Genomic DNA, 57,127 nt, shown 5'->3' with positions numbered 1-57,127 from the left:
CACCGACAACGGCGGGATCTTCGGTCCACGACGATTCACACCAAACCAACGACGAACCTCTGACTCAGGTCACTAGGGGCCCGGAAGCCTGGGGAGCGCGGGACGGCCCGTCGTCGTGTGGCCGCGGGCCGTCCCGGGTGCCGTCACAGGCTCTGTGCCGTCACAGGCTCTGCGGGCGCAGCCTCGCCGTGTCCGACTGGGACGTCGAGCCGCCGGAGTTCAGCGCGCTGCCCAGGGCCCACTTCTGCCAGGGCATGTTCCAGTCGCCGAAGCCGTTGTTGAACACTTCCATCGGGTCGCCCTTGGAGTTGACGACCTGGACGATGTCGCCCTCGTGGATGTTGTTGAAGAACCACTGGGCGTTGGCGTTGCTCATACCGGTGCAGCCGTGGCTGACGTTGGCGACGCCCTGGGAGCCGACGGACCAGGGGGCGGCGTGGACGTACTCGCCGCTCCAGGTCACCCGGGTGGCCCAGTAGACCGTCAGGTCGTAGGAGTCGCTGGAGCCCGCCGAGATGCCGATGGTGGAGCTCTTCATCCGTACGCTCGCCTGTTTGGCCAGCACGACCTTGATGCCGTTTCGGGTGTCGAAGCCCGGTTTGCCGGTGGTGATCGGCACCTGCCTGACCTTCTCGTCGTTCTTGTACAGCGTGAGTTGGTGCGTGGCGGCGTCGGTGATGGCGACGACGCGGTCGCCGGTGGTGAGGGTCAGGGGTTTGGCGGCGCCGCCCCACAGACGGTCGCCGATGCGGATGTTCTCCAGGTTGCTGTGCACCTGGATGGTGGCGTGGGCCGGCCAGTACTCCCTGGGCCGGTAGTGCAGGTGCTTGTCGTCCACCCAGTACCAGGAGCCCTGCACGGCGGGGGTGGAGTCGACCTGGAGGCCGCGCTCCACCATGGCGCGCTGCGCCTTGTCGTGGACGGGCTGGTCGAGTTCGGCCGTGATGGGCTGGCCGACGCCGTAGGTGCCCGCCTGCGGCCCGAACGTGACGTTCAGGTGCTTCTGGGTGGTGGGCTTGCTGGTGTCGAAGGTGAGGACCTTGCGGCCGGGTGCGCCGTCGCCGTCCTCCGTGCTGACCGAGACCGTGTAGCGGGTGCCCGCGGCCAGCGGTGAGGTGCTGTGCCAGCGGCTGCCGTCGGCGGCCAGTTCGCCGGAGACGCGGCGGCCCTTGTCGTCCACGACCGTGACGTCCGTGATGCGCCCGTCGGAGTCCTCTGCGGTGACCACCAGGGGCTTGTCCGGATCGGCCTTCTTGCCGGGGTCGGTGGGGGCGCTGAACGAGATCTGGTCCGCCGCGTCGTAGGGGTCGGCCGCCAGTGGGTTGCCGTCCGAGGAACAGGCGGTGACGCCCGCGCCGAGGGCGGCCACCAGGAGGGTGAAGCTGACGACGGTGCGGGTGCGCGGAGTGGTGGTGCTCATGACTTCACGCTAAGTAGCTCCGTCAACTCTGGCACGGTGGGTCGTCCGTACGGGGGAACGTATGGGGGCGTCGTACGGACAAACGAAGGAACCCGGACCCTCCGTCGGGAGAGCCCGGGTTCCCCGGATCGTCCAGCGTGTGTTACTGGGTGCGGTTCTCACCGCGGTAGTACTCGAAGACCCAGCCCCACAGACCGATCATGATGAGCGGTGCGCCGAAGTACAGCAGCCACCATCCGATGGCGACGCCCAGGAAGGCCAGCGCGCCACCGACGCCGAGGGCGAGCGGCTGCCAGCTGTGCGGGCTGAAGAAGCCCAGCTCACCGGCGTCGTCCGCGACATCGGCCTCCTTGTTGTCCTGAGCGCCGGCGTCGACCCGCTTGGCCGTGAAGCCCAGGTAGAAGCCGATCATGATGCTCAGGCCGAAGGCCAGGAAGAGGGCCGTGGTGCCGGCCGGCTCCTTCGACCACACGCCGTACACGACGGCCATGATGAGGAAGAAGGCGCTCAGCCAGATGAACATCTTGCCCTGGATCTTCACTTGCCGGCCTCCTTGCCACCAGCGAGGGCCTTCTCACCGTGCCCGGCGTTCTCGAGCTGGTCGAGCGCCGCGATCTCCGGGTGGTGCAGGTCGAACGCCGGGGATTCGCTGCGGATCCGCGGCAGGGTGACGAAGTTGTGCCGCGGCGGCGGGCAGGAAGTCGCCCACTCCAGCGAACGGCCGTAGCCCCAGGGGTCGTCGACGTTCACGGGCTTGCCGTACTTGGCCGTCTTCCAGACGTTGTAGAAGAACGGCAGGATCGACAGGCCGAGCAGGAAGGAGAAGATCGTCGAGATGGTGTTCAGCGCGGTGAAGCCGTCGGCCGCCAGGTAGTCGGCGTACCGGCGCGGCATGCCCTCCACGCCCAGCCAGTGCTGGATCAGGAAGGTGCCGTGGAAGCCGATGAACAGCATCCAGAAGGTCATCTTGCCCAGGCGCTCGTCGAGCATCTTGCCGGTGAACTTCGGCCACCAGAAGTGGAAGCCGGAGAACATCGCGAAGACGACGGTGCCGAAGACGACGTAGTGGAAGTGGGCCACCACGAAGTAGCTGTCGGAGATGTGGAAGTCCAGCGGCGGCGAGGCCAGGATGACGCCGGTCAGACCACCGAAGGTGAAGGTGATCAGGAAGCCGGTCGCCCAGAGCATCGGCGTCTCGAAGGACAGCGAGCCCTTCCACATGGTGCCGATCCAGTTGAAGAACTTCACACCGGTCGGGACCGCGATCAGGAAGGTCATGAAGGAGAAGAACGGCAGCAGCACACCACCGGTGACGTACATGTGGTGGGCCCACACGGTCACCGACAGGCCCGCGATCGAGATCGTCGCGCCGATCAGACCCATGTAGCCGAACATCGGCTTGCGGGAGAAGACCGGGATGACCTCACTGATGATGCCGAAGAACGGCAGCGCGATGATGTACACCTCTGGATGGCCGAAGAACCAGAAGAGGTGCTGCCACAACAGGGCTCCGCCGTTGGTGGCGTCGAAGACGTGGGCGCCGAACTTGCGGTCGGCCTCCAGCGCGAACAGGGCCGCGGCCAGCACCGGGAAGGCGAGCAGGACCAGCACCGCGGTCAGCAGCACGTTCCAGGTGAAGATCGGCATGCGGAACATGGTCATGCCCGGAGCGCGCATGCAGATGATCGTGGTGATGAAGTTGACCGAGCCGAGGATCGTGCCGAAGCCGGAGAAGGCCAGACCCATGATCCACAGGTCGCCGCCGACACCCGGCGAGTGCACCGCATCGGACAGCGGCGCGTAGGCGAACCAGCCGAAGTCGGCCGCACCCTGCGGGGTGAGGAAGCCGGCCACCGCGACGAGCGAGCCGAACAGGTACAGCCAGTAGGCGAACATGTTCAGCCGCGGGAAGGCCACGTCCGGAGCGCCGATCTGCAGCGGCATGATCCAGTTCGTGAAGCCCGCGAACAGCGGCGTCGCGAACATCAGCAGCATGATCGTGCCGTGCATCGTGAACGCCTGGTTGAACTGCTCGTTCGACATGATCTGCAGGCCCGGACGGGCCAGCTCGGCGCGCATGAAGAGCGCCATCACGCCGCCGATGCAGAAGAACGCGAACGACGTCGCCAGATACAGCGTGCCGATGGTCTTGTGGTCGGTGGTCGTCATCCACTTGACCACGACGTTACCGGGTCGCTTGCGCCGGACCGGCAGCTCGCTCTCGTAAGAGCCCTCAGCCGCCGCGGCACCCTGAGGTTCGTTGAGGATGCTCACAGGTTGTTCGTCTCCCGGTTCTTCTCGTGGCTCGTCTGCGCGATGCCGGCGGGAACGTAACCGGTCTGCCCCTTCTTAGCGAGGTCCTTGAGGTGCTGCTCGTAGCGGTCGGGAGAGACGACCTTCACGTTGAACAGCATCCGGGAGTGGTCCTGGCCGCAGAGCTCGGCGCACTTGCCCCGGTAGGTGCCCTCCATGCTGGGGGTCACCTGGAAGGAGTTGGTGTGGCCGGGGATGACGTCCTGCTTCATCAGGAACGGCAGCACCCAGAAGGAGTGGATGACGTCCCGCGAGGTGAGGATGAAGCGGACGGTCTTGCCCTTGGGCAGCCACAGGGTCGGACCCGGGTTGCCGTTCTGCGGGTTCCGCGTGCCCGGCGTACCGACGTCGTAGACACCGCCGGCGTTCGCCGGGAAGTCGTTCTTGAACCGGTCCGGAATGGCCGCCAGGTTCTTGTCGGTCTTCGCGTCCCCCGTGGAACCGGCTACGGGCTCCACGTAGTTGAAGGCCCAGCTCCACTGGAAGCCGACCACGTTGACCGTGACGTCGGGCTTCTTGGATTCGTCCAGGAGCTTGGACTCGTCGCGGGCGGTGAAGTAGAAGAGCACCGAGACGATGAGGAGCGGGACCACCGTGTACAGGGCCTCGATGGGCATGTTGTACCGGGTCTGCGGAGGAACCTCGACCTTGGTACGGCTGCGCCGGTGGAACATGGCGCTCCACAGGATCAGACCCCACACCAGGCAGCCGACGACCAACGCGGCCGCCCAGGAGCCCTGCCACAGGGAGAGGATCCGCGGAGCCTCTTCCGAGGCCGGGGTGGGCATACCCAGTCGGGGGAAGTCCTTGTATGTGCAACCGGTCGCGGTCGCCAGGACCAGGCCCGCAGTCAGTGCCTGCAGCAGCTTCCGCCGCATCGGGCGCCGCGGCGAGCGGTCGGAGCCGTTGGGACTCACGTAGCGCCTTCCCGAGAGTCTCGCCCGCGCTGTACGGCTGCGGCCTTCTCGCTGGTCGGTCGCCGCCCTGCGTCGGGCAGGGGTTTGGATGTTTATGCGGACCAAACCCTACTGGACGCCTTCCGGCGGGTCGCGGGGAGGGTGGCATACGCGCCGCGGGTCACCCCGAAGGGGTGGGATGCCCCTGGCTCCGCCGATATGTGACGGGGAGTCGAGGCGCCTCATAGCTCGTGATTACGGCATTTGCGGCGACTGCGGGTGGGTGGGGCCGGCCCCGCCCACGCGACGGAGCCGCAGGCCGGCGGAGTCCCGCGCCCCCTGCTCGCCCGCACCCCCACGGGTCGTAGCGTTGATGTGTGGCCTACTTCGACGCTGCTTCCGCCGCCCCCCTTCATCCCGTAGCCCGGCAGGCTCTCCAGGCCTCCCTCGACGAGGGGTGGGCCGATCCCGCGCGCCTCTACAAGGAGGGGCGGCGGGCCCGGTTGCTGTTGGACGCGGCGCGGGAGGCGGCCGCGGAGGCCGTGGGGTGCCGGCCGGACGAGCTGAGCTTCACCTCCACCGGCACCCGTGCCGTGCACACCGGGGTGGCGGGGGCGCTGGCCGGACGCAGGCGCGCCGGGCGCCACCTGATCGTGTCAGCGGTCGAACACTCCTCGGTACTCCATTCGGCCGAGGCGCACGAGGCGGAGGGCGGGACGGTCACCCAGGTGGCGGTCGACCGCGCGGGCAGGGTGACCGCCGCGTCGTACGCGGAGGCGCTGCGCCCGGACACCGCGCTGGCCTGTCTGCAGTCGGCCAACCACGAGGTGGGCACCGAGCAGCCGGTCGCCGAGGTGGCCGAGGTGTGCCGGGCGGCGGGCGTGCCGCTGCTGGTGGACGCGGCGCAGTCGCTGGGCTGGGGCCCGGTGGACGGGGACTGGTCGCTGCTGGCGGCGAGCGCCCACAAGTGGGGCGGTCCGTCGGGGGTGGGGCTGCTCGCCGTGCGCAAGGGCGTGCGGTTCTCGGTCCGGGGGCCGGTGGACGAGCGGGAGTCGGGCCGGGCGGCCGGGTTCGAGAACATCCCGGCGATCGTGGCCGCGGCCGCCTCGCTGCGGGCGGTACGGGCCGAGGCGGCGGCGGAGGCCGTGCGGCTGCGGGAGCTGACGGAGCGGATCCGGGCCCGGGTGCCGCGGCTGGTGCCGGACGTGGAGGTGGTCGGTGATCCGGTCCACCGGCTGCCGGGGATCGTCACCTTCTCCTGTCTCTATGTCGACGGGGAGACGCTGCTGCACGAGCTGGACCGCGAGGGCTTCTCCGTCTCGTCGGGCTCCTCCTGCACAAGCAGCACGCTGACCCCGAGTCATGTGCTGAAGGCGATGGGGGTGCTGAGCGAGGGCAACGTACGGGTGTCGCTGCCGCCGGGGACGCCCAAGGAGGACGTGGAGCGGTTCCTGGAGGTGCTGCCGGGGGCGGTGGCGGGGGTGCGGGAGAAGCTGGGGGCGCCGGCTCCCGCCGCACAGGTGCTTCAGGAGGAAGTGGTCGTCGACTCTCTCGGCAAGCGGTGCCCGATCCCGGTCATCGAGCTGGCCAAGGTGTTCGGCGATGTGCCGGTCGGCGGCACGGTACGGGTGCTGTCCGACGACGAGGCCGCCCGGCTGGACATCCCGGCGTGGTGCGAGATGCGGGGACAGGAGTACGTGGGCGAGGAACCGGCGGATCGGGGAACGGCGTACTTGATCCGCCGGGTCTCCTAGTCCTGGGGGCCTGGGGTGGGGGGCCCTGGGGGTGGGGGGTCCTGGGGGTGGGGGCAGGCCTCAGCCGAGGTGTGCCCGCACCTCCTGCGCGGCCTCGTCCCCGTACGCCTTGGTGAACCGCTCCATGAAGTGGGCCCGCCGCAGCTGGTACTCCTGCGTGCCCACCGTCTCGATGACAAGGGTCGCCAGCATGCAGCCGACCTGTGCGGCACGCTCCAGCGAGACCCCCCAGGCCAGCCCCGACAGGAATCCGGCGCGGAAGGCGTCGCCCACGCCGGTCGGGTCGGCCTTGCGCTCCTCGTCCGGGCAGCCGACCTCGATCGGGTCCTCGCCGGCGCGCTCGATGCGCACCCCGCGCGAGCCGAGGGTGGTCACCCGGTGGCCGACACGGCCGAGGATCTCGGCGTCGCTCCAGCCGGTCTTGGTCTCGATCAGGCCCTTCTCGTACTCGTTCGAGAACAGGTACGTCGCCCCGTCCAGCAGTATCCGGATCTCGTCGCCGTCCATACGGGCGATCTGCTGGGAGAAGTCGGCGGCGAACGGAATGGACCGGGTACGGCACTCCTCGGTGTGCCGGAGCATCGCCTCCGGGTCGTCGGCGCCGATGAGCACCAGGTCCAGGCCGCCGACGCGGTCCGCGACGGTCTTGAGCTCGATGAGCCGGGCCTCGCTCATCGCACCGGTGTAGAAGGAGCCGATCTGGTTGTGGTCGGCGTCGGTGGTGCACACGAAGCGGGCGGTGTGCAGCGTCTCGGAGATACGGACGGAGGAGGTGTCCACGCCGTGCCGGTCCAGCCAGGCACGGTACTCGCCGAAGTCGGCTCCGGCGGCACCCGCCAGGATCGGCCGGGTGCCCAGCTGGCCCATGCCGAAGGCGATGTTGGCGGCCACTCCGCCGCGCCGCACGTCCAGCTGGTCGACCAGGAAGGAGAGGGAGACCGTGTGCAGCCGGTCGGCGACGAGCTGGTCGGCGAACCGGCCGGGGAAGGTCATGAGGTGGTCGGTGGCGATGGAGCCGGTGACTGCGATGCGCACGGCGTGGACTCTCCTGGGAGGGAGGAGGCGATTGACAGTTCACGCTACCCGGTGGGCGGGTGACGCTGAAGCGGACAAAACTACCCGATGGTAGATCTTTCTCGGCGGCCTCGTCCGTGCTTACGGTGCGGCCATGACGAACCACACGGTCCATGCTGCCCCTGGTCCGGCCGACCCGGAAGGCGATCTCGCGTCACTTCGCGGGGACTGCGCCCGGATGGCCCCTCACTGGGCGGCTCCCGACCGGGGGTCCCGGCGGCCGGTGCCGCCGTCCCGCATCCACGGGGTGGATGTGCCGGCCTCCTCGGCCCGCCTGCTGGAGGCGATGTCGGACTACGGGGACTGAGACCGGGGAACCGCGCGCTCCCCCGCTGCGTCCCATCGCTGTCCCCCGTATGGGGGATGCGGGATACGACCCGTCGGACCGGCTGCTTTGTCAGGGCCGGGTCAGGGTCACAGGGACAGCTGTGCAGCCGAAGGAGCGATGCGGTGAACACCGAGCGACCCGACCACGACGACACGGCCGCGGCCGAGGCCGAGGCCGCGGGTGCCGCCGAGGACACCGCGGCACGGCCGGAGGCGCCGGAGCCCGAGGTCCCGCCGGTGAGCACCACCGGCGACGGCGGAGGCGACGGCCACGGCGAGGGCGGTGACGACGGCCAGGGCGGCGGCGAAGGCGACGGCGGTGACCACGGCCGGGGCGATGACGAAGGCGGCGGCAGTGGCGGCCGGTTCGGCCGGGGCCGGTCTCCGCTGGTCGCCGCCTCGGTCGCCGCGGCCGTGCTGCTGGTGGGCGGCGGCGGGGCGTACCTCGCCACGAGCGCGTACGACGGCTCCGGCGACCGTACGGGTTCGGCGGCCTCCCGCGGCCACGGCACTCCCCCGCCGCTCGTCCTCGACGACTACGCCTCCGGTCGTACGGGGGGTACGGGCGCCACGGCCGGCACGAGCGGGATCGCGCCCGGCGAGCCCAACCCCTACGGCGCCACCTACCGCGCCGCCGGAACGCTGCCCGCCGGGCCCGCCTCCGCGCCGGTGTACGAGCCGCGGGGCGAGGTCACGCGCGACGAGGTGGCCCGCCTGGCCAGGGCACTCGGCGTGGAGGGCGCCGTCGTGGCCGACGCGCAGGCGTGGCGGGTCGGGACCGGCAAGGACGGGGCCGGTCCGATGCTGCGGGTGAACCGGCAGGCACCGGGGACCTGGACGTTCAGCCGGTACGCGCCGGGCACCGACGACTGCAAGGGCGTGGTGTGCACGCACGACCCGGCCGCTCCCGCCGGCCACCCGGTGAGCGTGGCGGCGGCCGAGAAGGCGGCGGCTCCGGTGCTCAAGGCGCTGGGGCAGGACGACGCGAAGGTGGACGCGAGCCAGGTCATGGGCGCCCAGCGGGTCGTCAACGCCGATCCGCGGTTCGGCGGGCTGCCGGCGTACGGCTGGACGACGGGCCTGACCGTCAGCCCGCAGGGCGAGGTGGTCGGCGGCAGCGGGCAGGTGAAGGCGCCGGTCGAGGGCGAGACCTATCCCGTGCTGAGCGCGCGCAGGACGCTGGACCTGATGAACGCGGCCCCGCGCACCGACCACCGCATGGGCATCGGCGGCTGCGCCAGTCCCGTACCGCTCAAGGACCGTCTGGAGGCGCCGTGCGGTGCCTCCGGGAACTCCGCGGCCTCCGGGCCCTCGGGCCGGAGTGCCGGGCAGGACGCCTTCACCGTCGAGCGGGCCGTGTTCGGTCTGGCGTCGCACTCCTCGAACGGACGGCAGACGCTGGTGCCCTCCTGGCTGTTCCGGGTGCGGGGGGCGTCCGGGCAGGGCGGCGACGGCTTCACGGTGACGTACCCGGCCGTCGACCCGAAGTACCTGAGCTCACCGGGCGCGCCGTCCGGGCCGCCGGAGCCGCGGCCCAGCGGCTCGGGCGCCGCACCGGCGACCCGTGACGTGCGGGTGTCCGGCTACAGCACCGAGGGCGACGAGCTGACGGTGAGCTTCGAGGGCGGGGTGTGCGCCGACTACAGGACGTCGGCGAAGGAGAGCTCCGACCGGGTGACCGTCACGGTGACCGAGACTCCGTGGCCGGACAAGGTCTGCATCCTGATCGCCAAGGAGTACCGGCAGTCGGTGCACCTGGACCGGCCGCTCGGGGACCGGAAGGTGGTCGGGTCGGACGGCAGCCAGGTCCCGCAGGTGAAGCCGGGAGCCCGGCTGCCCGCACCGCCGCGATCGGCCGGTCAGCCGGTCAGGTGACCTGGACGCGAGACCGGGCGCATACGGAAGGCGGCAGCCCCCCATGGAGGGGGACCGCCGCCTTTTCCGTCACGCGGCCGCGCCGTGTCCGTACGATCCCGGCGGGGCCGGGCCGGGTCAGCTGAAGGAGTCGCCGCAGGCGCAGGAGCCCGTCGCGTTCGGGTTGTCGATCGTGAAGCCCTGCTTCTCGATCGTGTCCACGAAGTCGATGGTGGCGCCGCCCAGGTACGGAGCGCTCATGCGGTCGGTGACGACCTTGACACCGCCGAAGTCCTTCTTCACGTCGCCGTCGAGGGAGCGCTCGTCGAAGAAGAGCTGGTAGCGCAGGCCGGAGCAGCCACCGGGCTGAACGGCGACGCGCAGGGCGAGATCGTCACGGCCTTCCTGGTCGAGCAGGGCCTTGACCTTGGACGCGGCCGCGTCGGTCAGGATGATGCCGTCGGTGACGGTGGTGGTCTCGTCCGATACGGACATCTACATCTCTCCCGGGTTGTACGGAGACTGCTTGCCGACGAGTGCAACCGGCAAGGCCGCGGATTCATTCCGGGCCGAGCACATGCTTTTTCTCTTGTCCATGCTCGTCCTCTTCATGCTCGCACATGCGCCGAGCGGCTGACAGCGGCCCGCGGACGAAGCGACGAACGCGACAACGCCGGAGGACGGCTCCGTGACGGGCGTGTGTCGGGTCCGAGTGCCGGTGCCGTGTCGGGATTCACGTCACATGGACACAATGGCCCATCGTCAAACTGACGTGAAGCGGTTATGATAAATAGCGTCAGTTCGACGAAAAGTAGAAAGGGTGCGTGTCGTGACCACCGCCCAAACCCAGGAGCTCGACGTACAGCCGACGCCCCTCGCCCTGCTGCTGCTCGGCCGTGAGGCCGACCCGAAGAGCGAGCGCGGTGTGGAGTGTCCCGGCGAGCTCCCCTCCCCGTCCGACCCGGACCTCGTGGCGCGTGCCCGCGCGGCCAAGGAGAAGCTCGGGGACAAGGTCTTCGTGCTGGGCCACCACTACCAGCGCGACGAGGTCATCCAGTTCGCCGACGTCACGGGCGACTCCTTCAAGCTGGCGCGGGACGCTGCCGCCCGGCCGCAGGCCGAGTACATCGTGTTCTGCGGCGTGCACTTCATGGCGGAGTCCGCGGACATCCTGACGTCCGACGACCAGAAGGTGGTCCTGCCGGACCTGGCGGCGGGCTGCTCCATGGCCGACATGGCGACGGCGGAGCAGGTCGCGGAGTGCTGGGACGTCCTGACGGAAGCCGGGATCGCCGAGCAGGTGGTCCCCGTCTCCTACATGAACTCCTCGGCCGACATCAAGGCGTTCACGGGCAAGCACGGCGGCACCATCTGCACGTCGTCCAACGCCAAGCGGGCCCTGGAGTGGGCCTTCGAGCAGGGCGAGAAGGTCCTGTTCCTGCCCGACCAGCACCTGGGCCGCAACACGGCGGTGAGGGACATGGGCATGTCCCTGGAGGACTGCGTCGTCTACAACCCGCACCGGCCGAACGGCGGGCTGACCGCCGAGGAGCTGCGCGCGGCCAAGATGATCCTGTGGCGCGGTCACTGCTCGGTCCACGGCCGCTTCAGCCTCGACTCGGTCAACGACGTCCGCGAGCGCATTCCCGGCGTCAACGTCCTGGTGCACCCCGAGTGCAAGCACGAGGTGGTCGCCGCGGCCGACTACGTCGGCTCCACCGAGTACATCATCAAGGCCCTGGAGGCGGCCCCGGCCGGCTCCAAGTGGGCCATCGGCACGGAGCTGAACCTGGTGCGCCGCCTGGCGAACCGTTTCGCACCGGAGGGCAAGGAGATCGTCTTCCTCGACAAGACGGTCTGCTTCTGCTCCACCATGAACCGCATCGACCTCCCCCACCTGGTCTGGGCCCTGGAGTCCCTGGCCGAGGGCAACCTCGTCAACCGCATCCAGGTCGACAAGGAGACGGAGGCCTTCGCGAAGCTGGCCCTGGAGCGCATGCTGGCGCTGCCGTAGCTCGTCCATGACGAAGGGGCCGGTCCACGCGACGCGCGTGGACCGGCCCCTTCGTCATGTGCTCACACGCCGGCGGGCTCCAGCTCCTCCGTCTCCGCCTTCGCCTCGCGCTTGGCGGCGCGCTTCTTCGCGCGGCGCTCCTTGCGGAGTTCCAGCATGGCGTAGAGGGTCGGGACCAGGAGGAGGGTCAGCAGGGTGGAGGTGATCAGGCCGCCGATCACGACCACCGCCAGGGGCTGGGCGATGAAGCCGCCCTCGCCGGTGACCCCGAGGGCCATCGGGAGCAGGGCGAAGATCGTCGCCAGGGCCGTCATCAGGATCGGGCGGAGGCGGTGGCGGCCGCCCTCCACCACGGCCTCGACGACGCCGTGGCCCTGCTTGCGGTACTGGTTGATCAGGTCGATCAGGACGATCGCGTTGGTGACCACGATGCCGATCAGCATCAGCATGCCGATCATGGCGGGGACGCCCATCGGAGTGCCGGTGGCGATCAGGAGGCCGAGTGCGCCCGTGGCCGCGAAGGGGATCGAGACCAGCAGGATCAGCGGCTGGACGAGCGAGCGGAACGTCGCGACCAGGAGCATGAAGACGATCGCGATCGCCGCCAGCATGGCCAGGCCCAGGTTCTTGAACGCGTCGTTCTGGTCGGAGGTGACGCCGCCGATCTCGGCCGTGGCGCCCGCGGGGAGCTTCAGGGACTTGATCTTCGACTGGAGCTTCGTGCTCACCGCGCCGGTGTTGTCGCCGGTCGGCTTGGCGGTGATGGTCGCCGCGCGCTGACCGTCGATACGGGTCATCGAGACCGGGCCGTCGACCAGCTTGACGGTCGCGATGTCGCCCAGCTTCACCGGGCCGAGCCGCAGCTTCTTGAGCTGGGCCAGCGTCTCGGCGGGCTCGGCAGACCTGACGACGACGTTCCGCTCGGTGTCGTCCAGGGTCGCCTTGGCGACCGTGGTGCCCTTGACCGACTGGGCGACGGCCATGCCGAGGGTCTGGTCGGTGAAGCCGGCCGCCGCCGCCTTGTCGTTGGCGCGGACCGAGATGCGGGGCACGCTCTGCGAGAGGTCGCTGGTGACGTCGGTGACGTCGCCCAGGCCGGCGACGGTCTTGCGGACCTGCTCCGAGGCCTGGCGCAGCGCGTCCCCGTCGGCCGCCTTGACGACCACCTTCAGGTCCTGGTCGCCGAAGCCGTCACCGGCGTTGACCGTGGTGGTGCCGATGCCGGACAGCTTGTGCAGGCCGTCCTCGATGTCCTTGCGGACGTCGTCGGCGGACGCGGAGTCCTCGAGCATCACCTGGTACGAGGCCTGGTTGGTGTCCGTGGAGCCGCCGAAGGCGGCCATGAAGCCGGAGGAGCCGACCGTCACCTGGTAGTCCTTGACGCCCTTGGTCCCGGCGAGCAGCTTCTCGACCTTCTTCGCCTGGGCGTCGGTCGCGGCCAGGCTGGTGCCGGGCTTCAGCTCCTGCTTGACGCTGAGGACCTTCTGGTCGCCGGAGTCGAAGAAGTTCGTCTTCAGCAGCGGCGTCATCCCGAAGGTGCCGACCAGCACGACCACCGCGATCAGCACGCTGGTCAGGCGCCGGCGGGTGGCGAAGCGCAGGACGGGGACGTAGAGGCGCTGGAGGCGGCTGTTCGCCTCCTTCTCCTCGGCCCGGCGGCGGGCCTCGTCGGCCTGGGCGGGCGTGCCCTTCGGCGCGCGCAGGAACCAGTACGACAGCACCGGGACGACCGTCAGGGCCACCAGCAGCGAGGCCAGCAGGGCCGCGGTGACGGTGATGCTGAACGGGCCGAACAGCTCACCCACCATGCCGCCGACCAGGCCGATCGGCAGGAACACGGCGACCGTGGTGAGCGTGGAGGAGGTCACCGCGCCGGCCACCTCGCGCACCGCGTTCAGGATGGCCTCGCGCCGCTCCTCGCCGTAGCCGAGGTGACGCTTGATGTTCTCCAGGACCACGATCGAGTCGTCGACGACCCGGCCGATGGCGATGGTCAGCGCGCCCAGCGTCAGCATGTTCAGCGACAGGTCGCGGGTCCACAGCACGAGCAGGGCCAGGACGACGGACAGCGGGATCGACACCGCGGTGACCAGCGTGGAGCGGACCGAGGCCAGGAAGACCAGGATGACCAGGACCGCGAAGAGCAGGCCGAGCGCGCCCTCCGTGGTCAGCCCGTGGATGGACTTGGCGACGGCCGGGCCCTGGTCGCTGACCGTGGTGATCTTCGCGTCGGCGCCGAGGTCCTTGCGCAGGTCGGGCAGCTTGTCCTTGACCGCGTCGGAGATCGCGACCGCGCTGCCGTCGTGGTCCATGGTGACGGCGACGGCGAGGCTCGGCCGGCCGTCGGTGCGGGTGATGGAGTCGGCCTTGGCCGGCTCCTGCTGCACGCCGGCGACGTCGCCGAGGCGGACCGGCTTCTTGGCGGCGCCGCCCTGACCGGTGACCATCAGGTCCTGGATCTGCTCGATCGAGGTGAAGCCGCCGCCGACCTGGACGGTGCGGTTGGCGCCGCCCTCGTCGAAGGAACCGGCCGGGACGGTGGCGCCGCCCGCCTGGAGGGCCTGCGTCAGGTCGGCGGAGGTGAGACCGGCCCGCGCGAGCTTCGCGTCGTCAGGGGTGACGGTGACCTGGAGGTCCCGTACGCCGTCGACGGTGACCTGGCTGACGCCGTCGATGTTCTTCAGGACCGGCACGACCGTCCTGTCGAGCTGGTCGGCGAGCGCCTGCTGGTCCTTGCCGGAGGTGACGGCCAGGACCACGGTCGGGATGTCGTCCGTCGAACCGGCGATCACCTGCGGGTCGACGTCGTCCGGGAGCCCGGCGCGGGCCCGGTTGACGGCCTGCTGGACATCGGCGACGAGCTGCTGGGTGTCGTTGCCGTAGTCGAAGGACGCCGTGATCACGGCGTTGCCCTCGCTCGCCGTGGAGGTGACGCCGGTGATGCCGTCGACGGCCTTGAGGTTGTCCTCCAGCGGCTCGACCACCTGCTTCTCCACCACGTCCGGGGACGCGCCCTGGTAGGGCGCCAGCACGGACACGATGGGGAGCTCGATGCTGGGCAGCAACTGCTGTTTGAGCTGGGGGACGGCGATCGCGCCGAAGACGAGCGCGACGATCGACATCAGTCCGATCAGGGCCCGTTGCGCGAGGCTGAATCTGGACAGCCAGGACATGGGTCAGGGTCTCTCTTCCGGTGGACGTCCGTGAACGTCGGTGAGCGGCGGTGAGCTGCCGAACGCGGCACGGGCGCGCAGACGCGCCCACCCCTACACCCTCCGGTATCGGCACCGGCCGTTCCGTAGCCCCCTGGTCCATTTCCTTACGGCGCGCCTACTCCGGGCGCAGTACTCCCGGGTGGAGTGCACTCCACCCTTGGACGTACCGGGTCCGGCGGGGCTCAGTCGGCCCTGGGGCGCACCAGCCCGGACTCGTAGGCGATGACGACGAGCTGCGCCCGGTCGCGGGCGCCGAGCTTGGCCATGGCCCGGTTGACGTGGGTCTTCACGGTCAGCGGGCTGACCTGGAGACGTTCGGCGATCTCGTCGTTGGAGTGTCCGCCGGCGACCTGGACGAGCACCTCGCGCTCGCGCACGGTCAGCGCGTCCAGCCGCTCCGAGCGGGCCGGGTCGCGGCCGTCGTCCGCGGCGTCGCCCTGCGCGAGGAAGCGGGCGATCAGGCCCTTGGTGGCGGCCGGGGACAGCAGTGCCTCTCCCCCGGCGGCGATCCGGATGGCGCTGAGCAGTTCCTCGGGCTCGCTGCCCTTGCCGAGGAAGCCGGAGGCGCCCGCGCGCAGCGCCTGCACCACGTAGTCGTCGACCTCGAAGGTGGTCAGGATGACCACGCGGACCTCGGCGAGGGCGGGATCGGCGCTGATCAGGCGGGTGGCGGCCAGTCCGTCCGTGCCCGGCATGCGGATGTCCATCAGGACGACGTCGGCGCGCTGATCCTTCGCCAGGCGCACCGCCTCGGCGCCCTCGGACGCCTCGCCGACCACCTCCATGTCGGGCTCGGAGTCGACGAGCACGCGGAAGGCGCTGCGCAGCAGGGCCTGGTCGTCGGCGAGCAGGACACGGATCGTCATGCGGCGTCCCCCGGGGCGCGGGTGCTGTTGCTGTTGCTGTTGTCGGTGGTTCTGGTGCTGGTGCGGGTGTGGAGGGGCAGGATCGCATGGACGCGGAAGCCGCCGCCGTAGCGGGGGCCGGTGGTGAGGGTGCCGCCGATGGCGGTGACCCGCTCCCGCATGCCCAGCAGTCCGTGGCCGCCGCCGGTGGCGGGGTCCTGACCGCCGCCGGCGCCGTCGTCGAGGACGGTGATCTCGACGTTCGGCCCCACCCGTACGACGCTGACCTCGGCCCGGGCCTGGCCGCCGGCGTGTTTCTGCACGTTGGTGAGGGCTTCCTGGACGATGCGGAACGCGGCCAGGTCGACGGCGGCGGGCAGGGTGGTGCCCTGGTCGGCGCGGGCGACCTCGACGTGCAGGCCGGCGCTGCGGAAGGTGCCGACGAGTTCGTCCAGGCGGTGCAGGCCGGGGGCGGGTTCGGTGGGGGCCTCCGGGTCGTCGGACTGCCGGAGCAGTCCGACGGTGGCGCGCAGCTCGTTCAGCGCGGACCGGCCGGCCTCCCGGACGTGGGCGAGCGCCTCCTTGGCCTGGTCGGGGCGCTTGTCCATGACGTGCGCGGCGACTCCGGCCTGCACATTGACCAGGGCGATGTGGTGGGCGACCACGTCGTGCAGATCGCGCGCGATACGCAGCCGCTCCTCGGCCACGCGCCGGCGGGCCTCCTCCTCGCGGGTGCGTTCGGCGCGTTCGGCGCGCTCCTGCATGGCGCGCACGAAGGCGCGGCGGCTGCGCACGGCGTCGCCGCCGGCGGCGGCCATGCCGGTCCAGGCGAAGATGGCGAGGTTCTCCTGGGCGTACCAGGGCAGCGTCCCGCCGAGCATGGCGGCGCCGGTCAGCACGGTCATGGTGGTCAGGCCCAGGCGCCAGGTGGTGGGGCGGTCGGTGGTGGCGGCGACGGTGTAGAGGGCGATGACGGCGGACATGGCGACGGGGGCGCGCGGGTCGCCGGTGACGCACTCGAGCACGGAGACGGTGCCGGTGACGGCGAGGACCGTGCGCGGGGCACGGCGGCGCAGGACGAGCGCGGCGGCGCCGAGGGTCATCAGGACGAGGCTGAGCAGCTCCGGCCGGCGGACGGCCCAGCTGACGCCGTTCTCCCCGCGGGGGTCCGCGAAGGACCCGACCACCATGCACACGAGGACGGCGGCCGCGAGGGCCGCGTCCAGGGCGAGGGGGTGCGCCTTGATCCGAAAGCGGGCGCGGTCGAGCGAGGTGGTCACGCCTGCGTAGGGTACGGGGTGCTCACGCAGGACGGACCGCGCACGGTCCCCGGACGGGACGGTCACCCAGGGATCAGGCCGTCGTCGCTGAGCAGGTCCCGTACCTCCTGGAGGGTGGCGTCCGGGGACGGCAGGATCAGCTCGGACGGTTCCAGGGAGTCGTCCGGCAGGGGTTCGCCCAGGTCACGGACCCTGGAGAGCAGGCTGTGCAGGGTGCGGCGGAAGCCGGGGCCGTCGCCGTTCTCCATCTCCGCCAGGAGTTCCTCGTCCAGTTTGTTGAGCTCGGCGAGGTGGCCGTCGGCCAGCCTCACCTGTCCCTCCCCCATGATCCGTACGATCATGTCGCCCTCCTCGGCGGCGTGGGCCCCGGCTGTCGGTGAGTGGGTCTACTGCTTGTCGAAGCGGGGGGTGTCCTGCGGCTGCTGCTGGGGCTGCGCCTGGCCCTGGCCGCCCTCGATGGCCTGCCGGTCCGCGGACGAGCCTCCGGCCAGCTCCGCCTTCATGCGCTGGAGCTCCAGCTCCACATCCGTACCACCGGAGATCCGGTCCAGCTCGGCGGCGATGTCGTCCTTGGCCATGCCGGTGGGGTCGTCCAGGGCGCCGGAGGCGAGCAGCTCGTCGATGGCGCCGGCGCGGGCCTGGAGCTGGGCGGTCTTGTCCTCGGCGCGCTGGATGGCCAGGCCGACGTCGCCCATCTCCTCGGAGATGCCGGAGAACGCCTCGCCGATCCGGGTCTGCGCCTGGGCAGCGGTGTAGGTCGCCTTGATCGTCTCCTTGCGGGTACGGAAGGCGTCGACCTTGGCCTGGAGGCGCTGGGCGGCCAGGGTGAGCTTCTCCTCCTCGCCCTGGAGGGTCGCGTGCTGCGTCTCGAGGTCCGTCACCTGCTGCTGGAGGGCGGCCTTGCGGGAGAGCGCCTCGCGGGCCAGGTCCTCGCGGCCCAGCGCGAGCGCCTTGCGGCCCTGGTCCTCCAGCTTGGTGGACTGCTGCTGCAGCTGGTTGAGCTGGAGCTCCAGGCGCTTGCGGCTGGTCGCCACGTCGGCGACGCCGCGCCGCACCTTCTGCAACAGCTCCAGCTGCTTCTGGTACGAGTAATCGAGGGTCTCGCGCGGGTCCTCGGCCCGGTCAAGGGCCTTGTTCGCCTTCGCGCGGAAGATCATCCCCATACGCTTCATGACACCGCTCATGGGCTTCGCGCGCCCCCTTCTGACGGACTCCAGCTCACAGCTCTGCGACAGAACCCACAGTACGGGCCCTGCATCCATTACCGCACTGTTCGGGAACGGATGCGGTCATCCCCAAGGACGACTGCGCCCGTTTCCGCTCCGGCGTAGGGAGTAGGTGACCCCCGGGCACCGTCGGCCGGCCGCGTGCGCAACGTCCCCTCTGTCCCCTTGGAGACGACCGGTGTTGCCGGATCGTTCCCCGCGGGGCTGGGGTCCATGCGGGTCAAGCCCTTACCCTTGGGTTTTGTGTTCCGTAGCCGTGCCAAGGAAGAGAAGGCCCCGGCCGCCGACAAGGCGCCGGTGAACTTCTCCAAGCAGACCCGTGACCCGCAGGCGCCCAAGGGCCGCCCCACGCCCAAGCGCAGTGAGGCCCAGTCCCAGCGCCGCAGCGTGGCCAACACGCCGACCTCGCGCAAGGAAGCCGCCAAGCGGCAGCGCGAGGAGCGCCGTACGCAGATGGAGCGGCAGCGCCAGGCGCTGGCCAGCGGCGACGAGCGCTACCTCCCGGCCCGCGACAAGGGCCCGGTGCGCCGGTTCGCCCGCGACTTCATCGACTCCCGGTTCAACATCGCGGAGTTCTTCCTGCCGATGGCCGTGGTCATCCTGGTGCTGAGCATGGTGCGGGTGGGCTACCTGCAGAACCTGGCTCTGCTGCTGTGGCTCGTCGTGATCGTGCTGATCGTGCTGGACTCGATCGTCACCGGTTTCCGGCTGAAGAAGCGGCTCGCCGAGCGCTTCCCGGCCGAGAACAAGCGGGGCGCGGTCGCCTACGCCCTGATGCGCTCCCTGCAGATGCGCCGGCTCCGGCTGCCGAAGCCGCAGGTCAAGCGCGGAGAGCGGCCCTGAGCGCGGAGCCTTTCACCGGGGGTGCGGCCGATGCCTGGCTGGACAAGCTGGGCGGGCTGCGTGATGTCGTACGGCAGGAGCTGGTGGCCCGGCAGCTCGACGAGCAGATAGCCGGGCGGTTCCGGGTCGGGCAGCGGCTGCGGGTGCTCGACGTGGGCATGGGCCAGGGCACGCAGGCGCTGCGGCTGGCACGGGCGGGGCACCAGGTGACCGGCCTGGAACGCGACCAGAAGATGATCTCCGTGGCGCGCGAGGCGCTGGCCGCCGAGCCGGAGGGCATCCGGGCGCGGATGCGGATCGTCGAGGGCGACGGCCAGGACACCGGGGTGCACTTCCTGCCGGGCAGCTTCGACGTGGTGCTCTGCCACGGCGTGCTGATGTACGTCGAGGAGCCCGATCCGCTGCTGGCGGGGCTGGCCCGGATGCTCGCGCCCGGCGGACTGCTGTCGCTGCTGGTGCGCAACGGTGACGCGCTGGCGCTGCGGCCGGGACTGGCCGGCGACTGGCCGGCGGCGCTGGCCGCGTTCGACACGACGGCGTACCGGAACCGGCTGGGGCTGGATGTGCGGGCGGACCGGCTCGCCGATCTGACGGCGACGCTCGCCGGGATCGGGGCGCCGCTGCACGCCTGGTACGGGGTGCGGGTCCTCACGGACACGGCGGCTGACGACGCCCGGCCCCCGGCGGATGTGGAGACGCTGCTGGCGGCGGAGGAGCGGGCCGGACGCACCGACCCGTACCGCGCGGTCGCGGCGCTGCTGCATCTGTGCGGGGTGCGCGGCTGAGGCCGCGGTCTCTCTTCGGGTCCGCTCGTTCGGGTGAGCCCGGCAAGCCGGGTGTTCACCCCGCCGTGAGACTCGGTGCATGGACGTTTCCGGTTCCCGCCGTGCCCGTTCCCGCCGCGCCCGCCGCGCCCGAGCCCGCCGTGCCCATTCCTTCCGGCCGGCTCTCCGGACGGCCGTTCGGCTCGCCGCCGCCGTGATCTTCAGCGTCGCGCTGCTGTCCGGCTGCGACGGCTCGTCGACTCCGGAGGAGGCCGCGGCCTCGAGGACGAAGGACGCCTCCGGGGAACGGCAGGTGGCCGCGCCCGCGACCGCCGGCGACCTCCAGGCCGAGTACCAGCGGGTGATCAAGGACGTACTGCCGTCGGTGGTGCAGATCCAGACCGGCACTGAGCTGGGGTCGGGCGTGGTGTACGACGACAAGGGGCACATCGTCACCAACGCGCACGTCGTCGGGAACGCGAAGCGGTTCCGCGTCACCACGGCGGGCGGCCGGCAGCCGTTCACCGCGACGCTCGTCTCCTCGTACCCGGACCAGGACCTCGCCGTGGTCAAGCTGGACAAGGTGCCGCCCGATCTGAAGGCGGCCACCTTCGGTGACTCGCAGAAGGTGGAGGTCGGGCAGATCGTCCTGGCCATGGGCTCGCCGCTCGGGCTGGCGTCGAGCGTGACCGAGGGGATCGTGTCGGCGACCGGGCGCACCGTGAGCGAGGGGCAGGGCGGCGGCACCGGGGCCACGATCGCCAACATGGTGCAGACGTCGGCCGCGATCAACCCGGGCAACAGCGGCGGCGCGCTGGTGAACCTGAACGGTGAGGTCATCGGCATCCCGACGCTCGCCGCCGCCGATCCCCAGCTCGGCGGCAGCGCGGCGCCCGGCATCGGCTTCGCGATCCCGGCGTCGATGGCGAGGACGATCGCCGGCCAGATCGTGAAGTACGGCAAGGTCGTCGACTCCGGGCGGGCGGCGCTGGGCATCACCGGACGCACCGTCGTCGACGCCTCCTACCGGCCCGCCGGGGTCGCCGTGGTCGAGGTGAGGGCGGGCGGCGCGGCGGACAGGGCGGGGATCCGGCCCGGGGACGTCATCATCCGGGTCGGCGACGACGACATCACGACGATGACCTCCCTGGCCGAGGCGCTGGCGTCCGACAAGCCGGGGCAGAAGACGACGGTGACGTACGCGCGCGACGGCGCCAGGAAGACGGCGGAGGTCACGCTGGGCGAGCAGTGAGCCGTACGGAAACGGGGGCGAGGGGCGGCCGGTGACCGCCCCTCCCCGGACGGGGAGCTACTCCGGGGCCCCTTCGGCGTGCAGGCTCATCGGGCCGTAGATCTCCGCGGAGTCCTCGAACAGCCGCACCTGGTCCGCGCCGCCGTCGAGCAGGGCCTTCCAGTTCTCCCCGATCCAGGACTCGGCGTCGCCCTGCGTGGTGAACTCCTCGGGCTGTACCGCCGGCTGGACCTCCGTCCCGTCGGCCGTCTCGAACCGCCACGTCCATGCCACCATGTACGCCTCCCTGGTGTGAGCACACTCCACAGCGGAAGCCGGATCTTGGTCCGGCTCCTGCCCGCAGCCTAGTCGGATGCGCAAGACCTGCGGCGACCCGGGAAAATCGGGTCCGTGGACGTGACTCTGCTCGGCACCGGTGCCCCCGCGGGACTTCCCCGCCCCCACTGCCCCTGCGCGGCCTGCGCGACGGCGCTCGGCGCGCACGCGCGCGCGGCGACGGCGCTGCTCGTGGACGGGGCGGTGCTGCTGGACCTGACGCCGGGCGCGGCGTTCGCGGCCGCGCGGGCCGGCACGTCGCTGAGCGGCGTACGGCAGGTGCTGCTGTCGCATCCGCACGAGGGGCCGGCCGTCGAGGTGCCGGCCGGGCTGCCGCAGCCGGGCCGGGTGCCGGACGGGCGGGAGCTGGCACTGCTGACGGGGCATCGGGTGCGGGCGGTGGCGCTGGACGCGCCGGGCACGGGCTACGCGGTGACCGGGCCGGGCGGGGAGCGGCTGCTGTACCTGCCGCCGGGCGGCGCGCCGGCCGGTCTGGAGGAGGACACGGACACGGCGCGGACATACGACATGGTCGTCGCGGACGTCGTGGGGCGGCCGGACGCCCTGGCCAAGCTGCGGGCGGTGGGCGCGGCGGGCCCGGCCACGGACGTCGTCGCCGTCCACCTGGACCATGACGTGCCACCGGGGCCGGAGCTGCGGCGGCGGCTCGCGGCGGCCGGGGCGCGGGCGGTGCCGGACGGCACCACGCTGGCGGTCGGGGCGTACGAGGACGTACCGGACGTGCCGCGGCGCACGCTGGTGCTGGGCGGGGCGCGGTCGGGCAAGTCGATGGAGGCCGAACGGCGGCTGGAGGCCTTCCCCGGGGTGCTGTACGTGGCCACGGGCGGCGTCCGGGGCGGCGACACCGAGTGGGCGGCCAGGGTCGCGGCGCACCGGGAGCGGCGGCCGGGCTCCTGGCGCACGGCCGAGACCTGTGACCTGGTGCCGCTGCTGGCGGAGGAGGGTCCGCCGCTGCTGATCGACTGTCTGTCGCTGTGGCTGACGGACGCCATGGACTCCGTCGGCGCCTGGGACGACGCCGAGTGGGCCGACGGCGGCGAACGGGCCCTGCGGGAGCGGGTGGCGGAGCTGACGGCCGCGGTCCGGGCGAGCCGCCGGACGGTGGTCGCGGTCTCCAACGAGGTCGGCTCCGGCATTGTCCCGGCCACCGCCTCGGGCCGCCGCTACCGCGACGAACTCGGCCGCCTGAACGCGGGGTTCGCCGCGGAGTGCGAGCAGGTGCTGCTGGTGGTGGCGGGGCAGGCGCTGGTGCTGCGCGGCTGAGCGGCGGCCGGGCCGCGGCCCCGGTACGGCCCCGGTGCGGCTATGTGTCTCTCCGGGCGACGATGCGGTAGCCGTTGGAGAGGCCGGGGGTGCGGCGCAGGAGCGGGGACAGGAGGAGGTCCGCGGCCGCCGCCGCGGCGACCAGGGGGGTGGTGGCGGTGGAGAGGATCGCTCGCAGGGCGCGGCTCAGGGGGCCCGGCGGGGTGTCGCGCCAGGGGGTGTCGGGGGCGGGCAGGGCGTGGGTGAGGGCCAGGGCGAGGGCCGCCGACAGGTCGTTGGGGGTGTGGGGGGTGCGGCGGTCGGTGACGAGGATCGTGCAGCCGGCGGACTCCAGTTCCGCGCGGAGGTTGTGCAGGGGCAGCAGATGCAGATGGCGCGGCTGGCCGTGGGGCAGCCACCACTTGCCCAGCAGCAGGGCGAACAGGCTGCGCGGGTCGGGGAGTTCGACGAGGAGGTGGCCTCCGGGCCGTAGCGCGCCGAGGGCGCCGCGCAGTTCCGCGCGGGGGTCGCGGGCGTGGGCCAGGTGGTGGAACACGCTGACCACGTCGTAGCGGCCGCGCAGACGGTCCGCGATGTGCGGGTCGGCCAGATGGCCGATGTGGGCCTCCTCGATCCGCCCGGCCGCGCGGGCCGCCTCCACGCGCGGCGTCGGGTCGAGCCCGTCGAAGGAGGTGTACGGGAACACCTCGCGGGCCGCCGCCGGGAAGTGGGCGTGGCCCGTGCCGACGTCGAGCCAGCTCTCCGGTTCCCCCACGTTCCGCATCAGGTGCGCGTCGGCGCGGTGGCGGCGCCGGTCACGGCGGGCGGCGAGCACCTGGTGCGGGAGGCCGCCGGGGCCGGTCTCGTCGTGGTCCCGGCGGTAGAAGGCCAGCCCCTCCGGGGTGAGCCGGGGGTTCTGGAAGGCGTGCCCGCAGTCACCGCACTGGTCGAGCGCGAACCTGCCGGGCTTGTGCTGGAGCAGGTCCGGCGCCCGCAGCCGGGTGCGCAGCCGGGCCGAGCCGCACCACGGGCAGTTCTCGCGGCGCGGCTCGTGGAACCGGTCGGTGCCCTGGGCGAGTTCGGCGGCGTACGCGATGCGGCGCGGGTCGCAGGCCCGCGAGGCGTACGGCAGGGGCGGCATGGGCGGCTCCCGGTGGGGCGAGAGGGTGTACGGCGGTGAACCGCCGGCCCGCGCGACCGATGTCGGCGGCCCAGCGCGACAATTCACTGCAAAGGGAACGTATGAGATCGGGATCTTGGTCGGGAAGACGCCGTACGGGTGTGGTGGCGACGTGGCTCGGTCGTGTTCGAGCGGGGCCGGTACTGTTCGGCGAATGAGCTCGCTGAATCTCGACGACTTCACCGATCTGATCGAGCGTCCGGACGGCGGCATGCGCCGTGACGCCGAGGCGCGCCGGGAGCGTCAGATCGTGCCGCCCGGTTCGCTGGGCCGCCTCGACGACCTGGGTGAGTGGCTGGCCGCGGCGCAGGGCGCCGTGCCGGTGCGGGCGGTCGAACGGCCGCGGGTGGTTCTCTTCGCCGGTGACCACGGCGTCGCGGAACTCGGCGTCTCGGCGCGGCCCGCGGGCGGTGCCGAGCGGCTGGTGCGGGCGGTCCTGGAGGGCGGCCGGCCGGTGTCCGTGCTGGCCCGGCGGCTCGGGGTGCCGGTGCGGGTGGTGGACATGGCCCTGGACTGCGCTCCCGACACGCTGCCCGAGGACGTCGTACGGCACCGGGTGCGGCGCGGCAGCGGACGCATCGACATCCAGGACGCGCTGACCCTCGACGAGGCGGAGGCCGCGTTCCGGGCCGGCATCGCGGTGGCCGACGAGGAGGCCGACTCCGGTACGGACCTGGTGGTGCTCGGCGACGTCAGCGTGGGCGGCACCACCGCGGCGGCGGTGCTGATCGCCGCGCTGTGCGGAACGGACGCGTCCGTGGTGACCGGGCGCGGCGGTGAGCCGATCGACGACCTGGCGTGGATGCGCAAGTGCGCCGCGATCCGGGACGCGCTGCGGCGGGCCCGGCCCGTGCTCGGGGACCAGTTGCGGCTGCTGGCGACGGTGGGCGGGGCCGATCTGGCCGCGATGACCGGTTTCCTGCTGCAGTGCGCGGTGCGCAAGCTGCCGGTGATCCTGGACGGCGTGGTCTCGGCCGCGTGCGCCCTGGTGGGGCAGCGGGTGGCGTTCCGTGCGCCGGACTGGTGGCTGGCGGGGCACAGCAGCGGGGAGCCGGGCCAGGCCAAGGCCCTGGACCGGATGGCGCTGGAGCCGCTGCTCGACCACAAGGTGACCGTCGGCGAGGGCGCGGGCGCGCTGCTGGCGCTGCCGCTGGTCCAGGCCGCGGCGGCACTGGCGGCGGAGCTTCCCGAGGCCACCCCCGAGGAAGCCGAGAAGGAAGAGGAGAAGCCGGACGAGGACGCGGCCGGGCACGGCTCGGAGTGACACGGGACGCGGGGCCCGTGCGGCGGCGCCCCGGCTGACACCCCGGCCGGCACCCCGGGCGACACACCTCTCGTGCCCGCTCTTGCGGTGACGGACCGTCGACAAAACGGACGTTCGCCGCAAGAGCCCCCATATGATCAACCTTCATGGGAGATGCCCGAGTCGTACCCGTCCGTCCCGGTGGCGCGAGCGCGCGGCGGGCCGCCGCGTTCGCCGTCTGGTACCTGCGGGCCGTCGCGTTCCTCAACTTCCTCAGCGCGGTGTGGGTCTCCCTGGGCCAGGACGTACGGCGCCACAACCAGCAGGACCTCTTCACGCCGTATCTGCTCACCGCCGGCTTCGCCTCCGGCGTCTTCACCGCGTTCCTGGCCGTCACCATGCGCCGCCGCAAGCGGGCCGCCTGGATCCTGAACCTCGGGCTGAGCGGGCCGTTCCTGGCGCTGTTCGCGTTCGCCCAGGCGACGTTCCCGGAGGTCCGCGATTCCGTCCAGAACTGGGTCTCCCTGGCGCTGACCGCCGCCTTCGTCGCCGCGCTGCTGCTCGGGCGGCGCGAGTTCTACGCCAAGGGCGACCGCGCCAACCCCCGCCTGGCCGCCGCCGTAGCCGTGGGCGGGGCACTGTCGGCCTCGCTGCTGGCCGCACTGCTGGTGACGGTCACCAACCATGCGGCGGACGCGGCCCGTTCCACGTTCCTCCAGCGCTGGCACTACGGCACGCTGCGGCTGGTCTCGGTCGCCGCACCGGAGGCCCACTTCCCCGGCATCGCCACCCCCAACTGGGCGAACGTCGCCGTCAACGCGCTGTCCACCGCCCTCGTCCTCGCCGTCCTCTACGCCGCCTTCCGCTCCCGGCGCGCCGTCGACCCGCTCACCACGGACGACGAGAAGCGGCTGCGGGAGCTGCTCCAGCGGCACGGCGAGCGGGACTCTCTCGGCTACTTCGCGCTGCGCCGGGAGAAGAGCGTCATCTGGTCGCCCACCGGCAAGGCCGCCGTCGCCTACCGCGTGGTGGGCGGCGTCAGCCTCGCCTCCGGTGACCCCATCGGCGACCCCGAGGCCTGGCCCGGCGCCATCGGACCCTGGCTGGACCAGGCGCGGGCGCACGGCTGGATCCCGGCGGTGATGGGCGCGAGCGAGGAGGCGGGCACGGTCTACGCCCGGCACGGGCTGGACGCCCTGGAGCTCGGCGACGAGGCCCTGGTGGACGTCGCCGAGTTCACCCTGGAGGGACGGGCCATGCGCACCGTGCGGCAGGCCCGCAACCGGGTGCGACGGGCCGGGTACACGGTGCGCGTCCGGCGGCACGAGGACATCCCCGCGGACCAGATGGCGTATCTGATCGAACGTGCGGACGACTGGCGGGACGGGGCCACCGAGCGCGGGTTCAGCATGGCGCTGGGCCGGCTCGGGGACCCCGCGGACGGGCAGTGCGTGATGCTGGAGTGCCACGACGCCCACGGCGACCTGAAGGCGCTGCTCTCCTTCGTGCCGTGGGGGCCGCACGGGCTCTCCCTCGACCTCATGCGCCGCGACCGGCACGCCGAGAACGGGCTCATGGAGTTCATGGTGCTCGAACTGCTGCGCCGCGCCGGCGAGATCGGGGTCACCCAGGTCTCCCTCAACTTCGCAGTGTTCCGCTCGGTCTTCGAGCGCGGCGCGCGCCTCGGCGCCGGACCGGTGCTGCGGCTGTGGCGGTCGCTGCTCAGCTTCTTCTCCCGCTGGTGGCAGATCGAGTCGCTGTACCGCGCCAACGCCAAGTACCGGCCCATCTGGGAGCCACGGTTCCTGCTCTTCGAGAAGAGCGCGGACCTGCCGCGCATCGGCCTCGCGGCGGCACGCGCGGAGGGCTTCCTGGCGGCAGGGCCCGGCACGCCGGGCCTGCCCAGGTGGCTGCACCGCGGGCACCTGGAGACACCGCGATGAGGATGCCGGGGAAGGCCTGATGAGGACGCTCGCCCGCTGGGCCCGCGCCGAGTGGGGGCTCGTGTACGACACCGTGCGCGAGCCGCTGCTGCGGCGCCGCCTGCGGGCGGTCCCGACGACGCTCGCCGCGGTGTGCCTGACGGCGCTGCTCCAGTACGCGCAGAACCAGCCCTGGGGCCGCGGCTTCGTCCACCGCGTCGGGTCCGTACGGGCCGAGGACCCGCTCTGGCTGTCCCTGCTGCGCACCCCGATGTCGCTGTTCGTGCCGGCCCCGGACCTGCCGGTGTACGGGGCGCTGGCGCAGATCCTGGGCGTGTTCGGCGTCGCCGAGATCTGCCTGGGCCGGTGGCGCACCCTCGCCGTCGCCTACGTCGCCACGCTCGCCGGCACCCTGTACGCGCGCCTGGGGATCGCGCTGGGCCCCGGCAGTCCGCTGGGCCTGCCCCGCACCGAGGCGCACGTGGTGGACACCGGCCCGTCCGCCGCGGTGGTGGGGCTCGCGGTGTACCTCGGCTGGCGTTACGGCGCGTACGTCACGGCGGGCGCGGTGACCGCGGCGATGGCGGTCGAGGTGGCGCTGAAGGAGAACCTGGCGGGCCGGGAGCACCTGGCGGCGCTCACGGCCGTGGCACTGGTGTGCGCGCTGTCCGCCGTACGGCGCCGGTGGCCCGGGCATGGGGGCCGGGTCCCTCACTCACCGTCCGGACCTGGCCCCGGCCCCGGCAGCCGGGCCGACCGCGCGTCGGGTCTGCCGCCGATCCAGTCCTGAACCGCGCGGCGGGGACGGTCCCAGCGGCGGTCGTGGCGCTGGGCTCGCAGAGCGGCCCGGACGCGGGCGCGCGGGCGGCGGCGGTAGAAGTGCCTGGCCCAGTACGAGTCGGGGCGGGCCAGCCGGACGGCGCCGACCAGGGCGAGGAAGGGGACGATCACCCCGAGGACGGCCAGCCGGAACTTGCCCTTGCCGAGGGCCACCAGGGAGAACACGAAGTTCACGACCACGCCGGAGATGACCGTCCCCCGGTCCTGCAGCTCGTCCGCGGTCATGTCGTTGACACCGAACGGGGAGAAGCCCGCGAGCACCAGCCCGACCAGTGCCGCGGTGAGGACGACCACCTCGACGCTCTTGCGGCCCGCCTCGCTCCAGTAGACGTCGTCCAGGTGCAGAAGGAGCGCGAACTCGTCCAGGACCAGGCCCGCGCCCATCCCGAAGACCACCGCGAAGGCCGCCGCTCCGAAGCCGTGCCGGCCGCTGGCGACCGCGCCGAAACCGCCGAGGACGCTGAGGACGACACCGGGGACGACGTGGTGGATGTGCAGCCCGCCGGCCCTGACGTTGCCGAAGGGCCCCCTCCCGGCCCGGATCAGGCGGGTGATGACCCGGGTGACCAGGAACGTCACGACGAAGGCGCCGAGGGCGAGGAGCAGGGGCAGTTTCCCGGGCTCGACGATGTTGCGGTACAGCCAGTGCCCCATGTGTGTAGTGTGCCGCGCCCGCCGGGGACCCGCCCGCCCGCGGCCGGCTGCGCGCCGGTCCCGTAACCTGCCCGCGTGTCCGCGCCTTCCTCCCCTTCGTCGCCCTCGTCACCCTCGCCGCCCTCCGCCTCCCCGTCCCCTCCCTCCGTGCCGTCCTCGCGGATGCCCGCGCTGCACGGTCTCCGGTTCGCCTTCGGGACGCTGACCGTCCTTCCGGTCCGGGTGAGCCGCTGGGACCGTGGCGCGGCGCGCGGCGGGATGCTCTGCGCGCCGGTCGCCGGGCTGGTCGTCGGCGTGGCCGCCGCCGCGGCGGGTCTGGTGCTGCTGTTCCTCGGCGCCGGTCCGCTCCTCGCCGCCGTCGCCACCGCCGCCGTACCCGCCGTGCTGACCCGCGGCCTGCACTTGGACGGTCTCGCCGACACCGCGGACGGACTCGGCAGCGGCAAGCCCGCCGAGGACGCGCTGCGGATCATGAAGCAGTCGGACATCGGCCCCTTCGGGGTGATCACCCTCGTCCTCGTGCTGCTCGCACAGATGGCCGCCCTGGCGCGGGCCTACGGCGACTCGTGGGCCCACGGCGCGCTGGCCGCCGTCGTCGCGGCGACCACCGCCCGGCTGGCGCTGACCCTGGCCGCGCGCCGCGGAGTGCCGGCCGCCCGTCCGGAGGGGCTGGGGGCGGCCGTCGCGGGAGTGGTCCCGGTGGCAGGCGCGCTGGGGGCCGCCCTCGTCGTCACGGGTGCGGCCGGCGCGGCGGGAGCCGGCCTCGGGACACGCACCGCCCTGCTCGCCGCGGGCGCGGTGATCGCCGCCCTGCTCGTCGCCGAGCTCCTCCTGCGCCACTGCACGCGCCGCTTCGGCGGCGTGACCGGAGACGTCTTCGGCGCCCTCGCGGAGACGGCGGCCACCACCGCCCTGGTCCTTCTGTCACTGGGCTGAAACGATCTCCGCCGATCCCTTCGGACGGCCCCGTCCCCCCGCTAGCCTGAGCCGCCGAAAAGACAGACAGTGCTGTGATCGGGGGGATGTCCGTGCCGAAGCTGCGCCGTGCCGTGGCCTGGTTCATCGACTTCGCGCTGGTGGTCGCGGCGGCCTCCGCGCTCGCCGTGCTCACCTTCCACCGGATGTCCGCGCTCGTCACCGACGTGCCCGAACTCGCCACCCGCGGCGGCCTGGACCTGCTGACCTCGCGCGGAGATGTCATCGGCGTCTCGGAGCACCTCGGACTGTCGCTGTGGGACAAGGTCGTGCTCTACGTGGAGGAGGCGTTCGGGCTGCTGGTGCTGGCCGCCTTCCTCTACCAGTGGGGGTGCCTGGCCCTTGCCGGACGCACCATCGGCAAGGGGCTGCTGGGGCTGAAGGTCACCCCGCGCAGGGCCCGCCACGCCGCCGTGCGCGCCGCCGTCACCACCACGGCCGACGTCGCCGTCTACGCCGTGGCCTGTGTGCTGCTGATCGAGGGGCACTTCCTGCTGTCGGTGCTGGTGTGGGTGGTGGCCGTGCTGGTCTTCCTGTTCAACGCCCTGCCCGTCCTCTTCCCCGGCCGGCGGTCGCTGGCCGACCGGGTGGCGGGTACGGCGGTCACCGGACTCGGGCTCGGGACCGGCACGCCCACCGGACCGGCGACGGGGTTCAGCACGCCCGGCGCCACGCCCCCAGTTCGTACTTCTTGAGCAGTGAGCTGAGCCCCAGGCGGCGGGACTGCGCGCAGAAGCGGGCGGTCGGCAGCTCGTACTCGACGTGGAACACGGCCTTGCCGGCGGCGACGAAGGGCTCGAGCTTCGCGCACTCGCCGTACTGGGCGCACTGCTCGTCGACCGCGAAGTCGAAGTCCCCGACGAGCTGCGGGATCTGGTCGAGGTCGTTCTTCAGGCCGACCGCCATGCCCCGGTCGTGGGCCAGCTCGGCGACGAGACGGTTGTAGCGGAGCTGGTCGGCGGCCGTGAGCGGGAATCCGGTGCGGTTGCGGTAGCCGTCCATGTTGTCCGGCTCCACCGCGTCGAACCCCTTCTCGCGGCACATGTCGAGGCGGGCCGCCATCAGGGGCCTCAGCACGTCGGTACGGCGGATGTCGAGCCAGCGCTCGCCCTTCCAGCCGTTGCCCCGGCCGAGCACCGACCTCGGGAACCTGTCCGCGTCCGGCCGGAAGTCCTCCCAGGCGCCGGTGGAGACGTAGCAGACGACCCTGCGGCCCTTGCGGTGCAGCTGCGCGACGGTCGCCCCGGAGTGGTCGAAGCCGTCGATGTCGTAGACCTCCGCCCGTACCGAGGTGTCGAGCCGGCCGCTGAGCTGCCACTGCCAGCTGGTTCCGGGGCGCGGCTGCCAGCGCTTCGCGGCGGAGGGCGTGGCGTCCTTCCCGGAACCGCCGTTCCCGCCGGGTCCGCCGTCTTCGCCGCGGTGGCCGGCGCAGCCGGCGAGCAGCAGGAGCAGGGCGACGAGGAGGACCGGGCGTCTCGTCGTACGGGCTATGGCGGGGCGATGCGCGGGAACGTACACCCGACGATCATCGCCGATTCTCCCCGCACGGGCGGGAGTTGCCCCGAGCCGCGCCCCGGGGCGTACGGTGCGAGGATCGGAGGGTGACGGCGACGCCGCCGCCGGGTGAACCCCGCGGGACACGGTCGGCGAAGCAACGCGCGTAGGCTCGTGCCGGGTGTTTGCCTGCCCGGGTGAAGACCGCCCCGCAGGAGGGATCTAGGGTCGGTCGTCGGGGCGGTCGACCCCACCCGCATTCGGCCACATCACCTTTTACAGGGAAGCGAGATTTCACCACCGTGACTGCTCTCACTCTCAGCACCGCCGGGGCGCCCGGCCTGCGGGCCGACGCGATCGTCGTCGGCGTCGCCAAGGGCACCAAGGGCCCGGTCGTCGCACCGGGCGCCGAGGCCGTCGACAAGGCGTACGACGGCAAGCTCGCCGACGTCCTGGAGACCCTCGGCGCCTCCGGTGCCGAGGGCGAGGTGACCAAGCTGCCCGCGCCGGCCGGTTTCAAGGCCCCGCTCGTGCTGGCGGTGGGCCTCGGCGCGGAGCCCGAGAAGGACGCCGGCTACGACGGCGAGGCGCTGCGCCGGGCCGCCGGTGTGGCCGCCCGTGCGCTGGCCGGGTCGAAGAAGGCCGCGTTCCTGCTGCCGCTGACGGACGCCGCCGACGCCGGCGCGGTCGGCGAGGGCGCGCTGCTCGGCGCTTACTCGTTCGACACGTACAAGGAGAACGGCAAGGACGCCAAGTCCGCGGGCGGCAAGGCGCCGCTCGCCGACGTCGTGCTGCTCGGCGGCAAGCCCCGCGACCGGGCCTACAAGGCGGCGATCGAGCGCGCCACGGCCGTGGCCGAGGAGCTCAACCGCGCCCGCGACCTGGTCAACACCCCGCCGAACGACCTGAACCCGGCCGCGTTCGCCGCCATCGCGCAGGACGCGGCCAAGGCGCACGGCCTGAAGGTGCAGGTGCTCGACGAGAAGGCGCTCGCCAAGGGCGGCTACGGCGGCATCCTGGGCGTCGGCTCCGGCTCGGCGTCGGCGCCGCGGCTGGTGAAGCTGTCGTACACCACCTCGAAGGCGAAGAAGCACCTGGCGCTGGTCGGCAAGGGCATCACCTACGACTCGGGCGGCATCTCGCTCAAGCCGGCCGGCCACAACGAGACGATGAAGTGCGACATGAGCGGCGCCGCCGCGGTGTTCGCCGCCGTCGTCGCGGCCGCCCGCCTCGGCCTGGAGGTCAACGTCACCGGCTGGCTGGCGCTGGCCGAGAACATGCCCTCCGGTTCCGCCACCCGCCCCGGTGACGTGCTGCGCATGTTCAGCGGCAAGACGGTGGAGGTGCTCAACACCGACGCCGAGGGCCGGCTGGTGCTCGCGGACGCGCTGTGGGCCGCCTCGCAGGAGAAGCCCGACGCGATCGTGGACGTCGCGACCCTGACCGGCGCGATGGTCCTGGCGCTGGGCAACCGCACCTTCGGCGTCATGGCGAACGACGAGGCGTTCCGCACCGCGGTCCACGAGGCGGCCGAGGAGGTCGGCGAGGAGGCCTGGCCGATGCCGCTGCCCGAGCACCTGCGCAAGGGCATGGACTCGCCGGTCGCCGACATCGCCAACATGGGCGAGCGCATGGGCGGCGGGCTGGTCGCCGGTCTGTTCCTGCGCGAGTTCATCGGCGACGGCATCACCTGGGCGCACCTGGACATCGCCGGCCCGGCCTTCAACGAGCAGGGTCCCTTCGGCTACACGCCCAAGGGCGGCACGGGCTCGGCGGTGCGCACGCTGGTCCGGCTCGCCGAACTCACGGCTTCGGGCGACCTCGGCTGACCTCCGTTCCTCTGCCACGACAGCCCCGGGTGCCTCTCGCACTCGGGGCCGTTTCGTCCGGTTGCGGCAACCGGGTGGTACGTCTCACACCCCGGCCCCGCGTCCCTTCCGCTCCCGACAAGTGCGAAGATGGGCGTCGGCAGGACAGGGCCCCCACCTAAGGGCCGAAGAACGAGCGGCCGGACACCAGCCGCCGACCGGTCACCGACGACCGGCGCACGGCGCACATGCATGGAGGACGTGACGTGGCGAACGACGCCAGCACCGTTTTCGACCTAGTGATCCTCGGCGGTGGTAGCGGTGGTTACGCCGCGGCCCTGCGCGGGGCACAGCTGGGCCTGGACGTCGCCCTGATCGAGAAGGACAAGGTCGGCGGTACCTGCCTGCACCGGGGTTGCATCCCCACCAAGGCCCTGCTGCACGCGGGCGAGATCGCCGACCAGGCCCGCGAGAGCGAGCAGTTCGGTGTCAAGACCACCTTCGAGGGCATCGACGTCCCGGCGGTCCACAAGTACAAGGACGAGGTGATCTCCGGCCTGTACAAGGGCCTGCAGGGTCTCGTCGCCTCCCGCAAGGTCACCTACATCGAGGGTGAGGGCCGGCTGTCCTCCCCGACCTCCGTGGACGTCAACGGTGAGCGGATCCAGGGCCGCCACGTCCTCCTGGCGACCGGTTCCGTGCCGAAGTCCCTGCCGGGCCTCCAGATCGACGGCGACCGCATCATCTCCTCCGACCACGCCCTGGTCCTGGACCGCGTGCCGAAGTCCGCGATCATCCTGGGCGGCGGCGTCATCGGTGTCGAGTTCGCCTCCGCCTGGAAGTCCTTCGGCGCCGACGTCACGGTCATCGAGGGCCTGAAGCACCTGGTCCCGGTCGAGGACGAGAACTCCTCGAAGCTGCTGGAGCGGGCCTTCCGCAAGCGCGGCATCAAGTTCAACCTGGGCACCTTCTTCGAGAAGGCCGAGTACACCCAGGACGGTGTCAGGGTCACCCTCGCGGACGGCAAGGTGTTCGAGGCCGAGGTGCTGCTCGTCGCCGTCGGCCGCGGCCCGGTCTCCCAGGGACTGGGCTACGAGGAGGCCGGGGTCGCCATGGACCGCGGCTACGTCCTCGTCGACGAGTACATGCGGACCAACGTCCCGACCATCTCCGCCGTCGGTGACCTGGTCCCCACGCTCCAGCTCGCGCACGTCGGCTTCGCCGAGGGCATCCTGGTGGCGGAGCGCCTGGCCGGTCTGCGGACCGTCCCGATCGACTACGACGGTGTGCCGCGGGTGACGTACTGCCACCCGGAGGTCGCCTCCGTCGGTCTCACCGAGGCCAAGGCGAAGGAGATCTACGGCGCGGACAAGGTCGTCGCTCTCAAGTACAACCTGGCGGGCAACGGCAAGAGCAAGATCCTGAAGACCGCGGGTGAGATCAAGCTCGTCCAGGTCAAGGACGGTGCGGTGGTCGGCGTCCACATGGTCGGCGACCGCATGGGCGAGCAGGTCGGCGAGGCCCAGCTGATCTACAACTGGGAGGCCCTGCCGGCCGAGGTGGCCCAGCTCATCCACGCCCACCCGACGCAGAACGAGGCGCTCGGCGAGGCCCACCTGGCCCTGGCCGGCAAGCCGCTGCACTCCCACGACTGACGCCTTCAGTCTTCGGGCGCGACGACACAGACTTCCGCACTTCGTAAGGAGCAACCGAAACCATGGCGGTTTCCGTAACCCTTCCGGCGCTCGGTGAGAGCGTCACCGAGGGCACTGTCACCCGCTGGCTGAAGGCCGAGGGCGAGCGCGTCGAGGCCGACGAGCCGCTGCTCGAGGTCTCGACCGACAAGGTCGACACCGAGATCCCCTCCCCCGCCGCCGGTGTGCTGTCCTCCATCAAGGTCGCCGAGGACGAGACGGTCGAGGTCGGCGCCGAGCTGGCCGTCATCGACGACGGCACCGGCGGCCCCGCCGCGGCTCCGGCCCCGGCCGCCGCCGAGGCTCCGGCTCCGGCCGCCGAGCCCGCCCCGGCCCCGGTCGCCGAGGCCCCGGCCGCCCCGGCCCCCGCCGCCGCTCCGGCCGCCCCGGCCGGTGGCGCCGAGGGCACGGACGTGGTCCTGCCCGCGCTCGGTGAGTCCGTCACCGAGGGCACCGTCACCCGCTGGCTGAAGGCCGTCGGTGACTCCGTCGAGGCCGACGAGCCGCTGCTCGAGGTCTCCACGGACAAGGTCGACACCGAGATCCCGGCGCCCGCCTCCGGCGTGCTCCTGGAGATCGTGGTCGGCGAGGACGAGACCGCCGAGGTCGGCGCCAAGCTCGCCGTCATCGGCGCCCCCGGTGCCGCCCCCGCCGCGGCTCCGGCTCCGGCCGCCCCGGCTCCGGCCCCCGCCGCCCCGGCCCCGGCCGCCCCCGCGGCTCCGGCCGCTCCGGCCCCGGCTCCCGCCGCCCCGGCCGCGCCCGCCCCGGCCCCGGCCCCGGCCCAGCCCGCGGCTCCGGCTCCCGCCCCGGCGCCCGCCCCCGCCCCGGTCACCCCGGCGCCGGCCGCTCCGGCCGCCGCCCAGCCGACCGACGAGGGCGCGTACGTGACCCCGCTGGTGCGCAAGCTCGCCGCCGAGAACGGCGTCGACCTGTCCACCGTCAAGGGCACCGGCGTCGGCGGCCGCATCCGCAAGCAGGACGTCCTTGCCGCCGCCGAGGCCGCCAAGGCCGCCGCCGCAGCTCCGGCTCCCGCCGCTGCCGCTCCGGCCGCCGCCCGGAAGGCCCCGGCGCTGGAGGTCTCCCCGCTGCGCGGCCAGACCGTCAAGATGCCCCGCATCCGCAAGGTCATCGGCGACAACATGGTCAAGGCGCTGCACGAGCAGGCCCAGCTGTCGTCGGTCGTCGAGGTCGACGTCACCCGTCTGATGAAGCTGCGCGCCCGGGCCAAGGACGCGTTCGCGGCCCGTGAGGGCGTCAAGCTCTCCCCGATGCCGTTCTTCGTCAAGGCCGCCGCCCAGGCGCTGAAGGCCCACCCGGTCGTCAACGCCAAGATCAACGAGGCCGAGGGCACGATCACCTACTTCGACACCGAGAACATCGGTATCGCGGTGGACTCCGAGAAGGGCCTGATGACCCCGGTCATCAAGCGCGCCGGCGACCTCAACATCGCGGGCATCGCCAAGGCCACGGCGGAGCTGGCGGGCAAGGTCCGCGCCAACAAGATCACTCCGGACGAGCTGTCCGGCGCGACCTTCACCATCTCCAACACCGGTTCGCGTGGCGCGCTGTTCGACACGATCATCGTGCCGCCGGGCCAGGTCGCGATCCTCGGCATCGGTGCCACGGTCAAGCGCCCGGCGGTCATCGAGACCGAGGAGGGCACGGTCATCGGCGTCCGCGACATGACCTACCTGACCCTCTCCTACGACCACCGCCTGGTCGACGGCGCCGACGCGGCCCGTTACCTGACGGCGGTCAAGGCCATCCTGGAGGCAGGCGAGTTCGAGGTCGAGCTGGGCCTGTAGTCGCCGGTCAGTGCAGTACGTCGGTGCCCCCGCCCGGAATCTCCGGGCGGGGGCACCGGCGTAAGGGGCGCGGAGCGGTATCCATCTGCGGCTCCGCCGCGTGGGCGCGCCCAGCCACGAACGACCCGCACTCGCCGGACAAGGGGCGGAACCGAGCTCAAAGGCGCAACCGGCCCGCCCCACCGGAGGTGTGCGCCTCGTCTCACCTGCACGAAAGCGCCCCCACGCGCCCTTCCCGCGGAGCGAACCCGCCGTATTGTCTAAACGTCAAACGCCCCGACTGAGGAGCCCTCATGACCGCGCCCGTCGTCCACTCGCTGCGCGAACAGATCCGCGAGCACATCGTGGAGGGGATCGTCAGCGGGCGCTGGAAGCCGGGCGAGCGGATCGTGGAGCGGCGGATCGCCACCGAGCTGGAGGTCAGCCAGACCCCCGTGCGCGAGGCCCTGCGCGAGCTGGAGTCGCTGCGTCTGATCGAGTCCGCGCCGAACAAGGGCGTACGCGTGCGCAACCTCACCGCGGCCGACCTGGAGGAGAGCTACCCGGTCCGGGCCGGTCTGGAGGCCATCGCGGCGGAGCTGGCGGCGGACCGCCTCGCGCAGGACTGCTCGGCCCTGGAGCCGCACGTGCTGGCCCTGTACGAGGCCGACCGCAACGCCGACGGCACCGCCCAGGTCCGCCACACGGTCGGCTTCCACCGCGAACTGGTGCGCGCCGCGCACAACTCCGTGCTGCTGCACACCTGGGAGGGCCTGGGCATCGAGGTCTTCACCGCGCTGTCGATCCGCTGGCTGGGCACCGTCCAGCAGTCGTACGCGGAGGAGCACGAGGAGCTGGTGCAGGCCTTCCGCAGGCGCGACGCGCGGATCGCCGAGCTGGTGAAGGCCCATGTCCTGGGGTGCGCGCCGCGGGCGTGACCCAGGTCTCCCAGTCGAGCACCAACCCGCTCACCTGCGGAAACCATTCGAAAACGCGGCACCGCGTGCCTGTCCGAAAGACACCCCGTGCCGACTTTCTCGTGATCGAGAGGTTTTGGCCCTCAACCCTTTGATCGATCATCGATCAGGGAGTTACAGTCACCAACGGGCTTCCACCAGAGCCTCAGCCCTGTCCTGCCAAAGACCAAGGGCACCCCCGAACCCTTACCAGATGAGGGAACCCCCTTCGACTGAGGAAGGCGGCGACATGACCGACCCCAACGCCATCCAGCCGAGCGAGCTCGACCAGCTCCCGGACCGCGACCCCGAGGAGACCGCCGAATGGCAGGCCTCGCTGGACGCCGTCGCCAAGGCGGCCGGGCCGCACCGTGCCGCGTACCTGATGCGCCGCACACTGGAGCGTGCCGAGGGCACCGGCGTCGCCCTGCCGAAGCTCCTGGAGACCGACTACGTCAACTCCATCCCGACCGCCGCCGAGCCGGCCGTCCCCGGTGACGAGGCCATGGAGGCCCGGATCACCGCGTGGAACCGGTGGAACGCGGCGGCGATGGTCACCCGCGGCAGCAAGCACGGCGTCGGCGGCCACATCGCCACCTTCGCCTCGGCGGCCTGGCTGTACGAGACGGGCTTCAACCACTTCTTCCGCGGCAAGGAGGGCGACGGCTCCGGCGACCAGCTGTACATCCAGGGCCACGCCTCCCCCGGCATCTACGCCCGCGCCTTCCTGGACGGCCGGCTCACCGAGCAGCACCTGGACAACTTCCGTCAGGAGGCCGGCGGCAACGGCCTGCCGTCCTATCCGCACCCGCGCCGCCTGCCCTGGCTGTGGGAGTTCCCGACGGTGTCCATGGGCCTCGGCCCGATCTCGGCGATCTACCAGGCGCGGTTCAACCGCTACCTGACCAGCCGCGGCATCAAGGACGTCTCCGACTCCCACGTGTGGGCGTTCCTCGGCGACGGCGAGATGGACGAGCCGGAGTCCACCACCGCGCTCACCCTCGCCTCCCGCGAGGGCCTGGACAACCTGACCTTCGTCATCAACTGCAACCTGCAGCGCCTGGACGGCCCGGTCCGCGCCAACTTCAAGATCGTGCAGGAGCTGGAGGCCCTCTTCCGCGGCTCCGGCTGGAACGTGGTCAAGACGCTGTGGGGCACCGCCTGGGACGAGCTGTTCCAGCTCGACACCACAGGCGCGCTGGTACGCCGGCTGCGCGAGGTACCGGACGCGCAGGTGCAGACGTACCAGACCCGCGACGCCGCGTACATCCGCGAGGACTTCTTCGGCAAGGACCCCGCGCTCGCCGAGATGGCGAAGCTGCTGAGCGACGACAAGATCCTCGAGTGCTTCCACCTCTCGCGCGGCGGCCACGAGTCCCGCAAGGTCTACGCCGCCTACAAGGCCGCCCTGGAGCACAAGGGCGCCCCGACGGTGATCCTGGCCCAGACGGTCAAGGGCCACACCCTCGGTGAGGGCTTCGCCTCGAAGAACGCCAACCACCAGATGAAGAAGCTGACGGTGGACGAGTTCAAGGCGATGCGCGACCGCCTGGAGCTGCCGATCAAGGACAGCGACTTCGTCGACGGCCAGGTCCCCTACGGCCACCCCGGCGCCGACTCCCCCGAGGTCCGCTACCTCCAGGAGCGCCGCGCCGCCCTCGGCGGCCCGGCCCCGGCCCGCCGCGTCCACCCGCTCCCGGCGCTGCCCGCCCCCGCCGACAAGACCTTCGCCGCCTTCGACAAGGGCTCCGGCTCGCAGAGCGTGGCCACCACCATGGCGTTCGTCCGCCTGGTCAAGGACCTGGTCCGCGACAAGGAGACCGGCAAGCGCTGGGTGCCGATCGTCCCGGACGAGGCGCGCACCTTCGGCATGGAGTCGCTGTTCCCGTCGCTGGGCATCTACTCGCCCAAGGGCCAGACGTACGAGCCGGTCGACCGCGACCAGCTGATGTACTACAAGGAGGCCAAGAACGGCCAGATCCTCAACGAGGGGATCACCGAGGCCGGTTCGATGGCCGACTTCATCGCCGCGTCGACCGCTTACGCGACGCACGGCGAGGCGATGATCCCCTTCTACATCTTCTACTCGATGTTCGGCTGGCAGCGCACCGCCGACCAGATGTGGCAGCTCGGCGACCAGCTCGGCCGCGGCTTCCTCGTCGGCGCCACGGCCGGCCGCACCACGCTGACGGGTGAGGGCCTCCAGCACGCCGACGGCCACTCGCCGGTCATCGCCGCGACCAACCCGGCGGCGCTGACGTACGACCCGGCGTTCGCGTACGAGATCGCGGTCATCGTCAAGGAGGGCCTGCGCCGTATGTACGGCGAGGCGGCCGAGGGCGAGGACCAGAACGTCTTCTACTACCTCACCGTCTACAACGAGCCGCTGCCGCAGCCGGCCAAGCCGTCCGGCCTCGGCATCGACGAGGGCATCGTCAAGGGCCTGTACCGCTTCAACACGGCGGAGTCGGCGGGCCTGACGGCCCCGGCGAACGCCCCGCGCATCCAGCTGCTGGGCTCCGGCACGGCGATCCACTGGGCGCTGAAGGCGCAGCGGCTGCTGGCCGAGGAGTGGGGCGTGGCCGCCGACGTGTGGTCCGCGACCTCCTGGGGCGAGCTGCGCCGCGACGCGATGGAGGCCGACGTGGCCCTCCTGCGCGGCGAGGACCGGGTGCCGTACGTGCGCCGGGCGCTCCAGGGCGCCGAGGGCCCGGTACTGGCGGTCTCCGACTACATGCGCCAGGTCCCGGACCAGATCGCGCAGTGGGTCGAGCAGGACTGGTCCTCGCTGGGCGCCGACGGCTTCGGTCTGTCGGACACCCGTGACGCGGCCCGCCGCCACTTCGGCGTGGACGCCGAGTCGATCGCCGTCGCCGCCCTGGCCCAGCTCGCCAGGCGCGGCGAGGTGAAGGCCTCGGCGGTCAAGGAGGCCCGGGAGAAGTACGGCCTGTAGGGGCTGACGGCCGACAGGTGACGAAGGGGTACGGCACTCGCCGTACCCCTTCGCTGTCGGTGGCCCCGGCATCATGGGCGCATGCGTGCCGCCCGTCTGATCAAAATGGTGCTGTTGCTGCAGTCCCGCCCCTCCATGACCGCCGCCGAGCTGGCCCGGGAGCTGGAGGTGTCGGAGCGCACGGTCACACGGGACGCGCAGGCGCTGTCCGAGGCGGGCGTGCCGGTGTACGCCGACCGGGGGCGGGCCGGCGGGTACCGGCTGATCGGGGGGTACCGTACGCGGCTGACCGGGCTCGCGCGCAGCGAGGCGGAGGCGCTGTTCCTGAGCGGGGTGCCGGGGGCGCTGCGCGAGATGGGCCTCGAGGACGCGGCCTCGGCGGCCCGCCTGAAGGTGTCGGCCGCGCTCCTTCCGTCGCTGCGGGACGCCTCCCGCAGCGCCGCCCAGCGCTTCTACCTGGACGCGCCGAACTGGTTCACCGAGCCGAGGACGCCCGAGCTGCTGCCCGCCGTCGCCGACGCGGTGTGGGACGACCGCCGGATCACCGCGCGCTACCGGAGCGGTGAGGCCGAGGTGGAGCGCGAACTCGAGCCGTACGGGCTCGTGCTGAAGGCGGGGGTCTGGTACCTGTGCGCGCGGGTGGCGGCGCGGGGGTCGTACCGCGTGTACCGCGTCGGCCGGTTCACGGCCGTCGAGGTGGGCGAGGAGCGGTTCGAGCGCGACGAGGAGTTCGACCTGCCCGCCTTCTGGGCGGAGCGCGCCGAGCAGTTCGCCCGGTCGATCCTGCGCGCCGAGGTGGTCGTGCGGCTGTCCGAGGCGGGTGCGCGACGGCTCCCGTACGTCGTGGACCCGGCGTCGGCCCGGGAGTCGCTGGCCGCCGCCGCTCCCGCGGACGAGGACGGGCGGGTGACGGTGACCCTCCCGGTGGAGTCCGAGGAGGTCGCCCACGGCCAGCTCACGTCGCTCGGCCCGGAGGTGGAGGTGCTGGCCCCCGGGTCGCTGCGCGAGCGCTTCGCACGGGACGCGCTGCGTCTGGCCGCGCTGTACCGCTGACGACAGGCCGCCTGATAACAATCCGCCGCACTCCGCGTGCGGGCCCCGGCCCGAGGGCCGATGCTTGACCCGTGATGGACGAGACGGAGTTCTGGGAGCTGATCGACGCCACGCGCGGGGCCGCCGAGGGGGACCCCGAGGAACAGGCCGATCTGCTCGTGGAGCGGCTGCTCGAGTTCGACCCGGAGCTGGTGCTGGACTTCGCCCGTCACTTCGAGTCGCGGTACAACCGCGCCTACCGCTGGAACCTGTGGGGCGCCGCCTGGGTGCTGCTGGACGGGGCGAGCGACGACGCGTTCGACTTCTTCCGGTGCTGGCTGATCGGTCAGGGCCGGGAGGTCTTCGAGGGGGCCGTGCACGACCCGGACTCGCTCGCGGATCTCCTGGACGACTTCGACGAGGAGATCGACGGCGACGGCGAGGAGCTCGGCTACGCGGCCGACGAGGCCTACGAACAGCTCACCGGCACCGTCGCCCCCGACCTCGGCATCGCACCCGCCCCGCCGGAACCGGAGGGCACCCCCATCGCCTTCGAGGACGACCGGGCACTCGCCGAGCGCTATCCCAAGCTGTGGGACAGATTCCGCGAGTGACTCCGGGAGTCATTCCGGGGCGATTCCGGGATCGGCCCCTAGGCCCGGCCCCGCCGCTCAGCGCCTCCTGCCCTGGAGCCGGGCCGCTGCCTCCCTGATGGCGGGGAGGCGGACCGTGAGGGCGGCGCCCGGGCAGTCCGTGCGGAAGCCGTCGTTGTGGCCGGCCAGGGCGGGGAGCAGGGCGGTGGTGCCGACCGGGTACCGGCTGAGCGTGTTGCTGGAGACCAGGGTGACGGAGGAGCGCGGGTCGACCCCGGCCAGGCCCAGTTTCCAGGCGGCCACCGCGGCGATCGCGTCCGTCATCGCTCGCGGCACGGGGGTCCCGGCCGAGAACGTGCCGATGGCCGCGATGCCCGCCGTGCGGTGGTTGAAGCCCTGGGTGTGGGCGCCGGTGACGGGGCGGTCGACGCCGCCGGCGCGGCCCTCGTAGATCGTGCCGCAGCGGTCGACGAGGAAGTTGTAGCCGATGTCGTCCCAGTTGCGGGCGCCGGTCTGGCCCGCGTACAGATGGCGGATGATGCGCGGGACGTCGGCGCAGTCGTAGTCGTTGGGCGAGTCGGTGTGGTGGACGAAGACGGCGACCACTTTGTCGTCGTAGCGCGGCGGCGGCTGCCGGTGGCGCATCGTGGCGTCCACCCACGCCGTCCGCGGCACGATGCGCGGCCGGGGCGCGGTGTACCGGGAGCCGGCGCGCTGCGGCGCCACGGCCTGCGCGGGCTCCGAGCCCGGTGCCTGTGCGCGCAGCCCGTCCGGCGCTTCCAGGGCCAGTGTGTGCTCGACGCTCTGGGCGCCCAGCAGCACCGCGCCGACGGCGGCGGCGCCCGTCAGACAGCACAGCAGTGTCACGGCGGTGCTCCGCAGCCGCTCCGGGCACCGGTGCGCCACCCCGAGCCGGCGCCGCCCTCGCGGGCCCGGCCGTCCCAGGGTGCGCCCTGCCTTCCCCACTCCACGCATGAGCTCACTGTCACCCCCATCCGGTCCGTCCGCGATGTGTGGTGTGCCACCTGGTGGAACCATCGTCCTGGTCGGTGTCGTTTCTGGTGGTACACGTACACGTGGCCGGATCCCGGATCCGCGTGCCCGTGGCCGGTCGGCCGGTCGGAGTCGGCCGGTTGATCACCAGGGCCCGTCCCACGCGTATGTGGGGCGGAGAGGGCAGAGAGAAAGGCGGCCTGCGTGGACCTGCTCGACCTCGTGTTGTTGCTGCTGATCCTGCTCTACGCGGCGTCCGGCTACCGGCGCGGACTGGTGGCCGGCTGTGTCTCGCTGGCCGGGTTCGTGGGCGGTGCGGTCGTCGGCGTGTGGGTGCTGCCGTGGGTGATGGACTTCGTCACGCGCGGGACGACGACGGCGACGGTCACCGCCGTGCTCACGGTGCTGGTCCCCGCGGTGGTGGGGCACGAGCTGGCGGGGCGCCTGGCGCTGCGGCTGCGGGGCGAGCTGGACCACGGGCCGCTGCGCGTGGCCGACGGGGTCGGCGGGGCCGCCGCCAACGCGGTGGCGGTGCTGATCGTGGCCTGGGTGGCGGCGAGCGTGCTGGGTGCCTCATCGTCCCCGGTGGTGACGACGGCGATACGTGACTCGAGGCTGCTGGGCGCCGTGCAGAAGGCGATGCCGGACACCACGCCGGCCTGGTTCTCGAGCGCCACCTCCGCGCTGACCGAGGCGGGTTTCCCGCAGGTGTTCAACCCGTTCGAGAACGAGCCGGCGGCGGGCGTGGCCAAGCCCTCCGGCGACAGTGTGACGGCCGCCACGACGAACGCCGCCCGGCTCAGCACGGTCAAGATCCTTGGCACCTCGGGCAACCAGGGCCGCGAGGGCAGCGGCTTCGTGTACGCGCCGCAGCATGTGATGACCAACGCGCACGTGGTGGCGGGCATCGACGATCCGGCCGTGCAGATCGGCGGCGTAGGCCACGCCTACCAGGCGCGGGTGGTGCTGTTCGACCCCGACCGGGACGTGGCCGTGCTCTACGTCCCCGGCCTGCGCGCCCCCGTGCTGCGCTTCGACGGCACCGCCGCGCGCGGCGACGCGGCCGTGGTCGCGGGCTATCCGCAGGACGGCGGCCTGGACCTGCAGGCGGCGACGGTGGCGAACCGGATCCGGGCGACGGGCCAGAACATCTACAACACCGCCACGGTCACCCGGGACATCTACGCGGTCCGCTCCACCGTCCGCCCCGGCAACTCCGGCGGCCCGCTGCTGACCGGCGACGGCCGTGTCTACGGCATGGTCTTCGCCCGCTCCACCTCGAACAGCGAGACGGGCTACGCGCTGACGGCGGCCGAGATCGCCTCGGACGCACAGCAGGCGGCGGCCGCGACGAGGGCGGTGGACACGGGCGCGCTGGTGTCCTCCTGAGGCACACGGGCCGTATCAGGTCACAGGGGGCGTATCACGTCACACAGGCGTGTCAGGGGCTTCGGTCACAGGGGGCGGCCCATGAGCACGTCGTCGACGTAGGCGCCGTCCAGCAGGAACTCCTCCGGCTGGACACCTTCCACGACGAAGCCCTCGGACTCGTACAGCTTGCGAGCGGCGGTGTTGTGGCCCAGCACCCGCAGGCTGAGGCGGCGGGCGCCCTGACGGCGGGCCTCCGCGACGGCGGCGCGCAGCAGGGCCCGGCCGACTCCCGCGCCGCGCGCCTCGTCGGCGACGGCCAGGCCCCGTATCTGGCGGACGTGCGCGTTGGACGCCAGCGGTGTGGCCAGACCCAGCCGGATGTAGCCGACGACGGCGCCGTCCAGCTCGGCCACGAGGATCTCGTCCGGCCCGGACCGCTCGGTGAAGAAGGGCTCGTACGGCGGCTGCGGACGCGGCTGCACGGAGTGCAGCGTGGACCAGGTGGCCCGGTCGAGCCGGGCGAGCGGGTCCTCGTCGTCGGGTGTGGCGGGGCGTATGTGGACGACCGGCATGGCGATCACTCTACGACGGGGGCCGATGGGTGCCCCGGAATTTCCGTGCCGCGGCGGGCAGGATGGGCGCATGGAACGTTCGCGAATCGCGGTGGCCGGCGCGTCCGGTCTCATCGGCAGCGCACTGGTGCGCTCCCTGGTCTCGGACGGGCACGAGGTGGTGCGCCTGGTGCGCCGGGCGGCCCGGGGCGGTGACGAGGTCTGCTGGGACCCCGAGCGGCAGTACGTGGACGCGGCCGGGCTCGCCGGTTGCGACGCCGTGGTCAATCTGGCGGGCGCCGGGGTGGGCGACCACCGCTGGACCGAGGCGTACAAGAAGACGATGCGGGACGGCCGGGTGCTCGGCACGGCGGCGCTCGCGGAGGCCGTCGCCTCCCTCGACACGCCGCCGCGGGTCTTCGTCTGCGGCAGCGCGATCGGCTTCTACGGCGACACGGGCGACGGGGAGGTCGACGAGAGCGCCCCGCCCGGGGACGGCTTTCTGCCCGAGTTGTGCGTGGCCTGGGAGGAGGCAGCGGCGGCGGCGCAGGAGGCGGGCATCCGGACGGTGTTCGCACGCACCGGGCTGGTGGTGGCCCGCCGGGGCGGGGCCTGGGGACGGCTGTTCCCGCTGTTCAAGGCCGGGTTGGGCGGGCGTCTGGGCGACGGACGGCAGTACTGGTCGTTCGTCGCGCTGCACGACGAGGTGGCGGCGCTGCGGCATCTCGTCGACACCGAGAGCCTGTCGGGGCCGGTCAATCTCACCGCGCCGCAGCCGGTGACGAACCGTGAGATCACGGCGGTGATGGGGCGGGTGCTGCACCGGCCGACACCGTTCGCCGTGCCGGCGCCGGTGCTGCGGGTGGTGCTCGGGGAGATGGCGGGGGATGTGCTGGGCAGCGCACGGGTGGTGCCGAAGCGGCTGCTGGAGTCGGGGTTCTCGTTCGCGTTCCCGGGGATCGAGGACGCGGTACGGGCCGCCCTGTGATGCAGTGCGACCGTATGCGACCGCCGTGCGACCGTGCCCTGTCGATGCGCGACTGCACCTGACCGATTACGACCCTAACCTCGTGCCGAACTCGGGTATTCCTCAACCCGGTTGGGGGCATCACTGCTCCACCGGTCGCGCAACCTCGAGGAGGGGCACGTGCTTGAGCCCGCGTACCAGGTGGATGTCGTCGTGGTGGGAGCCGGGGTCGCCGGGCTCTCGGCGGCCCATCGACTGACCAGCGCAGGAGTAACGACCGCAGTCCTGGAAGCCGCCCCTTACGTGGGCGGCCGTATGTCGACGGAGAAGGTCGACGGGTTCCGGCTCGACCGGATCGGGCAGTTGCTGTTCACGTCCTATCCCCAACTGGGCCGGGGCCCGGGGCTGGACGCGCTCGTGCTGCGCTCCTTCGCACCGGGGGTCCTGCTGCACAGCGACGGCCGGCACCACCGCGCGGGCGCCCCGGCGGGTGGAGGGAGCGTACGGAGCGCACGGGGCGCACTTCACGCGGTACGCGCCCTTGCGAGCGCCCCCCGGTCCTCCGCTCCCCCCGGGGGCGTCCGGACGGGCCGTGCCCTGCGCCCCGTCCCGCCCGACACCGGGTTCCGCCCGGACACCCCGCCGCACACCGGCGCCGCCCCCGCGGCACGGCTCGACGCGCCCTTCCCCGGCACCGCGCCCCTGGTGCGCACCGGCAGGCCCCGGCCCGGACTGGGCGAGCGCGCCCAGCCCTTCGGCATCGGCGCGCCCCTGCGCCTGCGCACCGCGCTCGCCCGGATCGCCGCCACTCCGGTCGAACGCCTCCTGGCCCGCCCCGAACTGCCCGCCGACCAGGCGCTGGCGGCCCGCGGGCTGCCCGCCCGCACCGTCGACGGCTTTCTGCGGCCGCTGCTGTCCGCCCTGCTGTGCGACCCGGACCTGACCACCTCCAGCCGCTGCGCGGACCTCGCGCTGCACGCCTTCGCGAGCGGCAGGCTGTGCCTGCCGGAGGGCGGCGCGGAGGTCCTGCCGGAACTGCTCGCCGGGGCGCTGCCGCCGGGCACGGTGCACACCGGGGTCCGGGTGACCTCCGTCGCCACCAACTCGGTGACCACCGCCGAGCACGGCGAGATCCGCTGCCGCGCGGTCCTGGTCGCCACGGACGCGCGCACCGCCGCCGAGCTGCTGCCGGGTCTGCGCGTGCCGGACTTCCACCCGGTGACGGTGGTGCACCACACGACGGACGAGCCCCCGGCGACGGGCGGGCACCTGCTGCTCGACTCGGACCGCGGCGGGCCGGTCGCGCACACGGCCGTGATCAGTCACGTCGACCCGTCCCGCGCCCCCGCCGGCCGGGCCCTGGTCTCCTCGACCGTCCTGGGCGAGCCCCCGGCCGACGTCGACGCCGCCGTACGCCGCCATCTGTCCCGGCTGTACGGCACCTCGACCGCCCGCTGGGAGACGCTCGCCGTCCACCACACCCGCGAGGCGGTCCCCGCGATGCGTCCCCCGCACGACCTCCGCCGCCCGGTGCGCCTCCTGGCGGGCCTGTACGTCTGCGGCGACCACCGCGACACCAGCACCCTCCAGGGCGCCCTGCACTCGGCCCACCGGGCCTGCGCCGCCCTCCTGGCGGACCTGGGCACGGGCCGCTCCCTGCACCGCGCGGACCCGGAACCGACGTCGCCGAGAGCGGCGGCGGCCTGACACCGCCCCGGCCTGGACGCGCCCGCCCATGGGCCGGACGCGTCCAGGCCGCTGCATGTCCGCACCACCCCCGTCGCCCCGCGCCACCTCTCTCAGTTCAGGGCGGCGAGCTTGTCGCGATAGGTCCGTACGGCGGTCGCGTCCTTGTACGGCTCCAGGCGGCGCTCGAAGTCCCGGACGTACTCGTGGGCGCGTACCGAGCGCATCTCGGCGGCCTGGGCCGCCGCCTCGGCGGCGAGGCGGCAGGCCTGGTCCAGGTCGCCGAGGCCGAGGCGGGCGGTGGCGAGGACGACGCGGCAGAACAGGCGGCTGCGGGCGTACGCCGGGGCGCGCAACTGGAGCGCGCGCTCGGCGTGCTGCGCGGCGGCGCGGTACTGCTGGAGGTCCCGGTGGCAGTGCCCGAACTCGTCGGAGAGCTGGGCCTCGTCGAAGGAGCGCGCCCAGAACGGCACCTCGTCCCCGGGCCGGGCGCCCTCCAGGGCGCGCTCGGCGCGCACCAGGGAGGCCGTGCAGGCGCGCACCTCGCCCAGCACGGCGTGCCCGCGCGCCTCGGCGGCGTGCAGCAGCGCCTGGACGGCGGGCGGCGCCGAGGTGCCGATGCCCTGCTGGGCCACCCGCGCCAGCTGCACCGCCTCCCGCCCGTGCGCGAGGTAGACGGCCTGCCGGCTCATGGTGACCAGCACATGGGCGCCGTAGGGCCGGTCCCCGGCGGCCTGCGCGAGCCGGAGCGCCTGCACGAAGTACCGCTGCGCGAGCCCGTGCGCGGCGATGTCGTACGACGTCCAGCCCGCGAGCCGGGTGAGGTCGGCGGCCGCCGCGAACAGCCGGCGGCCCGTCTGCTCGCCGTAGGTGCCGCGCAGCATCGGCTCGCACTCGTGTTCCAGGTAGCGCACGAGGGCCTGGCGGGCGTGGCCGCCGCCGTACATGTCGTCGAGGGCGCGGAACAGCTCGCCGACCGAGCGCAGCGCGGCGACGTCCCCCGAGGTGACCCGCTGCCCGGCCTCCCGCTCGGTCTGGTCCCGGTCGGCCCGGCCGCGCTGGCGGGGCACGCCGGCGATCTGCGGCTGCCGGTCCGCGGGCGCGGAGGCGTCGGCCGGGCGGCCCTGGGCCGGGACCCGCGCGGCGGGCCCCTCGCCGCGGGCGACCCGGTCGTCGGCGCGCCCGATGAGCCAGTCCCGGCTGGGCACCACGAGACCGGCCGGGGTGAAGGCGATCTTGCGCAGCTCGGCGTGGCTGCCGGAGTCCTTGCGCCACAGCCCGCTGACGATGTCGACGGCCTCCTCGGGGGCGGAGGCGAACTCCAGCCCCGCGTAGACGGGCGCGCAGGCGTCCAGGCCGAGGTCCTGGGCGGTCAGGCGGCGGCCGAGGCGCCGGGTGAAGACCTCGGCGATGAGGGCGGGTGTGGTTCCCCTGGGCTGCTGCCCGCGCAGCCAGCGGGTGACCGACGTCTTGTCGTATCTGAGGTCCAGCCCGTGCTCGAGGCCGAGCTGGTCCACGCGACGGGCCAGACCTGCGTTGGAGAATCCCGCTTCTGCGATGAGCGCGGCGAGCTGGCGGTTGGGAGTGCGCTGCGCGGGTCGTTCCGTCATCTGCGGTGCGGTCTCCTGCCTTTCGGGCATGCACGCGGCCGCGTGGTGCCCGGATTGCCTGATGAGCAGCCCTTATGGCCTCATGAACGGCGCGAATGTAGCGGAGAGTGAGCAGCCGACTGCAATCTTCGCCCGGCATTCATCCGATCGTGTGAGGATTGCCCGCAGGGCTGACGCGCGACAGCCGGACGTACAGTGGCGTGGGCACGTTTCGTGCCTTACGACCTTCCAGGGAGGCGCTTGCCGTGAGTGAGTTGCGGTTCGTCCGCATGGGATTCGGTGCGGACATGGTCGATTACCAGGTCGCCTGGGACGAGCAGCGCCGGGTGCACGCCGCCCGTTTCGCCGACGAGATCCCCGACACCTGCCTCCTCCTCGAGCACCCGCCGGTCTACACCGCCGGCCGCCGCACCGCTCCCGAGGAGCGGCCCCTGGACGGCACCCCGGTCATCGACGTGGACCGCGGCGGCAAGATCACCTGGCACGGCCCGGGCCAGCTCGTCGGCTACCCGATCCAGAAGCTGCCCCGTCCCGTGGACGTGGTCGCGCATCTGCGCCGCCTGGAGGAGGCGATGATCCGGGTGTGCGCGGAGTTCGGCATCGAGACCTCGCGCGTCGAGGGCCGCGCCGGCGTGTGGGTGCTCGGCGACCCGGTCGAACAGCGCCCCAAGCTCGGCGGGCTCCAGCTCGACTTCGACCCGCGGACCACCGACTCCGAGTTCGACCCCCGGCTCAACGGCCCCGAGTACGCACCGTCGAACGCCGGCCAGCGCCGCGAGGACCGCAAGATCTGCGCCATGGGCATCCGCGTGGCGAAGGGCGTCACGATGCACGGCTTCGCGCTGAACGTGAACCCGGACACCTCGAACTTCGACAAGATCATCCCCTGCGGCATCCGCGACGCGGGCGTCACCTCTCTCTCGTACGAGCTCGGTCGCGAGGTCACCATCGAAGAGGTGCTGCCGATCGCCGAGAAGCATCTGCAGGACGTGCTCGGGAACGCGGACCTCAAGCCGCGCGAGATCGAGAAGGCCATCGCCTGACCTCGCGCAGGGGGAATGGACCCCGATGGCCAGAGGTTGGCCATCCGTGAGGGCCGTGAACATCATGGGCGTACCCTGAGGTACGCCGAGGAATCAAAGCTTTAGGGAGCCGGTCGTGTCCGCAGTCGCACCCGACGGACGCAAGATGCTGCGCCTGGAGGTCCGCAACAGCCAGACCCCCATCGAGCGCAAGCCCGAGTGGATCAAGACCCGGGCGAAAATGGGCCCCGAGTACACGAAGATGCAGAACCTCGTGAAGAGCGAGGGCCTGCACACGGTCTGCCAGGAAGCCGGCTGCCCGAACATCTACGAGTGCTGGGAGGACCGCGAGGCGACCTTCCTCATCGGCGGCGACCAGTGCACCCGGCGCTGCGACTTCTGCCAGATCGACACCGGCAAGCCCGAGGCGCTGGACCGCGACGAGCCGCGCCGCGTCGGCGAGTCCGTGGTCACCATGGACCTGAACTACGCCACGATCACCGGCGTCGCCCGCGACGACCTGGAGGACGGCGGCGCCTGGCTGTACGCCGAGACCGTGCGCCAGATCCACCAGCAGACCGCGGACCGCGAGGGCGGCCGCACCAAGGTCGAGCTGCTGGCCCCCGACTTCAACGCGGTCCCCGAGCAGCTCGCGGAGGTCTTCGACTCCCGCCCCGAGGTCTTCGCGCACAACGTCGAGACGGTCCCGCGGATCTTCAAGCGGATCCGCCCCGGCTTCCGCTACGAGCGCTCCCTGAAGGTCATCACCGAGGCCCGCGACTTCGGCCTGGTCACCAAGTCCAACCTCATCCTCGGCATGGGCGAGACCCGCGAGGAGGTCAGCGAGGCGCTCAAGCAGCTGCACGAGGCGGGCTGCGAGCTGGTCACCATCACCCAGTACCTGCGGCCGAGCGTGCGCCACCACCCGGTGGAGCGCTGGGTGAAGCCGCAGGAGTTCGTCGAGCTGAAGGAGGAAGCCGAGCAGATCGGCTTCTCGGGCGTGATGTCCGGACCGCTGGTACGGTCCTCCTACCGCGCCGGGCGCCTGTACCAGATGGCCGTGGAGAAGCGCGGCAGCTACATCGCCGTCCAGGCCGTCTGACAGCCCGTCACCCCCGAATCCCCTCAAGGGATACCGGCAGCCGTGTGAATTCACGCACAAGAAGCTACCGGCAAGTAGTGGCCGATACGACGCGGTCCCGACCGTCGCCCCAGATCAGGGCGTCCGTCAGGGCCGCGTCACCTTTTCGGCCTGCTCCATCAGGGTTTCATCGGTGTTTGACCGGTGGGTCACGCCCTGGTAACACCAAACAGTGACCCTGGACTCACACCACGTACACCGAAGCCGTTACGAGGGGGGACCTCCACCATGCAGGCCGCGCACGTCCGCGCCACAGCCATTCCGTCCTTCACCGACGCACTGCGTGCGGTCGAGTCGCTGCTGATGAGCAGCGGCCAGCGCACCGCCCGCCGCAACGCCTGGACCTCCGTCCTGGAGGACCGGCGCCGCGCCAAGGACCGGGTCGAGGCCCAGCGCGTCCTCGACCAGTTCACCGCCGTCCGCCTCTGACCGGCCGCCCGACCCCACCGGGCACGGCCGCTCCCCCGACCGGACCACCTCCCCCCGACCGGACCACCTCCCCCCGACCGGGCCCCACCGCACGCCCCCGACCGGCCGTCGCCGACGGGCCCCGCGCCCTCGCCGCCCTCCCCGCCGGTACGGACACTGCCGTCGTCGGGCGCTTGCCGGGCCACGTAGACTTCGTGACATGGCGAGGAAGGAAACCGCAGCCGAGGCTGCCAACCCAGGGCGACTCAAGCAGATCGCCCTGACGTTCAAGATGACCCGCAAGGCCGATCCGAAGATCGGTCTGATTCTGGCGGGCGTCTTCATCATCATCTTCGGTGTCCTCCTCGGGGTCGGCTTCGCGATCAGCCACCCGATCTACCTGGGCATCCTGGGCATCCTGCTCGCCTTCCTCGCGACGGCGATCGTCTTCGGACGCCGGGCGGAGCGGGCGGCCTTCGGGCAGATGGAGGGCCAGCCGGGCGCCGCGGCGGCGGTGCTGGACAACGTCGGCCGCGGCTGGACCACCACCCCGGCCGTCGCCATGAACCGCAGCCAGGACGTGGTGCACCGCGCGGTCGGCAAGGCCGGCATCGTGCTGGTCGCCGAGGGCAACCCGAACCGGGTGAAGTCCCTGCTCGCCGCCGAGAAGAAGAAGATGAACCGGATCGTCGCGGACGTCCCGGTGCACGACGTGATCGTCGGCAAGGGCGAGGGCATGGTCGAGCTGAAGAAGCTGCGCACCACCATGCTGAAGTTCCCGCGCGTGCTGACCGGCCCCCAGGTCACCGCCACCAACGACCGGCTGCGCGCCCTGGGCGACCTGATGAGCAACATGCCGCTGCCGAAGGGCCCGATGCCCAAGGGCATGCGGATGCCGCGGGGCCCGAAGGCCCGCTGATCTCCTGAGTTACGACGATGGGGGCGCCCGGTGATCCGGGCGCCCCCATCGTCGTAACTCCTCAGATGCGCACCTCCACGGTGCCCGCCAGCCGGTCGTGCAGACCCCGGCCGTCGCGGTCCCAGATCAGAGGCGGAAGGGCGAGGAACAGCAGGACGGTGCGCAGGACGGCGCGCCAGGGGTTCACCCGCCCGGTGTCCAGGGCGACCACACGGAGGCCGAAGAGCCGCTTGCCCGGGGTGAGGCCGACGGTGCCGAGCGTGAGGGCCATCAGGACGAACAGGATCAGCGGCGCCCAGACCTGCGCCGCCTTGTTGTAGCTGTCCGTGATGAGACCGTATGCGATCATGAGGCACACGCCCCAGTCCACGGCGAGCGCCCCGAAGCGCCGGCCCGGGCGGGCGATCGAGTTCGGCCCCTCCTCCGGGAGCCCGAGCTGCTCACCGCGGTAGCCGAAGTCGGCACCGGCATCTTCCATGGCCGCCCGCGGCCCGGAGAGCCACGATCCGATTGCTTGCCTGTTGTCCACCCGTCCACGGTACTGCGAGGCTGGAAGGACGGGGTCGGCCGGGGTGTCCACGGACGTGACCCCACCCGGGCCGGTTAACTTCTGCGAAACAAATGGGTCACGCCCGAGAAATCACCCGTCCCTAGGGTCGGCATCAGCGTGTGCCACCGCACTGGCCGCACGAACGATCTACCACCCCGGCGGGACGGTCGGGAGTAGGAGGAGCTGGATGTTCCAGAACGCCGACGAGGCCAAGAAGTTCATCGCGGACGAGGACGTCAAGTTCGTCGACGTCCGCTTCTGCGACCTGCCGGGCGTCATGCAGCACTTCACGGTGCCCGTTGAGGCGTTCGACCCCGACGAGGAGCTGGCCTTCGACGGATCCTCGATCCGTGGCTTCCAGGCCATTCACGAGTCCGACATGGCCCTGCGCGCCGACCTGTCCACCGCGCGCGTGGACCCGTTCCGCCGGGACAAGACCCTCAACATCAACTTCTTCATCCACGACCCGATCACTGGCGAGCAGTACTCCCGTGACCCGCGCAACGTGGCGAAGAAGGCCGAGGCCTACCTGGCCTCCACCGGGATCGCCGACACCGCGTACTTCGGCCCCGAGGCCGAGTTCTACGTCTTCGACAGCGTCCGTTTCCGCACGGCGGAGAACGAGTCGTTCTACCACATCGACTCCGAGGCCGGCGCCTGGAACACCGGCGCGCTCGAGGACAACCGCGGTTACAAGGTCCGCTACAAGGGCGGTTACTTCCCGGTCCCGCCGGTCGACCACTTCGCCGACCTGCGCGCCGAGATCTCCCTGGAGCTGGACCGGGCCGGCCTGAAGGTCGAGCGCCAGCACCACGAGGTGGGCACCGCCGGCCAGGCCGAGATCAACTACAAGTTCAACACGCTGCTCGCCGCCGCGGACGACCTGCAGCTGTTCAAGTACATCGTGAAGAACGTCGCCTGGCGCAACGGCAAGACGGCGACCTTCATGCCGAAGCCGATCTTCGGCGACAACGGCTCGGGCATGCACGTGCACCAGTCGCTGTGGAGCAACGGCGACCCGCTGTTCTACGACGAGGCCGGTTACGCGGGCCTGTCGGACACCGCCCGCTTCTACATCGGCGGCATCCTCAAGCACGCCCCGTCGCTGCTGGCCTTCACCAACCCGACGGTGAACTCCTACCACCGTCTGGTGCCGGGCTTCGAGGCCCCGGTGAACCTGGTGTACTCGCAGCGCAACCGCTCCGCCGCGATGCGTATCCCGATCACCGGTTCGAACCCGAAGGCCAAGCGCGTGGAGTTCCGCGCCCCCGACGCCTCCGGCAACCCGTACCTGGCCTTCTCGGCGCTGCTGCTGGCCGGCCTGGACGGCATCAAGAACAAGATCGAGCCGGCCGAGCCGATCGACAAGGACCTCTACGAGCTGGCCCCCGAGGAGCACGCCAACGTCGCGCAGGTTCCGACCTCCCTCGGCGCCGTCCTCGACCGCCTCGAGGCCGACCACGAGTTCCTCCTCCAGGGCGACGTGTTCACGCCGGACCTGATCGAGACGTGGATCGACTTCAAGCGCGCCAACGAGATCGCCCCGCTGCAGCTGCGTCCGCACCCGCACGAGTTCGAGCTCTACTTCGACGTGTGACAGGCCGCTGCCGCGAGGCAGAACTGTGAGGGCCGCCACCCGGAGACCTCTCCGGGTGGCGGCCCTCGGCCGTGCCGTGTGGGGGTGCCGTCACAGCAGGCCGAACAGCCCGCCGAGGCCGCCGAGGCCTCCGATGCCGCCCAGGCCACCGAGACCGCCGATGCTGCCGAGGCCACCGATGCCGCCCAGGCCACCGAGACCGCCGATGCTGCCGAGGCCGCCGATGCCGTCGTAGAGGAAGCCGCCGTAGCCGCTGCCGTAGCGGTCGTAGCCGCCGCCGCAGCCGCCGCCCCACGAACCGCCGCGACCGCAGTCACCGCCGCCATGGGTGGCGACATGGGCCGGGGCGACCGTCGTGGCGGACGAGGCCGCCGAGGCCGTACCCGCCGCACCGATCGCGGCGCCGCCGGCCAGAAGGACGCCGGCCGCGGACATCGCGAACAGCCGCCTGACGCGTTGTGCTCTCATGGGAGTACCTTCCTTCCACCCACCGCTCGGGCGGGTTTCCGAGGCATGAGGCGGGTGGCCACGGCCGTAGCGCAAACCCTCCCATCGAGGCTAAGCGCACACCGATCGCGCAGCATCTTGAGCCGAAAGAGTGAAAGAGCGGCGGACGGATCGCGGCCGCCGCACAGGGCCGTGCGTTCCGTGCCGTCGTGCAACCTTCCGGCGCTTCAGGCGTCTCCTACAGACGGAAGATGATCCTTTGCCGCCGGCCGGGAGTGAGGTAACGGGGATGACCGAACACGAGGACCTCGAGCGCGAGTTCGATCACCGATGGGCGAGCGCCGCCGAGCACAAGGAGCCCTCCGCCCGGGCCCGGATGCTGGCCGCCCGCTGGAAGGACAACCCCCCGGCCCCGGTCCCCTTCCGCGCCGACCCCGGCCCGGCCGCCCCCCGCCGCTCCTCCTGGATATCGACGGCCGTGGTCCTCGGCTGCGTCGCCGCGCTGATCCTCCTGATCGGCTACGCCCGGACCCGCGCCATGTTCTGAGCCGTCTGAGCGTTCTGAGCGTTCGGCGGGAGAGTCCGAGCATCCGGCGGGAAGGGGCGTGGGGCATGGGTCGCGAGATCGAGGACATCGAGGGCGGCGAGGTCGCGGCGGAACGGCTGGCGAAGGGCGTACCGCTGCGGGACGCCCTCGCCGTCGCCGACCCCCGCGCCTGGCTCGCGCTGGACGCCGGCGTACGGGAGGTCGACTGGTACCGGTACCGGCCGGGCCACCTGCCGGGGCCGCGCTGGGAGCACGCCGCACCCCTGCCCGCCGATCCCGCGTCGCTCGACGAACCACGGCTCGCCGTCGCCCTGTGCCACCGCGACGGCCGGATGCGTGAGCGGGCCCTGCGCCGGGCCGCGGCGCACCCCGGGCTGCTGCCGCTGGTGGTGATACGGGCCGCGGACTGGGCGGAACCCGTACGTGAGCGGGCCCGCGGGCTGCTGGGCCCCCTGCTCGACGCGGACACCGCGGTCGCTCTGGCTCCGCTGATCCTGCTCGTCGGCCGGCGCGAGCGCGGCGCCGCCGCCGTCGGGCTGCTCGAGGAGGTCCTGCGCACGGTGCCCCGCGAGCGCCTGGCGCCCCTCCTCGGCCATGCCGACCGCACCGTGCGGCGCTTCTCCCACCGCCTGGCGATCGAGGCGGCCCTCCTCTCCCCCGCGGAACTGGCGCGCACGGCTGCCCACGACGAGGACGCCGTCGTCCAGACCCTGTGCGGGGAGGCCGCCCTGGGCACCGCGGCGGCGAACGGGCAGGGCCCGGACAGGCACGGCCCGGACGAGGACGGCCCGGACGAGGACGTCCTCGCACTCCTGCTCGGCGCCCGCTCGCCCCGGGTGCGCGCGATCGGTGTCACGGCGCTGCGGCGCGCCGGGCGCCCCGACCGCGCAGAGGGCTTCCTGGCCGACCGCTCGGCCCTGGTGCGGGCCTGCGCCCGGTACGTCGTACGGCAGCACGGCACCGATCCGCTGCCCTGGTACCGGAGCCGGTGCACCGAGGCCGACGACCCCGCGCTGCCGCCCGGCGCGGCGATCGGGCTGGCCGAGTGCGGCGAGCGCGCCGACGCCGCCCTGCTGTGGCCGCTGCTCGCCCATCCGTCCCCCGGGGTACGGGCGCGGGCGGTGGCCGGGCTGCGCACGCTGGACGTGACGGACGTACCGCGACTGCTGCCGCTGCTGGACGACCCCGCGCCCGGCGTCGTGCGGGAGGCGACCGAGGCCCTGCTGCCCTCGGCGCGGTCCCTGGACGAAGAGCGGCTGGCTGCCGGGCTGGCGGCCGACCGGCCGCGGCATGTGCGGGTCGCCTCGTTCCGGCTGCTGGAGGCGTGCGGCGGGCTCGTACGGCTGCGGGCGGCGGTGGCGCTGCTGGAGGACCCGGACGACCGGCTGCGGTCGTGGGCCGGGCAGTCGGTGCAGGGCCGGCATCCGACGGGCTAGGGGGTGTCTCGTCGGTCAGGGCGGATCAGGGAGCGGTGGCTGGTGGTGGGGGCACCTCCCACGCCGTTCAGGCAGTGGGGGAACATCGCAAGGCGGAGG

Annotated in this window: 50 protein-coding genes; 30 read left to right on the top strand and 20 right to left on the bottom strand. The window is 72.3% G+C overall.

Annotation, left to right across the window (positions count from 1 at the left end):
• Positions 1-160: 160 nt before the first annotated feature.
• The 4 genes from IE318_RS25515 to ctaC all read right to left on the bottom strand — a co-directional run bounded on the left by IE318_RS25515 (position 161) and on the right by ctaC (position 4,650).
• Positions 161-1,420 carry a L,D-transpeptidase gene (locus tag IE318_RS25515; RefSeq protein WP_189903998.1) on the bottom strand — a complete coding sequence of 420 codons (1,260 nt, stop codon included), beginning with the start codon at positions 1,418-1,420 and terminating at the stop codon, positions 161-163.
• Between the two features lie 142 nt (positions 1,421-1,562).
• Positions 1,563-1,961, bottom strand: a complete 399-nt coding sequence (locus IE318_RS25510; protein WP_030181988.1) for a cytochrome c oxidase subunit 4 — start codon at positions 1,959-1,961, stop codon at positions 1,563-1,565.
• Positions 1,958-3,694: an aa3-type cytochrome oxidase subunit I gene (gene ctaD, locus IE318_RS25505; RefSeq protein WP_189903996.1), complete on the bottom strand. Its 1,737-nt coding sequence runs from the start codon at positions 3,692-3,694 to the stop codon at positions 1,958-1,960. The genes IE318_RS25510 and ctaD overlap by 4 nt, the downstream gene beginning before the upstream one ends.
• A complete protein-coding gene (ctaC, locus tag IE318_RS25500; protein ID WP_030181985.1) occupies positions 3,691-4,650 on the bottom strand; it encodes an aa3-type cytochrome oxidase subunit II in 960 nt (319 codons plus the stop codon). Before ctaC ends, ctaD begins: the two co-directional genes overlap by 4 nt.
• Positions 4,651-5,006: 356 nt before the next feature.
• Between ctaC and IE318_RS25495 the strand changes: the two genes are divergently transcribed.
• Positions 5,007-6,383, top strand: a complete 1,377-nt coding sequence (locus IE318_RS25495) for a cysteine desulfurase/sulfurtransferase TusA family protein (protein ID WP_189903994.1) — start codon at positions 5,007-5,009, stop codon at positions 6,381-6,383.
• Between the two features lie 60 nt (positions 6,384-6,443).
• On the opposite strand, the gene IE318_RS25490 is transcribed toward IE318_RS25495, so the two are convergent.
• Positions 6,444-7,418 carry a carbohydrate kinase family protein gene (locus IE318_RS25490; RefSeq protein WP_189903992.1) on the bottom strand — a complete coding sequence of 325 codons (975 nt, stop codon included), beginning with the start codon at positions 7,416-7,418 and terminating at the stop codon, positions 6,444-6,446.
• A 133-nt stretch (positions 7,419-7,551) separates the two neighbouring features.
• Between IE318_RS25490 and IE318_RS25485 the strand changes: the two genes are divergently transcribed.
• A complete protein-coding gene (locus IE318_RS25485) occupies positions 7,552-7,764 on the top strand; it encodes a hypothetical protein (RefSeq protein ID WP_030181976.1) in 213 nt (70 codons plus the stop codon).
• A 143-nt stretch (positions 7,765-7,907) separates the two neighbouring features.
• Complete coding sequence (locus tag IE318_RS25480; protein ID WP_189903990.1) at positions 7,908-9,659, top strand: hypothetical protein; 1,752 nt, start codon at positions 7,908-7,910, stop codon at positions 9,657-9,659.
• 117 nt (positions 9,660-9,776) lie between these two features.
• On the opposite strand, the gene IE318_RS25475 is transcribed toward IE318_RS25480, so the two are convergent.
• The gene (locus IE318_RS25475; protein ID WP_030181969.1) at positions 9,777-10,133 is read right to left on the bottom strand and encodes a HesB/IscA family protein; all 357 of its coding nucleotides are present in this window, start codon (positions 10,131-10,133) and stop codon (positions 9,777-9,779) included.
• A gap of 334 nt (positions 10,134-10,467) precedes the next feature.
• Between IE318_RS25475 and nadA the strand changes: the two genes are divergently transcribed.
• On the top strand, positions 10,468-11,652 hold the full coding sequence (nadA, locus tag IE318_RS25470; protein WP_189903987.1) for a quinolinate synthase NadA: 1,185 nt from the start codon (positions 10,468-10,470) through the stop codon (positions 11,650-11,652).
• Between the two features lie 62 nt (positions 11,653-11,714).
• Here nadA and IE318_RS25465 read toward each other — a convergent pair whose 3' ends face one another.
• The 5 genes from IE318_RS25465 to IE318_RS25445 all read right to left on the bottom strand — a co-directional run bounded on the left by IE318_RS25465 (position 11,715) and on the right by IE318_RS25445 (position 18,176).
• On the bottom strand, positions 11,715-14,825 hold the full coding sequence (locus tag IE318_RS25465; protein ID WP_189903985.1) for an efflux RND transporter permease subunit: 3,111 nt from the start codon (positions 14,823-14,825) through the stop codon (positions 11,715-11,717).
• Between the two features lie 224 nt (positions 14,826-15,049).
• Entirely contained in the window at positions 15,050-15,733 is a 684-nt protein-coding gene (locus IE318_RS25460) for a response regulator (protein WP_030181957.1), read from the bottom strand.
• Positions 15,730-16,992, bottom strand: a complete 1,263-nt coding sequence (locus IE318_RS25455; protein ID WP_189903983.1) for a sensor histidine kinase — start codon at positions 16,990-16,992, stop codon at positions 15,730-15,732. The genes IE318_RS25460 and IE318_RS25455 overlap by 4 nt, the downstream gene beginning before the upstream one ends.
• A gap of 62 nt (positions 16,993-17,054) precedes the next feature.
• Complete coding sequence (gene pspAA, locus IE318_RS25450; protein ID WP_189903981.1) at positions 17,055-17,333, bottom strand: PspA-associated protein PspAA; 279 nt, start codon at positions 17,331-17,333, stop codon at positions 17,055-17,057.
• A 45-nt stretch (positions 17,334-17,378) separates the two neighbouring features.
• Positions 17,379-18,176 (bottom strand): PspA/IM30 family protein, encoded by a 798-nt coding sequence (locus IE318_RS25445; protein ID WP_078917489.1) that lies wholly within the window; start codon positions 18,174-18,176, stop codon positions 17,379-17,381.
• Positions 18,177-18,461: 285 nt separating this feature from the next.
• Here IE318_RS25445 and IE318_RS25440 point away from each other — a divergent pair, with 285 nt between their 5' ends.
• From IE318_RS25440 to IE318_RS25430, 3 genes are all read left to right on the top strand, one after another.
• On the top strand, positions 18,462-19,061 hold the full coding sequence (locus IE318_RS25440) for a DUF3043 domain-containing protein (RefSeq protein WP_229903736.1): 600 nt from the start codon (positions 18,462-18,464) through the stop codon (positions 19,059-19,061).
• An 83-nt stretch (positions 19,062-19,144) separates the two neighbouring features.
• Positions 19,145-19,846, top strand: a complete 702-nt coding sequence (locus IE318_RS25435) for a class I SAM-dependent methyltransferase (RefSeq protein ID WP_189903977.1) — start codon at positions 19,145-19,147, stop codon at positions 19,844-19,846.
• Positions 19,847-19,925: 79 nt separating this feature from the next.
• Positions 19,926-21,077: a S1C family serine protease gene (locus IE318_RS25430; RefSeq protein ID WP_189903975.1), complete on the top strand. Its 1,152-nt coding sequence runs from the start codon at positions 19,926-19,928 to the stop codon at positions 21,075-21,077.
• 57 nt (positions 21,078-21,134) lie between these two features.
• Here the strand turns inward: IE318_RS25430 and IE318_RS25425 are convergent, their stop codons facing one another.
• Positions 21,135-21,353, bottom strand: coding sequence for a hypothetical protein (locus tag IE318_RS25425; RefSeq protein ID WP_189903973.1), 219 nt, complete (start codon positions 21,351-21,353; stop codon positions 21,135-21,137).
• 114 nt (positions 21,354-21,467) lie between these two features.
• Between IE318_RS25425 and IE318_RS25420 the strand changes: the two genes are divergently transcribed.
• Positions 21,468-22,676: a bifunctional adenosylcobinamide kinase/adenosylcobinamide-phosphate guanylyltransferase gene (locus tag IE318_RS25420; protein WP_189903971.1), complete on the top strand. Its 1,209-nt coding sequence runs from the start codon at positions 21,468-21,470 to the stop codon at positions 22,674-22,676.
• 40 nt (positions 22,677-22,716) lie between these two features.
• Here the strand turns inward: IE318_RS25420 and IE318_RS25415 are convergent, their stop codons facing one another.
• Complete coding sequence (locus tag IE318_RS25415; protein WP_030181932.1) at positions 22,717-23,796, bottom strand: class I SAM-dependent methyltransferase; 1,080 nt, start codon at positions 23,794-23,796, stop codon at positions 22,717-22,719.
• Between the two features lie 193 nt (positions 23,797-23,989).
• On the opposite strand from IE318_RS25415, the gene cobT reads away from it, so the two are divergent.
• The 3 genes from cobT (at position 23,990) to IE318_RS25400 (ending at position 27,790) form a co-directional block, all read left to right on the top strand.
• Entirely contained in the window at positions 23,990-25,099 is a 1,110-nt protein-coding gene (cobT, locus tag IE318_RS25410; protein WP_189903969.1) for a nicotinate-nucleotide--dimethylbenzimidazole phosphoribosyltransferase, read from the top strand.
• A 146-nt stretch (positions 25,100-25,245) separates the two neighbouring features.
• The gene (locus IE318_RS25405) at positions 25,246-27,021 is read left to right on the top strand and encodes a phosphatidylglycerol lysyltransferase domain-containing protein (RefSeq protein WP_189903967.1); all 1,776 of its coding nucleotides are present in this window, start codon (positions 25,246-25,248) and stop codon (positions 27,019-27,021) included.
• A gap of 19 nt (positions 27,022-27,040) precedes the next feature.
• Positions 27,041-27,790, top strand: a complete 750-nt coding sequence (locus IE318_RS25400) for a hypothetical protein (RefSeq protein ID WP_189903966.1) — start codon at positions 27,041-27,043, stop codon at positions 27,788-27,790.
• Here the strand turns inward: IE318_RS25400 and IE318_RS25395 are convergent.
• Positions 27,712-28,494 carry a hypothetical protein gene (locus IE318_RS25395; RefSeq protein WP_189903964.1) on the bottom strand — a complete coding sequence of 261 codons (783 nt, stop codon included), beginning with the start codon at positions 28,492-28,494 and terminating at the stop codon, positions 27,712-27,714. The genes IE318_RS25400 and IE318_RS25395 overlap by 79 nt on opposite strands.
• Before the next feature lie 162 nt (positions 28,495-28,656).
• Between IE318_RS25395 and IE318_RS25390 the strand changes: the two genes are divergently transcribed.
• Positions 28,657-29,430, top strand: coding sequence for an adenosylcobinamide-GDP ribazoletransferase (locus IE318_RS25390; RefSeq protein ID WP_189904010.1), 774 nt, complete (start codon positions 28,657-28,659; stop codon positions 29,428-29,430).
• A gap of 86 nt (positions 29,431-29,516) precedes the next feature.
• The gene (locus IE318_RS25385; RefSeq protein ID WP_189903962.1) at positions 29,517-30,164 is read left to right on the top strand and encodes an RDD family protein; all 648 of its coding nucleotides are present in this window, start codon (positions 29,517-29,519) and stop codon (positions 30,162-30,164) included.
• On the opposite strand, the gene IE318_RS25380 is transcribed toward IE318_RS25385, so the two are convergent.
• Complete coding sequence (locus IE318_RS25380; RefSeq protein WP_229903735.1) at positions 30,124-30,987, bottom strand: endo alpha-1,4 polygalactosaminidase; 864 nt, start codon at positions 30,985-30,987, stop codon at positions 30,124-30,126. The genes IE318_RS25385 and IE318_RS25380 overlap by 41 nt on opposite strands.
• Positions 30,988-31,265: 278 nt before the next feature.
• Here IE318_RS25380 and IE318_RS25375 point away from each other — a divergent pair, with 278 nt between their 5' ends.
• The 7 genes from IE318_RS25375 (at position 31,266) to IE318_RS25345 (ending at position 41,804) form a co-directional block, all read left to right on the top strand.
• Positions 31,266-32,792: a leucyl aminopeptidase gene (locus IE318_RS25375; protein ID WP_189903960.1), complete on the top strand. Its 1,527-nt coding sequence runs from the start codon at positions 31,266-31,268 to the stop codon at positions 32,790-32,792.
• 245 nt (positions 32,793-33,037) lie between these two features.
• On the top strand, positions 33,038-34,426 hold the full coding sequence (lpdA, locus tag IE318_RS25370; protein ID WP_189903958.1) for a dihydrolipoyl dehydrogenase: 1,389 nt from the start codon (positions 33,038-33,040) through the stop codon (positions 34,424-34,426).
• A gap of 62 nt (positions 34,427-34,488) precedes the next feature.
• Positions 34,489-36,270, top strand: coding sequence for a 2-oxoglutarate dehydrogenase, E2 component, dihydrolipoamide succinyltransferase (sucB, locus tag IE318_RS25365; RefSeq protein WP_189903955.1), 1,782 nt, complete (start codon positions 34,489-34,491; stop codon positions 36,268-36,270).
• Positions 36,271-36,563: 293 nt separating this feature from the next.
• Positions 36,564-37,187, top strand: a complete 624-nt coding sequence (locus IE318_RS25360; RefSeq protein ID WP_189903953.1) for a GntR family transcriptional regulator — start codon at positions 36,564-36,566, stop codon at positions 37,185-37,187.
• A 268-nt stretch (positions 37,188-37,455) separates the two neighbouring features.
• On the top strand, positions 37,456-40,158 hold the full coding sequence (gene aceE, locus IE318_RS25355; protein WP_189903951.1) for a pyruvate dehydrogenase (acetyl-transferring), homodimeric type: 2,703 nt from the start codon (positions 37,456-37,458) through the stop codon (positions 40,156-40,158).
• A gap of 81 nt (positions 40,159-40,239) precedes the next feature.
• Positions 40,240-41,211, top strand: coding sequence for a helix-turn-helix transcriptional regulator (locus IE318_RS25350; RefSeq protein ID WP_189903949.1), 972 nt, complete (start codon positions 40,240-40,242; stop codon positions 41,209-41,211).
• Between the two features lie 74 nt (positions 41,212-41,285).
• Positions 41,286-41,804 carry a DUF4240 domain-containing protein gene (locus IE318_RS25345; RefSeq protein ID WP_030169275.1) on the top strand — a complete coding sequence of 173 codons (519 nt, stop codon included), beginning with the start codon at positions 41,286-41,288 and terminating at the stop codon, positions 41,802-41,804.
• A gap of 57 nt (positions 41,805-41,861) precedes the next feature.
• On the opposite strand, the gene IE318_RS25340 is transcribed toward IE318_RS25345, so the two are convergent.
• Complete coding sequence (locus IE318_RS25340; protein ID WP_229903734.1) at positions 41,862-42,758, bottom strand: peptidoglycan recognition protein family protein; 897 nt, start codon at positions 42,756-42,758, stop codon at positions 41,862-41,864.
• 222 nt (positions 42,759-42,980) lie between these two features.
• Between IE318_RS25340 and IE318_RS25335 the strand changes: the two genes are divergently transcribed.
• Positions 42,981-44,165, top strand: coding sequence for a MarP family serine protease (locus IE318_RS25335; RefSeq protein ID WP_189903946.1), 1,185 nt, complete (start codon positions 42,981-42,983; stop codon positions 44,163-44,165).
• Positions 44,166-44,230: 65 nt separating this feature from the next.
• On the opposite strand, the gene IE318_RS25330 is transcribed toward IE318_RS25335, so the two are convergent.
• Complete coding sequence (locus IE318_RS25330) at positions 44,231-44,728, bottom strand: GNAT family N-acetyltransferase (protein ID WP_373311264.1); 498 nt, start codon at positions 44,726-44,728, stop codon at positions 44,231-44,233.
• Between the two features lie 61 nt (positions 44,729-44,789).
• Here IE318_RS25330 and IE318_RS25325 point away from each other — a divergent pair, with 61 nt between their 5' ends.
• Positions 44,790-45,686 carry a TIGR01777 family oxidoreductase gene (locus tag IE318_RS25325; protein ID WP_189903942.1) on the top strand — a complete coding sequence of 299 codons (897 nt, stop codon included), beginning with the start codon at positions 44,790-44,792 and terminating at the stop codon, positions 45,684-45,686.
• A 159-nt stretch (positions 45,687-45,845) separates the two neighbouring features.
• Positions 45,846-47,372: an NAD(P)/FAD-dependent oxidoreductase gene (locus IE318_RS25320; RefSeq protein WP_189903940.1), complete on the top strand. Its 1,527-nt coding sequence runs from the start codon at positions 45,846-45,848 to the stop codon at positions 47,370-47,372.
• Between the two features lie 92 nt (positions 47,373-47,464).
• Here IE318_RS25320 and IE318_RS25315 read toward each other — a convergent pair whose 3' ends face one another.
• Positions 47,465-48,961 carry an NsdA family TPR-like regulatory protein gene (locus IE318_RS25315; protein ID WP_030169296.1) on the bottom strand — a complete coding sequence of 499 codons (1,497 nt, stop codon included), beginning with the start codon at positions 48,959-48,961 and terminating at the stop codon, positions 47,465-47,467.
• A 245-nt stretch (positions 48,962-49,206) separates the two neighbouring features.
• On the opposite strand from IE318_RS25315, the gene lipB reads away from it, so the two are divergent.
• The 4 genes from lipB (at position 49,207) to IE318_RS25295 (ending at position 52,451) form a co-directional block, all read left to right on the top strand.
• Positions 49,207-50,004, top strand: coding sequence for a lipoyl(octanoyl) transferase LipB (lipB, locus tag IE318_RS25310; protein WP_030169298.1), 798 nt, complete (start codon positions 49,207-49,209; stop codon positions 50,002-50,004).
• A gap of 115 nt (positions 50,005-50,119) precedes the next feature.
• Entirely contained in the window at positions 50,120-51,085 is a 966-nt protein-coding gene (lipA, locus tag IE318_RS25305; RefSeq protein WP_189903938.1) for a lipoyl synthase, read from the top strand.
• Positions 51,086-51,352: 267 nt separating this feature from the next.
• Positions 51,353-51,553 (top strand): SCO2195 family GlnR-regulated protein, encoded by a 201-nt coding sequence (locus IE318_RS25300; protein ID WP_030169303.1) that lies wholly within the window; start codon positions 51,353-51,355, stop codon positions 51,551-51,553.
• A gap of 199 nt (positions 51,554-51,752) precedes the next feature.
• A complete protein-coding gene (locus IE318_RS25295; RefSeq protein WP_189903936.1) occupies positions 51,753-52,451 on the top strand; it encodes a DUF4191 domain-containing protein in 699 nt (232 codons plus the stop codon).
• A 61-nt stretch (positions 52,452-52,512) separates the two neighbouring features.
• Here IE318_RS25295 and IE318_RS25290 read toward each other — a convergent pair whose 3' ends face one another.
• Positions 52,513-52,980 (bottom strand): RDD family protein, encoded by a 468-nt coding sequence (locus IE318_RS25290; RefSeq protein ID WP_189903935.1) that lies wholly within the window; start codon positions 52,978-52,980, stop codon positions 52,513-52,515.
• Between the two features lie 208 nt (positions 52,981-53,188).
• Between IE318_RS25290 and glnA the strand changes: the two genes are divergently transcribed.
• The gene (gene glnA, locus IE318_RS25285) at positions 53,189-54,598 is read left to right on the top strand and encodes a type I glutamate--ammonia ligase (RefSeq protein ID WP_030169313.1); all 1,410 of its coding nucleotides are present in this window, start codon (positions 53,189-53,191) and stop codon (positions 54,596-54,598) included.
• 90 nt (positions 54,599-54,688) lie between these two features.
• On the opposite strand, the gene IE318_RS25280 is transcribed toward glnA, so the two are convergent.
• The gene (locus IE318_RS25280; RefSeq protein ID WP_189903933.1) at positions 54,689-55,066 is read right to left on the bottom strand and encodes a hypothetical protein; all 378 of its coding nucleotides are present in this window, start codon (positions 55,064-55,066) and stop codon (positions 54,689-54,691) included.
• Positions 55,067-55,334: 268 nt separating this feature from the next.
• Here IE318_RS25280 and IE318_RS25275 point away from each other — a divergent pair, with 268 nt between their 5' ends.
• Both IE318_RS25275 and IE318_RS25270 read left to right on the top strand, forming a co-directional pair.
• Complete coding sequence (locus tag IE318_RS25275) at positions 55,335-55,592, top strand: SCO2583/SCO2584 N-terminal domain-containing protein (RefSeq protein WP_189903931.1); 258 nt, start codon at positions 55,335-55,337, stop codon at positions 55,590-55,592.
• A gap of 65 nt (positions 55,593-55,657) precedes the next feature.
• Positions 55,658-57,028: a HEAT repeat domain-containing protein gene (locus tag IE318_RS25270; RefSeq protein ID WP_189903929.1), complete on the top strand. Its 1,371-nt coding sequence runs from the start codon at positions 55,658-55,660 to the stop codon at positions 57,026-57,028.
• Positions 57,029-57,127: the final 99 nt, after the last annotated feature.

Source organism: Streptomyces spiralis (assembly GCF_014654675.1).
Lineage (GTDB): Bacteria > Actinomycetota > Actinomycetes > Streptomycetales > Streptomycetaceae > Streptomyces > Streptomyces spiralis.
This window is presented reverse-complemented; position numbering and strand designations above follow the sequence as displayed.

Coding starts and splice junctions, on each gene's coding strand:
- IE318_RS25460 (WP_030181957.1), bottom strand. CDS start 15,733: ATGACGATCCGTGTCCTGCTCGCCGACGACCAGGCCCTGCTGCGCAGC.
- IE318_RS25425 (WP_189903973.1), bottom strand. CDS start 21,353: ATGGTGGCATGGACGTGGCGGTTCGAGACGGCCGACGGGACGGAGGTC.
- IE318_RS25485 (WP_030181976.1), top strand. CDS start 7,552: ATGACGAACCACACGGTCCATGCTGCCCCTGGTCCGGCCGACCCGGAA.
- IE318_RS25430 (WP_189903975.1), top strand. CDS start 19,926: ATGGACGTTTCCGGTTCCCGCCGTGCCCGTTCCCGCCGCGCCCGCCGC.
- IE318_RS25405 (WP_189903967.1), top strand. CDS start 25,246: ATGGGAGATGCCCGAGTCGTACCCGTCCGTCCCGGTGGCGCGAGCGCG.
- IE318_RS25325 (WP_189903942.1), top strand. CDS start 44,790: ATGGAACGTTCGCGAATCGCGGTGGCCGGCGCGTCCGGTCTCATCGGC.
- IE318_RS25395 (WP_189903964.1), bottom strand. CDS start 28,494: ATGGGGCACTGGCTGTACCGCAACATCGTCGAGCCCGGGAAACTGCCC.
- IE318_RS25280 (WP_189903933.1), bottom strand. CDS start 55,066: ATGAGAGCACAACGCGTCAGGCGGCTGTTCGCGATGTCCGCGGCCGGC.
- aceE (WP_189903951.1), top strand. CDS start 37,456: ATGACCGACCCCAACGCCATCCAGCCGAGCGAGCTCGACCAGCTCCCG.
- IE318_RS25295 (WP_189903936.1), top strand. CDS start 51,753: ATGGCGAGGAAGGAAACCGCAGCCGAGGCTGCCAACCCAGGGCGACTC.
- IE318_RS25400 (WP_189903966.1), top strand. CDS start 27,041: ATGAGGACGCTCGCCCGCTGGGCCCGCGCCGAGTGGGGGCTCGTGTAC.
- IE318_RS25315 (WP_030169296.1), bottom strand. CDS start 48,961: ATGACGGAACGACCCGCGCAGCGCACTCCCAACCGCCAGCTCGCCGCG.
- IE318_RS25340 (WP_229903734.1), bottom strand. CDS start 42,758: ATGCGTGGAGTGGGGAAGGCAGGGCGCACCCTGGGACGGCCGGGCCCG.
- IE318_RS25445 (WP_078917489.1), bottom strand. CDS start 18,176: ATGAGCGGTGTCATGAAGCGTATGGGGATGATCTTCCGCGCGAAGGCG.
- IE318_RS25345 (WP_030169275.1), top strand. CDS start 41,286: ATGGACGAGACGGAGTTCTGGGAGCTGATCGACGCCACGCGCGGGGCC.
- IE318_RS25465 (WP_189903985.1), bottom strand. CDS start 14,825: ATGTCCTGGCTGTCCAGATTCAGCCTCGCGCAACGGGCCCTGATCGGA.
- IE318_RS25350 (WP_189903949.1), top strand. CDS start 40,240: ATGCGTGCCGCCCGTCTGATCAAAATGGTGCTGTTGCTGCAGTCCCGC.
- IE318_RS25360 (WP_189903953.1), top strand. CDS start 36,564: ATGACCGCGCCCGTCGTCCACTCGCTGCGCGAACAGATCCGCGAGCAC.
- IE318_RS25475 (WP_030181969.1), bottom strand. CDS start 10,133: ATGTCCGTATCGGACGAGACCACCACCGTCACCGACGGCATCATCCTG.
- IE318_RS25515 (WP_189903998.1), bottom strand. CDS start 1,420: ATGAGCACCACCACTCCGCGCACCCGCACCGTCGTCAGCTTCACCCTC.
- cobT (WP_189903969.1), top strand. CDS start 23,990: ATGAGCTCGCTGAATCTCGACGACTTCACCGATCTGATCGAGCGTCCG.
- glnA (WP_030169313.1), top strand. CDS start 53,189: ATGTTCCAGAACGCCGACGAGGCCAAGAAGTTCATCGCGGACGAGGAC.
- IE318_RS25300 (WP_030169303.1), top strand. CDS start 51,353: ATGCAGGCCGCGCACGTCCGCGCCACAGCCATTCCGTCCTTCACCGAC.
- pspAA (WP_189903981.1), bottom strand. CDS start 17,333: ATGATCGTACGGATCATGGGGGAGGGACAGGTGAGGCTGGCCGACGGC.
- IE318_RS25415 (WP_030181932.1), bottom strand. CDS start 23,796: ATGCCGCCCCTGCCGTACGCCTCGCGGGCCTGCGACCCGCGCCGCATC.
- IE318_RS25275 (WP_189903931.1), top strand. CDS start 55,335: ATGACCGAACACGAGGACCTCGAGCGCGAGTTCGATCACCGATGGGCG.
- IE318_RS25270 (WP_189903929.1), top strand. CDS start 55,658: ATGGGTCGCGAGATCGAGGACATCGAGGGCGGCGAGGTCGCGGCGGAA.
- IE318_RS25385 (WP_189903962.1), top strand. CDS start 29,517: ATGTCCGTGCCGAAGCTGCGCCGTGCCGTGGCCTGGTTCATCGACTTC.
- IE318_RS25390 (WP_189904010.1), top strand. CDS start 28,657: ATGCCCGCGCTGCACGGTCTCCGGTTCGCCTTCGGGACGCTGACCGTC.
- sucB (WP_189903955.1), top strand. CDS start 34,489: ATGGCGGTTTCCGTAACCCTTCCGGCGCTCGGTGAGAGCGTCACCGAG.